We start from the raw sequence: 57671 nt of genomic DNA on the forward strand, positions 1-57671 counted from the left end.
CTCAGCCATATCGGAGCGAGTCTACCGATCCGACGCGGCCAGCGCTGCCCCGCTCGCGGTGTCGTCGCGGTCGGTGTCGTCGCGGTCGGTGGTGCCCGGGACGCCGTGGCGACGGTCGCGGCGTCATCCGGGCTCCTGCCCCGGGAACAGCTCGTCGGGAGACACGGGGCCGTCGCCGCGCGCCACGGTGTCGTGCACGCCGACCGCTCCGGCGTCGTACGACGCGTCCTCGAGGGGTCCGGCGAGCACGTCGTCACCGTGGTCGCCGTGTCCGCGCACGTGCTCGACGGACTCGGTCGCGTGCGCGACCGGGTCGGCGTCGTGCAGGTCCGCGTCGGGGTCGTCCGGGCCGACCTCGCCCGTCCGGGGGTCGACGTCCGGGCCCGGTGCGGTGGTGGTCTGCACATCGCCGACGTGGCGCGGGACGCGGATCCAGTTGCTGATGCCCCAGGCGAGGTCGTGGCCGAGCGCGTCGGCGTCGATCTCGACGGAGGTGCCGCCCCGCCCGTCGCGCTCCCAGTTCCGGATCCGGACGCGTCCGGTGACGACGATGCGGTCGCCCTTCTTCACGGACTTGTGCACGTTGGCCGCGAGCGACCGGAACGCCGTGACCGTGTACCAGTTCGTGGGGCCGTTGACCCAGCTGGACGTCCTGCGGTCCCAGCGGCGCGACGGCGAGGCGAGACGCATGCTCGTGATGGCGACACCCGTCTCGGTGACGAGGTGTCGGGGTTCGGTGGCGATGATGCCGCAGACCGTGATCGTGTCGTTCATGCACCGATCGTCGATCGGGGCGCCGCTCCGACCGTGGCGCGTCGTCGAACTGTGGACGCGAGGCCCGGATCACGGTCCCTGTGGAGGGAAGGTGATCCGGGCCTCCCGGTCGGGAGCCGCGTCAGCGGCCCCTCGGTCAGTGCGCGTGGAACTCGGGCCGGTCCGCGAGCGGACCCATCGCCTTGTGGACCGCGCCCTTGGCCGACTGGAGCGACGGGTACGTCCCGCCCGGACCGCGTCGTCCGTAGAGCTCGACCCGGAACCCGTCCGCCGCGCGGTGGATCGTGCCCACCGCACCGGCCGGACCGACGGCCACCCAGGTCTCCGTCGTCGTGTCCGGCATCGTGTCGTTCGTCATCGTCCGACCACCTCCTCGTGGCCCCGGCGCCCCTCCGTCAGGACGCCAGGATGTACTGACCGTACGCCTTGCGCACCTTGTTCACCTTGGGCAGCGCGACGGCGAGGCAGTAGCCCTGACCCGGGTTCTTCGCGAAGAAGTCCTGGTGGTACTCCTCGGCGCGGTGGAACGCCCCGAGCGGCTCGAGCGTCGTGACGACCCCGCCGTCCCAGATGTCGGACGCGCGTTCGATCGCCCGCTCGAACAGCGCACGCTGCTCGTCGTCCGCCGGGAACATCGCGGAGCGGTACTGCGTGCCGACGTCGGCTCCCTGACGGTTCAGCTGCCGCGGGTCGTGGAGGGTGAAGAAGACGTCGAGGACGACGTCCGCCGGGAGGACCGACTCGTCGAAGGTGACGGCGACCGCCTCGGCGTGGCCGGTGGTGCCGGTGCACACCTGCTCGTAGGTCGGGTGCGGGTCGCTGCCGCCGGTGTACCCGGACACGACGTCCTGCACGCCCTGGAGCGTGCGGTAGACGGCGTCGAGACACCAGAAGCAACCACCGGCGAGGACGAACGTGGTCATGGGGACCTACCTTCCTGGCTCCGGAGAGCGCGGTACTGGACTGTCCTCCACAACACGGCGGCGCTCGGCGGTGTTCCCCACCCTGTTCCGGCGCCTCCGGCGTGTCGGTGGTCGGTCGTACGGTCATCCCAGATCACACGACCAGGAGGCCCACATGCAGTCCACTACGGACGCCCGGCTCAGCATCCACTCGCCCCGCCCGACGGCGCGGTCGCGAGGCGCCCTCCGCATCCTCGACGTCCGTGACGACCTGAGCCGCGTCACGCGGGCGAACGGGGAGATCGTGGGCTACGTCGACCGCGTCGACGTGGCCGGCGGCACCGCCTACCGCGCACGTCGCTACGTGGCTGCAGAGCGACGGTTCGTCGAGCTCCCGAACGTGTGGAACGCCGAGGACGCGGTCGACACCCTCCGCTGGTGACGGTCGCGCACGGCGGCACCGGGTGGAGCGGATGTCCGCCCCGTCCGCCTGTCGTCCCCGGGACCTGACCGATCCGGAAGTACGGTACGCGCATGCAGTGGTGGAACGACCTGATCGACTGGACCTCGTCCGACACGGGCTGGCGCGTGCTGTCGGGGGCGGTCATCCCCTTCGTCGCGATCATCGTGGCGGGCGTCATCGCGGCGCTGATCGGCCGCGGAGCCGCCAAGCGCGTCGTGGCCCACCAGGAGCGCGAGGCCAGGAACGCGGCCGTCGCCGGCCTCGTCTCGGCGGCGCGGAAGGCAGCCAGCTGGGGGTCGCTCGGTCACGACGAGCGCGCCTACGCGGATCACCTGGCCGAGGACGCCGACATCCGCCTGCGCTTGCTCCCGATCGCCGGAGCACCGGTCGCCGCGGACTGGGCGAAGCACGAGATCGCCGACATCAAGAAGAACTCCTCGACCTTCACCTCGCACGCGGACAACGCCCTCGCCGAGTTCCGCGACCGGATGCTCGAGTGGCAGGCACGCCCCAACCGGACACGCAAGCTCTTCAAGAGCGACCTGGAGCGGTGGAAGTTCGACACACCCGACCCGGACGCCGACCTCATCAAGCGGCAGCAGGAGTGGAACGCGGACAAGGTCGATTCCTCCCGGGCTCCCGAGCCGGCACCCACGCCGACGACGACGTCCCTCCGCCCGGCACAGCCCAGCGTGACCCCGTCGGCCCCCGCCGCCTCCGCCCCGGCGACCGGCCAGGACGCGACCGTGCCGATCTCGGACAACGTCACCCGGCCCTACTCCGACGGCGAGACGACCCCGATCCGCCCGTCGCTCGGCTCCCCCGCGTTCCGGGCCGCCACCCCGGCACCGGCCGCCACGACGCCCGGGTGGTCGGCTTCCCGCGATGCGGACAACGACGACGTGGTCGACGACGTCCGTATCGACGCCGCGGGCCGCCCCGGGTCCGCCGACCGCTCCACCGTCCTGCGGGACGAGCAGCGGGACGAGCAGCCCGCACGGAACGACCTGCCCGCCGCTCGCGACGACCGCGCCCCGGCCGGCGATCGTGAGGACCAGGGTGCTGGTACCCAGGGCGACCGTGCCGACGCCGGGCCGGGGGCGTCGTACGCGAACCCGGTCAGTGCGAGCGAACTGCGTCGACGCGCGGACACCGACGAGGACTGACCCGTGACAGCATGACGGAGGCCGCCACCCGGACGGGGTGGCGGCCTTCGTCGTCGGTGCCCCCGGCAGGAATCGAACCCGCGGCACGGTGGGTAGAAACCACCTGCTCTATCCACTGAGCTACGGAGGCGGACGCCGACGATCATATTCGGTGCCGGCCAGCAGGCGGTGGACGAACCGCTCGACGTCCCGCTGTGAGCGCAGCCGCACGACGCGGAGGTGTGGAGTCGAGTCGGCGAGCGCCGCCACCCGCTTGCGGGTCTCGTTCCGGGTCGCGATCCCCCACCGGAGGATGTGCTCGCGCCGGGTGACGACCGTCCACAACGGCGGCTCGACGTTCCCGTTCCACAGCTCGATGCGCCGGAGCCGTCGTCGGACGGTCCTCCGGAGCAGTCGCCAGAACGCCACCGGCTTCGGGAGGTCCAGCCACACCAGGGTGTCCGCTCGGTCGACGAGGAGCGCCCGCACCGACCGGTACTGCCACTCGGTGATCCATGCCGGTGCGGCCGTGAACGCGTCGACGTCCTGCGCGAAGGTCGGCCGGACCGTCCACCCGGGCCCGTGGTACAGCGCGTCGATCTCGGTGTGTGGAGCACCGACGGCCTGCGCGATGCGTCGGGCGGTGGTGGTCTTGCCGACGCCTGCGGTCCCCGCCACGAGGACGCGTCGAGGCGGCGGGTCGAGGACGTCGTCGGCACCGAGCATCCCTCGACGATAGACGAGGTGTCGAGCCCGGCCCCGGCGATCCGCGGTGCCGGCCCCGACGTGGTGTCGCGCCGTGGCGATGTCGATCGGGACACCCGTCCGCGCGGTGAGAGGGCTCCGCCGGCGGGCACTCCGGGCGCTGCGGCGCCCGGTGGAGCCGGTCGTCACCGGGGTGCGGCCGGTGTCAGTCGAGCGCCTTCGCCACCGCGACGAGGAACTGGTCGCGGGACGGGACGCCCGCTGACCGGAAGACCTCGGTGCCGTCGTCCCGTCGGACGACGACGGTGGGCGTGGAGCGGATGCCGAGCTCCTCGACGACGTCGGGCTCGGCGGCGGCGTCCCGTTCGGTGACGGCGAGCCCCGGCACGAGTCGGGCGGCGTCGCCGACCACGCGTCGGGCGGCGGCGCACGGCGCGCAGAACGCGGACGTCCAGAGATCGACCTGCATGACGGCCTCCAACGTTCGACGGCTCTGGTGCACTCCCGATCCACCGGTCGGACCGGGACCGGGACCGGGACCGGCGGGCGGACCGCCGCCGGCCCCGGCAGCACGCAGCCCCGGCCGTCGCGGACGACCGGGGCTGCTGACGACCGCTACTCGCGGTCGAACTCGCCGCTGCGGTCGCCGCGGTCCTGCAGGTCGTCGACCGGGTCGGACTCGTCGGGCGCGAAGGTGTAGTCGACCGAGATCTGGTCGAGCACCTGGCGCGAGCCCGTGGACTTGTAGGTGAAGGCGGTCTGGAGGCCCTCGACGTCCGCGAACACCGTCACCTCGTCGTCCAGCGCGTCGCTCGTGGCCGTGCGGGTGTCCGTGGTCCCGTCGAACGGGCCCCCGTGGAAGATGGCGGTGAACTCGTCGCCCTCGTGGATCGTGATGTCGCTCATGCATCCCTTCTACCAGCGCCGGAGGTGGCACGGTCCAGCACGGACGCGGTTGCCAGATCCATAGCCCTGCTATACAGTTTCACGGTGAAACCAAATCGGGACGAGACGCTCGAGACGCTCCTCGTCTCGGTCAACCGGCTCATCCGGTCGGCACTCCAGGCCACGGGTCACACCACGTCCACCGCCGTCTGGCGGACGCTCGGCATCCTCGAGACCGAGGAAGCCCTCCGGCTCGGCGAACTCGCCACGGTGTCGCGGGTGTCCCAGCCGACCATGACCCGCCTGGTTGCCGGCATGACCGCCGACGGGCTGACCGCCCGGACCGTCGACCCCGACGACTCCCGCGGGCAGCTCATCCAGATCACCGACGCCGGCCGCGAGCGACTCGTCGCCTGGCGAGCCGCCCTCACCAGCACCGTCGGCCCCCTCTTCGAGGACCTGGGCGACGACGACTGGGACGTCCTGCACCACGCATCGGCCCTCATCGCAGCGAGGGCCAGAACGGAGACCACCGCGTGAACGCGCACGCACCCGCCGGGCAGTCCGGCTCGATCCTCAAGCAGTCCTCGGCGGTGTGGGCCATCGCCTTCGCGTGCGTCGTCGCCTTCATGGGCATCGGCCTCGTCGACCCGATCCTCCCCGCGATCGCCGAGTCCCTGCGCGCCACCCCAGCGCAGACCGAGTTGCTCTTCACGAGCTACCTCGCCGTGACCGGCGTCGCGATGTTCTTCACCAGCTGGGTGTCGAGCCGGATCGGGGCGAAGAAGACCCTGATGACCGGGCTCGCCCTCATCGTGCTCTTCTCGGTGCTCGCCGCCGTGTCGAACGACGTCTGGACGATCATCGGCTTCCGCGCCGGATGGGGCCTCGGGAACGCCCTGTTCATCTCCACCGCGCTCGCCACGATCGTCGGTGCCGCCGCCGGTGGCACCGCCTCCGCGATCATCCTGTACGAGGCCGCGCTCGGTCTCGGCATCGCGGTCGGCCCGCTCGTCGGCGGCCTGCTCGGTTCAGTCAGCTGGCGCGGGCCGTTCTTCGGCGTGACCACGCTGATGGCCGTCGCGTTCATCGCCATCCTCGTTCTGCTGAAGCCCGGGATGCTCGAGAAGCCGACCCCGACGAAGCTCTCCGCCCCGTTCCGCGCCCTCGGCCGCCCCGCACTCGCAGCCCTCGCCGCGACCGCGCTGTTCTACAACATCGGCTTCTTCGTGCTCCTCGCCTACACGCCGTTCCCCCTCGGGTTCGGGGCGCTCGGCATCGGGTTCACGTTCTTCGGCTGGGGTGTCGGGCTCGCGATCACCTCGGTGTGGGTCGCCCCGATGCTCACCGCGCGCATGCGCCGCACGAGCGTCCTCAAGCTCGCGCTGCCGCTGCTCGCGCTCGACCTGTTCGCCGCGGCCGTCCTCGTGCGGTCGCAGGCCGGGCTCATCGTCTGCGTCGTGATCGGCGGGCTCGTCCTCGGCGTCCTCAACACCGTCCTGACGGAGTGCGTCATGGAGGCGACCGACCTGCCCCGCTCCGTCGCGTCCAGCGCCTACTCCGCCGTCCGCTTCATCGGCGGCGCGATCGCACCGCCCGTCGCGACGCTGCTCGCCGACGCGTACTCGCCGAGTGCCGCCTACGTCTTCGCCGGTGTGTCCGTGGCGATCGCGTTCCTGGTCGTCGTGCTCACCACGAAGGTACTGCGCCGCGTGGACGACGCGGCCGAGCCCGAGCGCGTCGAAGCCGAGGCGATCTCGGCCGGCGAGATGGCCTAGTCCCGGGGCGTCGGAGCACGGAAGTAGGATCGGGGCATGTCTGCAGGGAATGACCGTCTCGTCTGGATCGACTGTGAGATGACGGGACTCGACGTCGCCGTCGACGAGCTCGTCGAGGTCGCGGTCGTCGTCACGGACTTCGACCTCAACCCGGTGCACCCCGGGTTCGACATCGTGATCAAGCCGGACCAGTCGGCCCTGGACAACATGAACGAATTCGTGACGAACATGCACACGACCTCCGGCCTGATCGAGGAGATCCCGAACGGGGTGTCCCTGGCCGACGCCGAGTACCAGGTGCTCGAGTACATCCTCGCCCACGTCCCGGCCGAGGGCACCGCGCCCCTGGCCGGCAACACGATCGGCACCGACCGCGCGTTCCTGGCGAAGTACATGCCCCGCATCGACAGCCACCTGCACTACCGGAGCGTGGACGTGTCGAGCATCAAGGAGCTCTGCCGTCGCTGGTTCCCACGCGTGTACTTCAACTCCCCGGCGAAGCACGGCGGGCACCGTGCCCTCGCGGACATCCTCGAGTCGATCCGCGAGCTCGAGTACTACCGCCGTGCCGGCTTCACACCGGAGCCCGGGCCGGCGAGCGACGACGTCAAGGCCATCGCCGCCGAGGTCGTGGCGAAGTGGGAGCCCCGCCTGACCGCGCAGCCGAGCCCGGCACCCGCCGAGTAGCGATCGTGGTCCGGGCAGGCGCTCCGATGTACTACAATCGAGTGGTTGCTCCGGCTCGCCGGACCGACACATGGTGGGTATAGCTCAGCTGGTAGAGCGCCTGGTTGTGGTCCAGGAGGTCGCGGGTTCAAGCCCCGTTACTCACCCCGAGATGAAGGCCCCCGTCCTCGACGGGGGCCTTCTCTGTTCCCGGTGCGCGGCGTCCGTCGACGGCACCGGGGACACGGCGCGGCCATCAGGTGCGACATGTGGAATGTTCTCTGGTCGCATGCCGGTCTGGTTACGGTGGCCAGATGCGTTCTCCCGACCTCCGCTCCGATGTCCAAGGGCTGCGGGCCGTCGCCGTGGCGGTGGTCCTGCTGGACCACGCGTTCGGGTGGCCCAGCGGTGGGTTCCTGGGCGTCGACGTGTTCTTCGTCATCTCGGGTTTCGTCGTCGGGCGCGGGCTGTGCGCCGAGTTGCGCCGGACGGGGACGATCGACCTCGTCGGTTTCGCTCGTCGTCGGGTCAGGAGACTCGCGCCGTCAGCAGTGCTCGTCATCGGGGTCACCCTCCTCGCGAGTGCGGTGGCCCTGCGGGGTGAGCGCCTCGGATCGGTCGCCGTCGACGGCCTGAGCGGGCTCCTCGGCGTCGCGAACTGGCGCTTCGTCCTGACCCGGTCCGGGTACTTCGACCTCACCGGCGAGCCCAGCCCCTTCCGGCACCTCTGGTCCCTGGGCGTGGAGGAACAGTTCTACGTCCTCGCTCCCCTGTTGTTGCTCCTCCTCCGGCGCCGCGGTCGAGCGAGTGTCGTGGTCGGACTGGTGGCGATCGTGTGCGCGTCGATCACCCTCGCGGTCGTCGTGCTCCCCGACGGACCCGACGTCGCGTTCTACTCGACGGCCACACGCGCCTGGCAACTCGCCGTCGGCGTCCTGCTCGCGGTGCTCGAACCGGTCCTGCGCCGTCCCCGCGCCGGCGTCGCCACGGTCTGCGCCGCCGTCGGATGCGGGATGATCGCGGTCGCGGTCGTCTCGGGTACACCGTCGATGGGTGTCCCGGTCCCGCTCGGTGTCCTCCCGACCTGCGGGGCCGCCCTGGTCGTCCTCGGTGGTCGTCACCGGCGCAACGCCGTCTCGCGCGCACTGTCCTCCGACGCGCTGACGGCGGTGGGTCGGCGGAGTTACTCCCTCTACCTCTGGCACTGGCCCGTCCTGGTGCTCCTCCCCACGTTCCTCCCCTGGCCCCCCGCCGTGGCGCTCGCAGTCGCCGTCGTCGCCGCGTGCCTGTCGTACGAGCTGGTGGAACGGCCGTTGCGCCGCCCGCCCGCCGACCGCAGAACCACCCAACCCGACCACGGAACGGTGCGCCCGGGTCACCCCGTCGCAACGGTCCTGTCCTTGGCACTCGTGACCGTCCTCCTCACAGCGGCTGCCGTGACGCGGTACCAGCCCCTCGACGTCCCGGCTGCCGCAGCGGCGGACGCCCCGGGAACCGGCGCATCCGACGGCGAGGAGCGCCCGGACCCGGTGGCTGCTGCCCGCACGGCAGCGGTCGAGGCAGGGCTCGCGCTGCGTCGCTGGCCGGAGGGCCTGACACCGTCGCTCGACACCGTCAGGGGCGGCGGGTACCTCGACGGTCTCGCGGCGGACCCGGCTTCCGCGGAGCTCCTCCGCTGCTCCGACCCACGTGATCTCCGCCCGGTGGACGAGTGCACGTTCGGTGACGGGGCCCGTACCGTGATGGTGGTCGGGGACTCGACGAGCGAGTTCCTCCTGCCGGCCTTCCGCCGACTCGCCGAGCAGTCGGGATCGGAGTGGAAGCTCGTCGCCGCCGCTCGGTACGGGTGCCCGTTCACGACGCTGGACATCGCACACGGCGACACCGACTGCTCGCCGGAGCGGAAGGAACTCCCCGGTCGCGTGGCCGAGGTCCGTCCGGACGTCCTCGTGGTCGTCAACGTCCTCGGACCGTTGCGCGACGACCGCCGCGCACTCGATGAACGCGAACGCGCGGAGGGCGTCGAACAGCAGATCGATGCCGTACGGTCCGTGATCGGCTCTGCCGTCGTGATGACCCCCAACATCCCGGCACCGACGTGGGATGCCTGTGCCACCGCTGTCCAGGGGCCGTCCGCATGCAACGCCGACCTGTCGCGCTGGCTCCCGTCGATCGCAGCCGACAGCGCAGCTGCTGGACGACACGGCGACCTCTACCTCGACACACGATCAGTCTGGTGTTCCGCCAACGCGTGTCCAGCGGTCATCAACGGGCATCCGGTGACCTTCGACGGGACCCACGCGACCCGGGAGGCAGCGGCGGACGCAGCTCCGGCGCTGGAACACCTGCTGTCCGAGCGGGGCGTCCTCCCGGGCAGCGAGGGCGCTGCTGCCCGCACCGACGAGGACGGCGCGGAGAGCGCCCCCTCCGCTGCGCCCGGAGCAGGTCCCGGCTGATCGGCTCCCACAGGTCCCCGTGCGACGATCGCTCCCGTGATGGAGATGTCGCCCGAGGACTTCGAGCAGCTCGTGACCGACGAGCTCGACCAGCTACCGGACGAGATGGTCGACGGCCTGGACAACGTCGTGTTCGTCGTCGAGGACGAACCCGAAGACGGCTCCGACCTGTTCGGCGTGTACGACGGCGTCGCGGCGACCGAGCGTGGGCAGTACGGCTTCGGCGAGCTGCCCGACCGGATCGTCGTCTTCCGGAAGCAGCACCTGGCGGAGTGCGACACCCTCGACGAGCTCAAGGACGAGGTGCACACCACGCTCGTGCACGAGATCGGCCACTTCCACGGCATCGACGACGAGCGGCTGCACGAGCTCGGTTGGGCGTAGGTCCCGGAGGCCCGGAGGAGCGCCCGCGTGGCCGCGGCCCCACGGCCCCGCGGACATGCGCACCCGCGGTCAGGTCCGCAGCACCACGTCCGCGAGCGCTGCCGGCTGCTCCGTTCGGATGAACCCGTCCTCCTGGTCTGCCCACCGCGCCCACTCGCGTTCGAACGTGGCGCCGTCGCGACCGATGGCCCGGTCCCACCGCACGACGTCGTCGGCCTCGAGCCACACCCGCACGGTGGCCAGCGGAGCGGATGCGCGCGAGAGCGCCCCGCACCCCTCGATGACGAGTGGTGCATCGGGGTCGACCGTGCGCCACGCGGCCGGTCGATCCGCCTGCCAGTCCCACGAGCGGTACCCGGACGGCGCGCCGAGCACGTCCGTCACGACGGCGTCCGCGGCCGCGCGCAGACCGTCCCACCCGGGGTAGACGTCGTCGAGGTGCACCACCTGCGCTCCGAGTGCGACCGCGAGGGCGTTCCCGAGCGTGGTCTTGCCCGTCCCCGACCGCCCGTCGACGAGCACCACCACCCGCCCACGGCCGTCGGCACCGTCACCGTCCGGACCGAGGCCGTCCCCACCGGAACCGGGAGCACGACCGTCGCCCCCGTCGCCGCCTCCGACCAGACCACCGCCGACCCCGCCCGCCACCGCGACGCGGATGCGTGCCACCACGTCGGCGACGACCGCCGCGGGGTCGGTCGTGTGACCGGTCAGCTCGTCAGACACGCCACGTCCCCGCCGCCACCGCCACGGCGACCGCGACGGCGCCGATGCCGACGAGCACCCCGACCATCGCCCACTCCGGTCCGGCGAACCGGACGCTCCGCGCCCACGTCCGCCGTCCGGGCGCACCGAACCCGCGCGACTCCATCGCCACCGCGAGCGTCGTCGCCCGCCGGAGCGCCAGCACGAGCAGCGCGAACGCCATGGACGCTCCGCGCCGCAGCCGCCCGGTGTCGGCCACGCCCCGGGCCCGCCGTGCGTTGCCGAGCTGCCGCCAGTCATCGCCGAGCAGGGTCGTCATCCGGATCGCCGCGAGCGCGCCGAGCACGAAGCGCGCGGGCAACCGGAGCAGCTGGGCGAGCCCGTCGGCCAGGTCGGTCGGGTCCACCCGCACGAACAGCGCGATCGCCGGCAGCCCCACCGCGAGCACGCGCAGCGCGGTCGCCAGTGCGAGGGTCAGCGATCCGTCGGTCACGTGCGCGAAGCCGACGTCGAACCATTCGCGCCCGGACGGCCGGCCGTACAGGGCGATGCTCACGGCCGTCAGCGGCACCGCCGCGAGCAGCGGCGCGGTCCGCAGCAGGAACGTCCGCGGCGGGATCCGCAGGAGCGGGAGCAGGAGCACCTCGAGTCCGAGCGCGACCGCGGCGGACACGACGTCCAGGCTGAGCACGAGGCACAGGCCGAGCGCCAGGACGCCGAGCAGCGACGCCACCGGCTGCACACCGCGGATCCCGCGGGGCCGGACGGGAGGCTCGGCCCGCACGGGCGGTCCGGCCGCGGCCCCGGCGGTCGTCGCGCGGGTGCGCTCGCGGCCCGTGCTGCTGCGCGCGTCCATCGAGCAGGTCGACGCGGCCGGCGTGACCGCGTCGGTCCGGGCGGCCGATCCGGTGCCGGCCGATCCGGTCGCGGCCGACGCGGCCGGCGCCACGTGCGGCGGTCCGTCGTGCTCGTCCGCCACCGCAGCGCGCACGCCGTCGGGCCCGAGGACGACCTCCACCGCGTCGAGCGCCCGCACGAGGTCACGGTCGTGCGTCACGGCGACGACCGCGGTCCCGCCGTCGGCGAGTTCGCCGAGCCGGTCGACCACGGCCTGCCACGTCGCCCGGTCCTGTCCCGACGTCGGTTCGTCGAGCACGAGCACGGGCGGCTCGGCGGCGATGACGGCCCCGATCGCGAGCCGGCGCTGCTCGCCACCGGACAGCGTGAACGGGTGCTGGTCGGCGAGGTGCGCCAGGTCGAAGTCGGCGAGCACCCGGTCGACCCGGGCATCGACGTCCGGCCGTCCCACGGCACGCGGGCCGGCGGCGAGCTCCTCGCGGACGGTGCGGGCGATGAACTGGTGCTCGGGGTCCTGGAAGACGGTGCCGATCCGGGCGGCGAGCTCGCGGCTCGACCATGCCGACGGGTCCTCGGCCGCGTCGCCCCGCAGTGCCGCGGTCGCGTGCACGGAGCCCGCGGCGGGTCGGAGGAGCCCGCCGAGGGTCAGGCCGAGCGTGGACTTGCCCACGCCGTTCGGTCCGGTGACCGCGATGACCTGCCCGGCACGCACGGAGAGGTCGATGCTGCTGCCGATGCGGGGTCCCCGGCCCCGCGCCGTGCCGAGGGCCGATGCGACGAGGCGATCCGTCCCTCCCGGCCGGTCCGCGGTGGCGCTCTGGGCCGCACGGTGTCGTGCGGAGCCGGGTGCGGGTTCGCTGCCCGGCACCCAGACGCCGGCCGCGGTGAGCGCCGGTCCGTGTGCGGCGAGCACCTCGGCGGGGGGCCCGTCGGCCACGACGCCGCCGGCCGGTTCGAGCAGCACCAGGCGGTCGACCAGGTCGAGCCAAGTGCCGATCCGGTGTTCGACGACCAGGAGCGTGGCGCCGGTCTCGTCGAGCACGGCACGGACGGCGTCGTGCACCTGCGCGACCCCGTCCGGGTCGAGGTTCGCGCACGGTTCGTCGAGCACGAGGGCGCCCGGGCGCATCGCGAGCACCCCGGCGAGCGCCAGCCGCTGCCGCTGCCCGCCGGACATCGCCGTGGTGGACCGGTCGAGCGGCAGGTCGAGTCCCACGACGTCGAGCGCAGCGCGGACCCGCGGCCAGATCTCCTCCGGCGGCACCCCGGTGTTCTCGCACCCGAAGGCCACGTCGTCGCCGATCCGGGACATCACGGTGTGCGCCTCGGGGTCCTGCATGACGAGCCCGACCCGCCCGCGGGCGCTGCCCGGTGCGACCCCGTCGACGAGCACTTCGCCCTGGACCGCGGCGGCGGTGTCGTCGTCCGGGTCGGGTTCGTCGGGCAGCACGGCCGCGACGGCCCGGAGCAGGGTGGACTTGCCGGCACCGGAGGGCCCGACGACCGCGACGCGTTCGCCGGGCTCGACGGTCAGGTCCACCCCGCGCACGGCCCACCGCTCACGGGACGCGTACCGCCACCCCCAGTCGCGGAAGGCGATCCGTGCCGCGGACGCCGTGGTGTCGGACAGGGGCCCGGCGGCGGCGGACGGTGCGGACGTCACGCCGAGGCGCGAGCCGCACGCTTGGTGTGCTCGCGGCCCGCGGCGAACGACGAGAGCACGCCGGTGGCGGCGAGGGCGCGGACGATGAGCCACGAGCCGAGTCCGGCGATGACGGCACCGGAGATGACGGCGCAGATCACGTAGACGACCTTGAAGCCGGCGTCGAGCCCCGCGTACCAGAGCAGTGAGTCGTTGACGCCGAGCGCGAGTCCCGCGGCGGCCCCGGCGAGGACGACGACCGGCAGCCGGTACACGCGGTACAGGAAGAACGCGAGGACGAGCTCGGCGCCGAGGCCCTGCACGAGCCCGGCCTCGAGCGTGAGCCACCCCCACTGCGTGCCGAGCAGGGCCTCGACCGACGCCGCGACCATCTCGGCGTACAGGGCCGCACCCGGCTTGCGCACGACGATCGCGACGATCGGACCGGCGAGCAGCCAGACCCCGCCGAAGAGCGACTGGGTGCCGGGGAGCACGAGCGCACTGGCGGCGCTGATCGGCTCGTAGCCGAACTCCCACAGCTTGAAGACGACGCCGATCGCGACGGCGAGGACGCTCGCGACGACGATGTCCACGACCCGCCACCGCAGCGAGCGGGTGGGCGTGGTGGACGGGACAGCAGACTGCATGACAGCAGGCATGACCTGGACTCCTCCCTGCGCCGGCATGATCCGGATCAGGTTCGACGGTCGGAGCGCCGTTCGCTCCCTCTCAGCCCGGTGGACCCGGACTCCCGTGTGTGTCCCGCCAGTGTAGTGGCGATGTGGATGCGGGACGCGACCCGCGACGGACGGGAGGCACGGTGCGGGTCCGCACCGTGCCTCCCGTCCGTGATCCGGTCAGTCCGTCACTTCTTCAGCGCGCGGATGAGCTTCGCGAGCACCTTGCCCGTGACCCAGATGACCGGGATGCTCACGGTGAGGAGCGAGATGAGGTTCGGCTCGAACGCGAGGTCCTGGCCGGGACGGCGGACGTACGCGCCGACGGGGAGCGAGACGGCCCCGCCGCCACCGCCACCGGCGCCGTCCTCGTCGGCGTCGGAGCCGCCGCCGAAGCCGTACCAGTTGACGGAGACGGGGATCAGCGTGCTGTCCCCGACGTCCACCGGGTCGCCGTAGTTCGAGGCGACGCCGACGGGCCGCACCTTGTCTGCGATCTGCGTGACGATGTTGGTCATGGCGGTGACGCTACTCGGCGGGGCCGCGGACATCACAGGGGTCCCTCGATACGTTGGCCGGGTTCACCCCTTCTGGAGGCACGTTTGCACACCTGGCCCGGCAACCCCTACCCCCTCGGCGCGACCTACGACGGCAGCGGCACGAACTTCGCCGTGTTCAGCGAGGTCGCCGAAGGGGTCGAGCTCTGCCTGTTCGATGCCGACGGCACCGAGGAGCGCGTCCGCCTCGTCGAGGTCGACGCCCACGTCTGGCACGCGTACCTGCCGACCGTCGGCCCGGGCCAGCAGTACGGCTTCCGTGTGCACGCCCCGTACGACCCGGCGAACGGGCTGCGCTCGAACCCGGCGAAGCTCCTCCTGGACCCGTACGCCAAGGCGACCAGCGGTGACATCGACTGGGACCAGTCCCTGTTCTCGTACACGTTCGGCGACCCGGACTCCACGAACGACGAGGACTCCGCGTCGCACATGGTGAAGGGCGTGGTCATCAACCCGTTCTTCGACTGGCAGGGCGACCGCCCGCCGCGCATCCCCTACGGCGAGACGGTCATCTACGAGGCGCACGTCAAGGGCCTCACCGAGACGCACCCCGACGTGCCCGAGGAGCAGCGCGGCACCTACGCGGGCGTCTCGCACCCGGCCGTCATCGAGCACCTCAAGCGACTCGGCGTCACGACGCTCGAGCTCATGCCCGTGCACCAGTTCGTGAACGACTCGACCCTGCAGGACAAGGGGCTGTCGAACTACTGGGGCTACAACACCATCGGGTTCTTCGCGCCACACGCGCACTACTCGTCCTCGGGCGACGGTGGCCAGCAGGTGCAGGAGTTCAAGACGATGGTCCGCGAGCTGCACCGCGCCGGCATCGAGGTCGTCCTCGACGTCGTGTACAACCACACCGCCGAGGGCAACCACCTCGGACCGACCCTGTCGTTCCGCGGCATCGACAACGCGGCGTACTACCGCCTCGACGACGACAAGCGGTACTACATGGACGTCACGGGCACCGGGAACTCGCTCAACGTCGGGCACCCGCACTCGCTGCAGCTGATCATGGACTCGCTCCGCTACTGGGTCACCGAGATGCACGTCGACGGCTTCCGCTTCGACCTCGCCGCCGCCCTGGCCCGTGAGTTCTACGAAGTCGACCGACTCGCGGCCTTCTTCGAGCTCGTCCAGCAGGACCCGATCGTGTCGCAGGTGAAGCTCATCGCCGAGCCCTGGGACGTCGGCCCCGGCGGCTACCAGGTCGGCAACTTCCCGCCGCAGTGGTCGGAGTGGAACGGCAAGTACCGCGACACCGTCCGTGACTTCTGGCGCGGCGAGCCGTCGACCCTCGGTGAGTTCGCGTCCCGCATCTCCGGCTCCGCCGACCTGTACGAGCACGACGGCCGCACGCCCAAGGCGAGCATCAACTTCATCACCGCGCACGACGGCTTCACGCTGTACGACCTGGTCTCCTACAACGAGAAGCACAACGAGGCGAACGGCGAGGACAACAACGACGGCGAGAGCCACAACCGGTCCTGGAACTCGGGCGTGGAGGGGCCGACGGACGACCCGGACGTGAACGCGCTCCGACTCCAGCGGCAGCGGAACTTCCTCGCGACGCTGCTGCTCAGCCAGGGCGTGCCGATGATCGCGCACGGCGACGAACTCGGTCGCACCCAGCAGGGCAACAACAACGTCTACGCGCAGGACTCCGAGCTGAGCTGGATCGACTGGTCCACGGCGGACGACGAACTCATCCAGTTCACCGCGGACGTCGTGAAGCTCCGGCACGACCACCCGACCTTCCGCCGCACCCGGTACTTCAACGGCCGTCCGGTGCGTCGGGGCGAGGGCGAGCCGCTGCCCGACGTGGTGTGGCTGACGCCCGCCGGTGACGCCATGCAGCCCGAGGAGTGGGACTCCGGCTTCGGCAAGAGCGTCGGCATGTACCTGAACGGCGAGGGCATCCGCGGGCGTGACGCCCGCGGTGAGCGGGTCACCGACGTCGCCTTCCTGACGTACTTCAACGCGCACGACGGTGTCGTCACGTTCACCCTCCCGCCGGAGGAGTACTCCCCCGGCTGGACCGTCCGCATCGACACCGCCGAGCCGGGGGCCCGCGACGAGGTGCTCGAGGCCGGCGACGCGCTCGACGTGCCCGCACGGTCGATGATCGTGCTGCGTGCCGAGCCGGAGCACGAGATCCAGCGCACGCCCGTCGACACCGCGGAGCAGAGCGAGCCGGAGCACCCGACCGCCACCCCCGCGAACCCCGCAGCGTCCGCGACACCGAGCGCGGCGGGGACGGCCGGCGCCGCCGGCGTCGCCCCGGCACCGGCAGCGGACACCGCCGGGACGCCGACGACCGGCACCGAGACCCCCGCCACACCCTCCTCCGACGACGCTGCGTCCGAGCGCGACGCTCCCGCCGCCGGATCCGACACCCCTGGAAGTGCCGCATGAGCCGCCGCAACCCGACCTCCACGTACCGCCTCCAGGTCACCGCCGACTTCGACCTCGACGCCGCGCGCGACGTCGTGGACTACGTCCGTGACCTCGGCGCCGACTGGCTGTACCTCTCCCCCGTCCTGCAGGCGGAGCCCGGCTCCGGCCACGGGTACGACGTCGTCGACCACAGCCACGTCGACACCGACCGCGGTGGCGACGACGCCCTCCGGGCACTGGCCGAGGCCGCGCACGCGGCCGGGCTCGGCGTCCTCGTCGACGTCGTGCCGAACCACGTCGGTGTGGCCACGCCGGCCGTGAACCCGTGGTGGTGGTCGCTCCTCGAGCACGGCCAGGAGTCCCCGATGGCCTGGGCGTTCGACGTCGACTGGGCGGCCGGCGGTGGACGCATCCGCATCCCGGTCCTCGACGACCGGCTGCTCGACGGCGTCACGCTCGACACCGGCAGCGCCGACGACGCGCCCCGTCTGCTCGTCGGGGAGACCGCGTACCCGACCGCTCCCGGCACCGTGCACGACGGTGACGACGTCGCGACCGTGCACGCGCGGCAGCACTACGAGTTCGTGCACTGGAAGCGCGCCGACTCGGAGCTGAACTACCGCCGGTTCTTCGCGGTGAACACCCTCGCGGCGATCCGTGTCGAGGAGCCCGAGGTGTTCGCCGCCTCGCACGGGGTCATCGGCTCGTGGTTCCGCGACGGGCTCGTCGACGGGCTGCGCATCGACCACCCGGACGGCCTGACCGACCCGGCCGGCTACCTCGACGACCTCGCCGACCTGACCGGCGGCGCCTACACGCTCGTCGAGAAGATCCTGGAGCCCGGCGAACTCCTGCCGTCGTCGTGGCCCGTCGACGGCACGACCGGCTACGACGCGCTCGGCTTCATCGACCGCGTGTTCGTCGACCCCGCGGGCGAGGCACCCCTCACCGCGCTCGAGGACCGCCTGCGCGGCGAGCACGTCGCCTGGCAGGACCTGACCCGTGGCACCCGTCGAGGCATCGCCGACGGCATCCTCAACAGCGAGGTGCGTCGTCTCGCCCGCCTGCTCGTCGTCGACCCGGTCGTGCAGGCCGACGGTGCACCCCTCGCCGAGGACCGCATCGTCGACGCCGTCGCCGAGGTCGTCGCGAGCTTCGAGGTCTACCGGACCTACCTGCCCGAGGGCATCCACCACCTCGTCGAGGCGCTCGAGGTCGCGGCGGAGTCCCGCCCGGACCTCGCCGACGTCATCGACCGCATCGCGCCGGCGCTGTGCGATGGAGACGACGCCGCGGCGATCCGCCTGCAGCAGACCAGCGGCATGGTGATGGCGAAGGGCGTCGAGGACACCGCGTTCTACCGGACCTCCCGTCTGTCGTCGCTGAGCGAGGTCGGCGGTGACCCGAGCATCTTCTCGGTCACCCTCGACGAGTTCCACGCCGCCCAGCGCGAGCGCCTCGCCAGCTGGCCGCTCGCCATGACCACGCTCACCACGCACGACACGAAGCGGAGCGAGGACACCCGCGCACGCATCGCGGTCCTCGCCGAACTCGGCGAGGAGTGGACGGCGACCTTCGACCGGCTGAACGCCCTCGCCCCGCTCGCGGACGGCGTGTTCGCGAACCTGCTCTGGCAGGCGATCGTCGGCGCCCGCCCGGCCTCCCGCGAGCGGCTGCACGCCTACGCCGAGAAGGCCTCGCGCGAAGCCGGCGACAGCACGACGTGGACCGAGCCGGACGAGGCGTTCGAGCAGCAGATGCACGCGCTCGTCGACGCGTCGTTCGACGACCCCGCCGTGGTCGCCGAGCTCGACGCCCTCGACGAGCGGATCACCGCGGCGGGCTGGTCGAACGGCCTCGGCGCGAAGATCCTGCACCTCACCGCGCCCGGCGTCCCCGACGTCTACCAGGGCACGGAGGCCTGGGACCGCTCGCTCGTCGACCCCGACAACCGTCGTCCGGTCGACTACGCCGAGCGCCGCCGGGTCCTCGCGACGCTCGACGGAGCGGACGACGACGGGCCCGACGTGCTCCCGGCGATCGACCTCGACGCCGCTGCCAAGACGCTCGTCACGAGCCGTGCCCTCCGCGCCCGCCGGGACCACCCGGAGCTCTTCAGCCGGTACGTCCCGCTCGACGCGACCGGTCCGGCCGCCGACCACGTGGTCGCGTTCGACCGTGGCGGCGCCGTGACGATCGCCACCCGGCTGCCGCTCGGCCTGGAGGCCGTGGGCGGTTGGGCGGACACGCTGCTGCACGTCGTCCCCGTCGAGCGCGTCGACCTCTTGACCGGTCGCCGGTTCCCGGCGGACCGCGACCTGCTGCTCGGCGAGCTGCTCGCGGACTTCCCGGTCGCGCTCCTCGTGCCGGCCGACGTCGTCGACGGCGCCGGACACGACGCCACGGACGCGGCGAGCACGGACGCGGCGAGCACGGACACCACGAACACCACCACCGACGACACCGAGACCGACGCGCAGGCCGAGGTCGAGATCCTGGAGGGTCACGCATGACCAGTCCTGACCGCTACGGCGTCTGGGCCCCCGAGCCCGAGAACGTCCGCCTCGTCGTCGACGGGACCGAGTACCCGCTGACACGCGGCGACGACGACTGGTGGACCACCGACGCGGTCCTGCCGGTCGTCGGCGCCCGCTACGGGTTCCGCATCGGCGACGACGACGCGGTCCGCCCCGACCCGCGCAGCCGGTTCCAGCCCGAGGGCGTGCACGGCCCGTCCGAGGTCGTCGACCCGTCCCGCTTCGCGTGGACCGACGACGCCTGGACCGGCCGCCCCGTCCGCGGTGGCGTCGTGTACGAGATGCACGTCGGCACCTTCACGCCCGAGGGCACCCTCGACGCCGCCGCCGCGAAGCTCGAGCACCTCGTCGAGCTCGGCGTGGAGTTCGTCGAGCTCCTGCCCGTGAACGGCGTGAACGGTGAGTGGAACTGGGGCTACGACGGCGTCGCGTGGTACGCGGTGCACGCCCCCTACGGTGGGCCCGACGCGTACGACCGCTTCGTCGACCGCGCGCACGCGCTCGGTCTCGGGGTCATCCAGGACGTCGTCTACAACCACCTCGGCCCGAGCGGCAACTACCTGCCGCTGTACGGCCCGTACCTCGTCCAGGGCCTGGCGAACACCTGGGGCGACTCGGTCAACGTCGAGCACCCCGAGGTCCGCCGCTACGTCCTGGACAACGTCCGCATGTGGTTCCGCGACCACCACGTCGACGGCCTGCGCCTGGATGCCGTGCACGCGATCCGCGACACGACCCGGCCGCACGTCCTGGCCGAGATGGCGAGCGAGACCGACGCCTACTCGTCGTTCACCGGCAAGCCGCTCTCGCTCATCGCCGAGTCGGACCTCAACGACCCGGTGATGTTCCGTCCGCGCGAGGCCGGCGGCTACGGGCTCGCCGGGCAGTGGTCGGACGACTTCCACCACGCCGTGCACGTCGCCGTCACCGGGGAGACGAACGGCTACTACGCCGACTTCGCCCCGCTGACGGCACTCGCGAAGGTGCTCGACCAGGGCTTCTTCCACGACGGCACGTGGTCCTCGTTCCGCGGCAAGCGCCACGGTCGCCCGATCGACCGTGGGACCTCGCCCACGACAGCGCTCGTCGTGGCGAACCAGAACCACGACCAGATCGGCAACCGGGCCGCCGGCGACCGCCTGGCTGCGACCGTGTCGGACGAGGGGCTCGTCATCGCGGCGGCCCTGACCCTGCTCGGCCCGTTCACGCCGATGCTGTTCATGGGTGAGGAGTTCGCCGCGACGACCCCGTGGCAGTTCTTCACGTCGCACCCGGAGCCGGAGCTCGGCAAGGTGACGGCCGAGGGCCGCATCAAGGAGTTCGCGGAGCACGGCTGGGACGAGTCGACGGTGCCGGACCCGCAGGACCCGACGACGTTCACCAACTCGAAGCTCGTCTGGGCCGACGCCGAGTCGGAGCGTGGTGCCCGCATCCTCAACGCCTACCGCGTGCTCGTCGCCCTCCGCCGGACCGACGAGGCGTTCGTCGACCACCGGTACGAGGCGAACGCGGTGCGGTTCAGCGAGGACGAGCGCTGGCTCGTGCTCACCCGCGGGCTGCTCGGCCCCTCCGCGGCGCCGGTGCACGTCGTCGTCAACCTGTCGGACGCCGCGACGGAGGTGCCGCTCGTCGGCGCCAGCGGTGAGGTGCTGTTCAGCTTCGGCGACGCCGACTTCGACACCGACGGCGTCCGCTTCGGCGGCCGTGGCCTCGTCGTGGTGCGCTGACCGCGCACCCCATATGACGGACGGGAGGCCCGGTACCAGCTGGTACCGGGCCTCCCGTCCGTTCGTCGGTACGCCCGTCAGGCGGTGGGGTTCGGCACCGTGTGCGCGTTCGCGCGCACCGACGGGAGCCGCCGGCGGTACCGGAGGAGCGACCGGGCCTCGCGGAGCCGCCGGTCGATCCCCCACCGCGTCACGAGCGTCAGGCTCTCGCGCACGATGTTCCCGCTCATCTTCGAGACCCCGAACTCCCGTTCGGTGAACGTGATCGGCGTCTCGACGACCCGCAGCCCGGCCTCGAGTGCACGCCAGCAGAGGTCGACCTGGAAGCAGTAGCCCTTCGACGCGATGCCGTCGAGGTCGATGCGTCGGAGGGCGTCCGCGGTGAAGACGCGGAACCCGCCGGTGGCGTCCCGCACGTCGACGCCGAGCGCGAGCCGCGTGTAGAGGTTGCCGCCGCGTGAGAGGAGCTCCCGGTGCCAGGGCCAGTTCTCCACGCGCCCGCCGCGCACCCACCGGGAGCCGAGGACGAGGTCGGACGTGTCGGCGAGCTCGGTCATCCACGGCAGGTACTCCGGGTGGTGGGAGCCGTCGGCGTCCATCTCGACGAGCTTCGCGTACCCGGCGTCGAGCCCCCACGCGAACCCCGCCAGGTAGGCACCGCCGAGGCCGTCCTTGACGGTGCGGTGCAGGACGTGCACCCGGTCGGTCTCGCCGGCGATGGTGTCGGCGATCTCCCCCGTGCCGTCGGGGGACGCGTCGTCGACGACGAGGACGTGCACGTGCTCGTCGGTGGCGTCGAGCGTCCGGAGGATGATCGGACGGATGTTCTCGGCCTCGTCGTACGTGGGGATGATCACGAGGGTGCGGTCGGGCATCGGGTGCTCCTGTTCGGTGTCCTGCCGGGGTCCGGGTCTGGTCGGGTGTCCGCGTCGGGTCGGGTGTCGGGGTCGGGTCGGGTGCCCGGGTCGGGTGTCCGGGTCGGGCGTCCGGGGCCGGGTCAGTCGTCGACGAGGTCGGCGAAGACGATGAGGTTGTCCGTGTAGTGCCCGGTGGCGGTGTCGAACGTGCCGTCGCACGTGATGAGCCGCAGCGTCGGGGTGGGTGTGGTGCCGTAGACGTCGCTCGTCGGGAAGGCGCTCTTCGCCGCGCGTTCGGTGCGGTCGACGGCGAAGGTGCGGGTGCTGCCGTCCGTCATCGCGACGGCGATGCGGTCACCGGCGGCGAGCTCGTCGAGGCGGAAGAAGACCGCGGCGCTCGTCGGGCTGTCGACGTGCCCGGCGATGACGGCCGGGCCGACCTCGCCCGGCACGATGCCGTCGCTGAACCAACCGGCGTCGTCCCAGGCCCCGGGCGGGTCGAGTTCGCCGGCGGCCCCGCGGTGGAGGTCCTCCAGGCCCGCGTCGACCCCGATGGCCGGGATCGACACCCGGGTCGGCGTCGCGTCGGAACGGGCCGCCGGTGCCGCAGGGTCCTGGAACCCGGCGATGTCCCGGTCGCCGCTCGGCGCGGACGAGGGACCGGACGCGGACGACGAGGCCGCGGAGGGCGTCGCGGTCGGTACGCCGGCTACTCCGTCGGTCCCGTCATCGGCAGCCACGGCGACACCCGTCGCCACGGCGCCGGCGGCGACCACGACGGCCACGGCCGCGCTCAGGGCGACCCGGTGCCGGCGGAGCCGCGTGCGCAGCGCCGTCCCCGCTGCGCCGCCGTCCGGGCGGACGGCGCGACGACCACGCTGCCCGGTCACGACGTGCCTCCGTCAGCGGTCGCGCACCCGCCGAGCACGTCGGACGTGAGCATCGTCGCGCCGAGTGCCGCCCACGCGTCGCCGTAGTACGTCGGCGTCGTGGCGGCGGTCCGGTCGGCACGCTCGAGGTCGGCCGCCGCCGCGCTCGTCGACCCGGCGGCCCGTTCGGCCGCGGCCCGGGCGACGTAGGCGAGCGCGCTCCGGTCCCCCGTGACGGCCGTGCCACCGAGGTCGAGCTGCGCCGCGAGCTCGGTGCTGCGGCGCAGGGTCGGCACGAGGCCGGCGGCGAGGGCCCGGTCGGACGGGGTGCACGCCTCGGCGTACCGGAGCGGCATCCGCATGGCGTCGTACCCGTACAGCACCCGTGGGTCGGACGCGCTGGTGGGCATCGCGTCGACGGCGCCGTCCGGGTGCACCTGCGACCAGTCGCTCGGCAGGTCGGTCTCCTCGAGGACCGCGGAGGTCACGGCCGTCGACCCACGCTCCAACGCTGCCCACCGGGCGTCACCGGTCGCGTCCCCGAGGACCCGGTAGGCGGCCGGGGACGCGTAGGAGGCGTTGTACCGGTACGGGTCGGAGTCCGCCCACGGTCCCGGCAGGAGCACCAGACCGGCGTCGGTCGAAACGGTCTCGTGGTCGAGCACGGCGTCGGCCAGCCGCGTGCCGGCCGCCGTGAGACGGTCGTCGCCCCACGTCTTCCCGGCCAGCACGAGCGCCCGGGCCGCGTCGAGGTCGGCGTCGCTCGCGGACTGCGCGTCCGCCACCCCGCCGTCGCTCGTCCAGCGCCACGCGAGCAGGTGGTCCTCAGTGAGGAGGTGCTCCGCCGTCCACGACCAGATCTCGCCGAAGCGCTCGCGGTCGCCGGCCGCGTACGCGATGAGCAGGCCGTACGCCTGGCCCTCGCTGACGGTGTCGTTCCCCTGGTCCTTCCGGACGACCCGGCCGTCCTCGACGTACCGGTCGAGGAAGTCCGTGCGGAGCTGCGCGGGGGTCCGCGGCCCGCCGGCCGCGGTCGTCGACGTCGGGGTGGAGACGCCGCCGGCCTCCGGCGCGCGGTCGGACCACGGCTGGACCGCGGCCACGGCGATGCCGCCGGTCACGAGGACCGCGGCGAGCGCGACGGCGGTCACGGGGATCCAGTTCCTGCGGGTCATGCTGGCTCGCTCTCTGCTGGGTGGTGGACGTTGGGTGTCGGACGGGAGGCCCGGCGGGCGTCGGCCGGTCGGCTCACGCTGGCCGGGCCTCCTGTCTGGATGGGTGTCGGCAGGATCAGCCGAACAACCCGCGGAACGCACGGACGACCGCGTGGAGCAGGTCGGTCGTCGGTCGCGCGGCGGCCGTGCCGCCCCCACCGGTCTGCACGCCGCCGGCCGGGGTCTCGGCGGTCGCCGCCGCGTCCGTGACGGGGACGACCGTGAGGTCGCCCTCGCTGTCGTCGAGGACGAACAGCGTCGAGACGGTGTTGCCGGCGAGGTCGACGTCGGCGCTGCCGGTCTGGCCGCCGCCCGAGATGTCGAGGTCCCACTTGCCGGCGTCGACGGTCGCGTACTTCGTCGCGGTGCCGAACGCGGCGTCGGAGGCGATCGCGGTGCCCTCGGAGGTGCTGACGTCGACCGTCTTCGCGGTGGTGGCGGCCTGGACGAGCCGGAGCTTCGCCTTGCCGTCCCCGGGCTGCTGCAGGTCGTCGGTGAACGCGGCCGTCTCCAGCGCGCTGCTCTTGCCGAACGCGACGACGGTGCTCGCGTCACCGCCCTGCACGGTGACGTCGGTCGAGATGACCGGGGTCGAGTCCGGGGCGTCGGACGCGCGCATCGACAGGACGTACGTCCCGGTCGGGAGCTTCTCGTAGGGGCTGACCTGGCCGTACGCCACGTCGTCGAGCTCGAAGACGGTCTTGCCACCGGACAGGCGGGACAGTTCGACGTCGACGCTCTTGGTGTCCGGGGACAGGTGCCCGACACGGAGCCAGCCCTGGTCGGGCGCGGCGCTCGCGGACTGCGGGGCGAGCCCGACGGTGGCGGCGACGAGGGACGCCGCGAGGGCGCCGACGACGACCGTGCGGCGGCGGGTGGAGGGGGAAGCGGTCATGGTGGTGCTCCTTCGGGTCGGAGGCATGTGGGGTCGGGTACGGGTCGTGCGGGCCGCGGAGGCCACGGGGGTCACGGGGCCCCCACCTGCGCGGTGGTCGGGTCGGCGACGGACCAGCGGACGGTCAGGGTGTCGCCGTCACGCTCGACGGACTCCGGGCGGTAGGTGGCCGCCATGGCGTCGAGGGTCTGCGCGGTGGCGGCCGCGGCCCGTGCGCTGCTCGCGTGCAGGACGACCTGCCGGAACGTCTGCCCGTCCTCACCCGGCAGCGGGGTGAAGCGGTCGACGCCCACCGGACGGTCGGCCAGGACCTGACCGAGCGAGACCACGGCGCGCGGGTCCACCTGGCCGGCCCGGAACTGCGACGCGGTGCCGGCGTCGGCCAGGAGGGCGGGGTTCTCCGCGAGCTCGGTCCCGAGCGTCTTCCGCAGGTCACTCGCCCTGGTGGCCTCGCGTTCGGCCGCTGCCCGTCCCTGCGCGTTGATGAGCCGGACGTCGACCTGCTGGTTGCCGGTCCCGAAGGACGCGACGGTCGTCGAGTTCGCGATCGCCTGCCGCACGTCGGACGAGGAGGTCCCGCCGGTGCGCATCGAGTCGGTCGTGACGACGTAGTCGGAGTCCTTCCAGCCGTTCGGGGACTGGCGCTCCACGGCTCCGTCGGTGTCGAGCTTGTAGTACCAGACCACGTTGTTCCGCGCGAAGCCGTCGTCGACCAGGTCGACCCACATGGCGTCGTCGACGAGCAGGCGGGAGCTCTTGTCGACGTTGTCGCCGATCCAGTCCTGCGCCTGCGCCATCGGTCGGTCGAGGTCGGCGACCAGGAACCCGCGCAGCTGCGTGCCCCAGAGCGGGACGGCGACGACGACGGCAGCGGCCGTGCCGAGCGCCCAGACCCCGCCGAGGGTGCGACGGCCGGCACCGCGGACCCGGTTCCGGGCGCGGAACGCGGTGGCCCCGGTCACGGCGAGCACGGCGCGCTCCGCGACGTACGCGACGAGCAGGGCGCCGAACGGCACGAGCATGATCACGTACGGCACCGGCAGGTACCCGTTCGGGCGGAACATGAACACGAGCAGGAAGACGAGCAGCGCGGCGATCGGCCGGACGCGGCGGAGGAACAGACCGACGGCCGCGGCTGCCGAGCCGAGCACGATGAACACCGGGTCGAGTGCCCACCACTGCGCTGCGGCCTCGTTCGCGAGGCTGCCGCCGGTGAAGACGGAACCGCTCGCCGCACGCGTGCCGAGCTGGTAGGTGATGCCCTCGAGCAGGCTGACCCGACCGGCACCCGGCAGGAGCTCGCCCTTGACGCCGGCGAGCAGGACGTACGCGCCACCGATCACGGCGAGGACCGCTCCGGCGACGCTGAGCGTGTACCGACGGGTGCTCGGGTCCGCTCGACGGGCGGCGGTCCAGACGAGGAACGGCAGCGCCAGCAGGAAGGTCTCCTTGCTGAGCACCGCGATCCCGAAGCACGCGGCGGCGCCGATGAACCCGGCCAGCTGCTGGCGGCGACTCAGCACGAGGACGAAGGCGGCCAGCAGCCACGGGGTGGCGACGTTGTCGATGTAGACGGTGCGGTGGTACTGCAGCGCCAGCGGCGAGAGGCCGAAGACGAGCACCGCGACGGCCGCGGTCGGTCGGGCGGCACCGAGCCGGCGGGCGAGCACGAAGAGGAGCACGGCGGAGACGGCGGCGAAGAACACCATCGCCTCACGGGCGGCCTCGACGGCGAACGGGTAGCGGGCGAACGCACCGGTCAGCTGCGTGTACCCGGCGATCTGGATCCAGCCGAGGGGCGGGTGGTCGTACCAGTACGTGTAGTGCGTGATCTCACCGAGGTGGGTGATCGCCCACGCCTGGGCGGTGTACGTCCCCTCGTCGTCGATGCGCTGCGGGGTGCCGCCCATGTTCCAGGCCTGCACGACCGCGGCGATCGCGAGGACGGGCAGGAGCCAGGCCGCACTCCGGGCGTGCACGCGGAGCCAGGTGCCGAGGCCGGACGAGTTCCGTGCCCCGCGGATCGGGATGCCGGTCGTGTCCGTGACGCTGGCGGTCATCGGTCACCTCCTGCGGTGGCGCCGACGAGGGCCGGCTCGGGTTCGGTCACGGCCGACGGGAAGCCCTGGACCTCGGGCTGGCCGGCACCGCGGTGCTGGCCGGTGTGCTCGGTCTTCTCCCAGCCGTTCTGCTTCCGGGCGTGCCGGATGACGGCACGGACGGCCGCGGCGGCGAGGAACACCTGGTACGGCACGAGGCCGAGCACGAGCTTCACGTAGTCGCGGACGCGGACCTTCTCCTTGTAGAGCCGGCCGAACTCGCCGAGCCCGGCGATCTCGACCGCGAGCAGCATGAGCGTCGGCGCGAGCGGGATGAACGAGATCAGGGCGATTCCGGTGGGCACCTTCACGAACGCGATCATGACCACGCTGAGCGGGATGAGCAGCCCGGTCGCGGCCTGGATGAACGGCATGGTGAGCAGGTAGCGGGCGAAGAAGCGCTGCTTGAACGTGGGGAGCTTCTTCCACTCGCCCTTCTCGAGGACCTGCAGGAAGCCCTGGTTCCACCGGGTGCGCTGCTTCAGGAGCGAGGCGAACGTCGGCGGGGTCTCCTCGCGGGTGACCGCCTCCGGGCTGTACGCGACGACGACCTTGGCGTTGTCGGCCGACAGCCGGACGCCGAGCTCGCAGTCCTCGGCGAGGCAGTGCGCGTCCCAGCCGTCCGACCAGTCGAGCCGCTCCTTCGTCACGAAGACGGTGTTGCCGCCGAGCGGGATGAACTTCGACTCGGCGTGGAAGTGCAGGCGCGACCGGAACCAGAAGTAGTACTCGAGCACGTTGCGGAGCGACCACCAGCTGGACTTGAAGTTCATCAGCTGCACGCCGCCCTGCACGACGTCGGCGCCGGTCTCCTGGAACCGCGAGTCGACGAGGCTGAGCAGGCGCGGGTAGACCTCGTCCTCGGCGTCGAACACGCCCACGATGTCGCCGGTCGCGTACTGCAGGGCCAGGTTCATCGCCTTCGGCTTGTTCTTCGGCAGGGTGTCGTCCACCACGACCCGGATGAGCCCGGGGTGCCGGGCGGCGGCCTCACGCACGACCCGGTCGGTGCCCGGGTCGTCCTCGCCGACGATCGCGATGATCTCGAAGTCGGGGTGGTCCTGGGTGGCGAGCATGTCGAGCGTCTGCCCCATGACCTCCTCCTCGTGCCGCCCGGGCACGAGGAGCGTGAAGCGATGCGCGGCCGGTCGCGGCGTCTGGCTGAAGCTCGTGGCGCGGAGGGCCGAGCGTGAGCGCCAGGCGTGCAGCATCCACCAGAGGGTGGACAGCGCGACCAGGGTCAGCAGCACGGAGATCGCGACGAGCGCCGAGTAGCCGATCCACTCCCCCAGGGACCAGGCGACGTGCGCGCTCTGCCCCGACCCGCCGGTCGGGACGTCCGTGGTGCCGCGGTTCGGGACGTCCCCCGGCGTCCCGGCGGGGTCGTTCGGCTGGAGCAGCGGCGCGGCGGCCGCTGTCAGCGTGGTGAGCATGGTCATTCGGTGGGCTCCTTCGTGCGACGAGCGTCGGGGGAACGGAAGACGAGGGTCTTGTACGCGGCGAAGCGGAACGCTGTGCCGAGGACGAGACCGACCCCGTTGCCGGCGACGTTGTCGGCGAGGGTGCTGGTGAGACCGAGGACGTGGTGTGAGACGAGCAGGCAGCCGGCTGCGATCGCGAGCCCGCCGGCGTTCGTGGCGGCGAAGAGCACACCTTCCCGGACCGTCTCCCGACGGCCGCGGGTGCGCTGCGTCCGGAAGGTGACGAACCGGTTGCCGAGCCAGGCGACCAGGGTGGCGACGACGACCGACACGGCCTTCGCGGTCACGGCGTGGTCGGCGAGGACGCCGGCACGGAGGACGTTGAAGACGACGAGGTCGACGACGAAGGCGATGAGGCCGACAGCGCCGAAGGTGGCGAGCTCCCGCACGGCCCGGGTCAGGCGGACGAGACGGGAGGCCGCCACAGCGGCCACGGGTGCTGCCGTCGCTCCGGGCGTGACGGGTCCACGGCTGGTGGACGGGTGCGGGGTCGACGCTGGTGCCACCCCCTGGACGGGTGGCACCAGGACTGGGGTCACTGGTGAGCGCATGCCCCCGGTTCGGGGGTCACGGGGAGGTGGTTTGGTCGGGGTACAGGGTTTGCCAGGCCCCTGCCAGTCGCGCGACACGCGCTGTTCATCTGCCATGGCCCGCCACTCCGTCATGTCGAGGGTTCATCGCATCTCAGGGCAGGCGGTCACGGGCCGGTCACCCGGCTCGGCCGGCACCCTCGCGCAGCACACCGGGCCCCGCGGGGTCGGTCGGCGACCAGGTCGCAGCGACCTCGGTGCCGCGCCGGTGCACGCGGTCCGGCGCCAACGCTCCCTCGAGTCCGCGCAGGCGCATCTCGGCCCGCTCGGCGGCGGCGGTGTCCGTGGCCCGCAGGACGACGCCGCGGCGGGCCGTCTCCTGCTCCCCCGGCACGACCGGGAGCGCGGTGAGCGTCACCGGACCGGCCGCGAGCGCCGCCCCGATCCCGACCGTCGCCCGCTCGTCGACACCCCCGTTGCGGAGGAGCGCCGTCTGGTCGTCCGACGCACGGAGCGCCGGGTTGCCGGCGAGCTCCGTCCCGACCCGCTCCCGGGTCGCCGCGGACCGCTCCGCACCGGTCCGGAGGTGCTCCGCCCCCTGCCGGTCGATGCGCCGGACGACGACCTGTTCGCCGCCCTCGCCGAAGACCGCGACCGGCGCCGAGGCGCGGAGTGCGGCCTGGATGCCCGGCAGCTGCGTGGCACCGATCGCCACGGACTGCGTCGTCACGATGTAGTCCGCGTCGCGCCAGCCGGACGGGTTCTGACGTGCGACGGCGCTGTCGGTGCTGAGCTTGTAGTACCAGATGACGTTCTGCCGTGGGAAGCCGGCCCGGACGAGGTCGACCCAGAGGGCGTCGTCGACCAGGAGCCGGTCCGACCGGGAGACGTTCGCGGTGATCCAGTCCTGCGCGCCGAGCATCGGCGCGTCCGCGGAGGTCGTCATGAACGACCCGAGCCGGGCGGCGGAGGCGGGAGCGGCGGCGCCGACGACCCCGACCGCCGCGACCGACCAGACCGTCAGTCCGACGACCGAGACGACCAGGCGACCCGGTCTGCCCGACGGCTCCCCGGACGCCCGGGCCAGCCGTGCCCGTCGGACCGCATCGACCACTGCCCGGACGAGGACGTCCGAGACCCCGGCGATCGCGAGGGCGGCGAACGGCAGGATCGCGATCGGGTACGGCACGGGCAGGTACCCGTTCGGACGCAGCACGACCGCGATGAGGAAGACGGCGACGGCTGCGACCGAGCGCAGACGCGGCACCGCCAGTGCGGCGACGCTCGCGACCACCCCGAGCGCCACGAAGGCGGGGTCGAGGCCGAGCCACAGGCTCACCACGTGGTTCGCGGGCGTCGCCGGGTCGAACACCGAGCCGCTGCCGCTCCGGTCCCCGAGCTGGAACGTGACGCCCTGCCACAGGCTGACGTGTCCGGGCCCGGGCACGAGCTCGCCCTTCGTCGCCGCGAAGACCAGGTACGACGACCCGCCCAGCGCCAGGACGACCGCGGCGACGCTGAGCGTGTACCGGCGGATCTCCGGGTGCGCCGACCGCCACATCGTCCACGCCAGGAACGGCAGGGCGAGCAGGAAGGTCTCCTTGCTGAGGACGGCGGCGACCATGCAGGCGGCCGACCCGGCGAACTCGACGAGCTGGTGGTGCCGGGACACGGCGAGCACGAAGGCCGCGAGGAGCCAGGGGGTCGCGACGTTGTCGATGTACACGTCGCGGTGGTACTGCACCGCCAGGGGCGAGAGGGCGAACACCAGCACCGCCGCGGCTGCGGCCGGGCGGCTGACCTGCAGCTTGCGCGCGAGTACGTACAGCAGGGCGGCGGAGGCGACCGCGAACACCACCATCGCCTCGCGCGCGGCGCCGACCGCGGTCGCGTGCCGCACCCAGGCTCCGGTCGCCTCCGTGTACAGGGCGATCTGGATCCACCCAAGCGGCGGGTGGTCGTACCAGTAGGTGTAGTGGGTGAGGCCGCCGAGGTGGAACACCGACCACGCCTGGGCCGCGTACGTGCCCTCGTCGTCGATCCGCTGCGGGTTGCCCTCCAGGCCGACCACGAGGACGGCGGCCGTCACGGCGAGGACCGGGAGCAGCCAGGCCAAGTCGGTCGCGGACCTACGGGCCACGGCGGCGACCGCGCTGTCGGCGAACGACCGGCGGGCTCCGATCGAGGAGGCGGTCACGGGCACCGCAGCAGGTCGCGGGCGTGCGGGAGCAGGGGCATCGTGGAGCCTTCGGTCGTTCGGGTCGCCGGGCAGCAGCGTGGTGAGCGGTGCTCCGTCATCACAACACCGGCCCGGGTTCCCGCACAGGGCACGAGGAGGCGTGTGCGGTTTCCCGCACCGATCACGCGGTGTCCCCACCGGGGTGCCCTGCGCCTCCCCCGCCGGTCACGAGCCGAGCAGCGGTCGCCTGCCGGTGGGCGCACGACGGACGGGAGGCCCGGTACCAGCTGGTACCGGGCCTCCCGTCGGTTGGTCGGTCGCGACCGCGACCCGCCGGATCAGGCGGGGCGCTGCGCCGGCGACACGTTCTTCGACGCGTCGCGCTCGGGGATGTCGCCGAGTGCGTCGTCGATCGCGGCGAGCGCGTCGGCGTCGAGGGTGACGCCCGCGGCCTTGACGTTGTCCGTGACCTGCTCCGGGCGCGATGCCCCGACGATCGCGGACGCGACGTTCTCGTTCTGCAGCGTCCACGCGATGGCGAGCTGGGCGAGCGTGAGTCCGGCCTGGTCGGCGACCGGCTGCAGGCGCTGCACGGCCTCGAGGACCTCGTCGCGCATGAACCGCTTGATCATGTCGGCGCCGCCCTTCTCGTCCGTGGCGCGCGAGCCCTCGGGGAGCGGCTGGCCCGGCTTGTACTTGCCGGTGAGCACGCCCTGCGCGATCGGGGACCAGACGATCTGGGACAGACCGAGCTGCTTCGAGGCCGGGACGACCTCGCCCTCGATGACGCGCCACAGCATCGAGTACTGCGGCTGGTTCGAGATGAGCTGGAAGCCGAGCTCCTTCGCCAGCGCGGCACCGGCGCGGATCTGCTCGGCGGTCCACTCGCTGACGCCGATGTAGAGCGCCTTGCCCTGGCGGACGACGTCCGCGAAGGCCTGCATGGTCTCCTCGAGCGGCGTCTCGTAGTCGTAGCGGTGCGCCTGGTAGAGGTCGACGTAGTCGGTCTGCAGCCGCTCGAGCGAGCCGTTGATCGACTCCATGATGTGCTTGCGGCTGAGGCCGACGTCGTTGTGCCCCTTCGGGCCGGTCGGCCAGTACACCTTCGTGAAGACCTCGAGGGACTGCCGACGCTCACCCTTGAGCGCCTCGCCGAGGACGGTCTCGGCGGCGGTGTTGGCGTACGTGTCCGCGGTGTCGAACGTGGTGATGCCGGCGTCGAGCGCTGCCCGCACGCACTGGGTGGCGACGTCGTTCTCGACCTGCGAGCCGTGCGTCAGCCAGTTGCCGTAGGTGATCTCGGAGATCTTGAGTCCGGAGTTGCCCAGGTACCTGAATTCCATGTGCCCGACGCTACTGGAGTGAGCGCTCTCGTGAGGGGTCTCCGCAGTACCCGGGTCGACTCCTCGGTGAACAATGGTTGACGCTTCAACCAAACGGGTGCAGGATGGGGTAGCATCAAGGTCGATGCAGGCGCATGCACCACCGCGCCGGCCCCCCGACTCACCGCTCGAAGACACATCGCTCGAAGAAGGACACACCATGGCTCTCACCGCCTCCGCCATCCCCGGCTACGTCACCGGCACCTGGAAGCTCGACCCGACCCACTCCGAGGTCAGCTTCTCCGTCCGTCACCTCGCGATCAGCAAGGTCAAGGGCAAGTTCGAGCAGTTCGACGCGACGCTCGTCACCGCCGAGAACCCCCTCGACACCACCCTCGAGGCCTCGATCGACGTCGCCAGCATCAACACCAACCAGGCGCAGCGCGACCAGCACCTCGCGACCGGTGACTTCTTCCTCACCGAGGAGCACCCGCACATGACGTTCCGCTCGACGGGCATCCGCGAGGACGGCGACGACATGCTCATCGACGGCGAGCTCTCGCTCCGCGGCGTCACCAAGAACGTCACGCTGAAGACCGAGTTCGGCGGCGTCACCACCGACGGCTACGGCCAGACCAAGCTCGGCGCCGAGGCGACGACCAAGATCGACCGCACCGAGTTCGGCGTGAACTGGAACGCCGCGCTCGAGGCCGGTGGCTTCACGCTCGGCAACGACGTCACGATCAACCTCGACGTGCAGTTCGTCCTCCAGGCGGCCTGACCCGCGGTCCCACTCGACGAGCCCCGGCGCCCTCGGCGTCGGGGCTCGTCCCGTGTCCCGACGCACGACGTGCCGAGCGGTAGCGTGAGCAGCACCGCTGACGAACAGGAGTCACCACGATGCCCACCGACTGGATCGCCCTGCAGACCATCGCGGCTGCGGAGTTCGGCCGCCGCGTCGCCGCGGTCACCGACTGGGACGCCGCCACCCCCGACTCGGAGTGGACGACCCGGGACCTCGTCGCCCACGTGGTCGACGAGCAGCGGTGGATCCCGAAGCTCCTGACGGGGTGCGACCACGAACAGGCCGCGGCCGACCTCGAGCCGATCGGTGACGACCTCGTGGCGGCGTGGGAGCGGCACTCGAGCGCGGCGATCGAGGCGTGGCAGCGCGCACCGCAGGACACCCCGGTGCACCTGGCCACCGACGTGGTGAGCGCCGGGGAGTACCTGGCGGAGCAGACGAGCGACATCGCGATCCACACGTGGGACCTCGCGCGGGCCACCGGCAGCGACGAGCACCTGCCGGACGAACTCGTCGAGGCGGTGTGGACGCACTTCGAGCCGCAGATCCAGTCCCTCGCCGCGACCGGCCTGTACGCGGCCCCAGTGCAGGTGGACGACGATGCTCCGCTGCAGGTGAAGCTCCTCGCGGTCACCGGGCGCGACGCCCGCACGACCGCCTGACCGTCCCGTCGGTACCTGCACCGTCACGTCCCGGGAGGACCCGCATGTCCGACACCACGACCGTCCCCACCACCCGCCTCGGCAGCTCCGGCCTCGAGATCTCGAGCATCGTCCTCGGGATGATGTCCTACGGGGACCCGGCCGCCGGCTCGCACGCCTGGAGCGTCGGCCTCGACGACGCCCGGCCCTTCGTCCGCCGCGCCTTCGAGGCGGGCATCACCACGTTCGACACCGCGAACGTCTACTCCGCCGGCAGCAGCGAGGAGATCACCGGGAAGCTCCTGGCGGAACTCGCGCCGCGCGAGGACGTCCAGGTCTTCACGAAGGTCTACAACCGGATGCGCCCCGGGCGGAACGGTGCCGGGCTGTCGCGTGCGGCGGTCATGCACGAGATCGACGCCTCGCTGACCCGCCTCGGCACCGACTACGTCGACCTGTACCAGATCCACCGCTTCGACCCGGACACGCCCGTCGAGGAGACGATGGAGGCGCTGCACGACGTCGTCAAGTCCGGGAAGGCCCGGTACATCGGCGCGTCGAGCATGTGGGCGTGGCAGTTCGCCGAGATGCAGCACGTCGCGGAGCTGCACGGCTGGACGCCCTTCGTGAGCATGCAGGACCAGTACAACCTGCTCGAGCGCGAGGAGGAGCGCGAGATGCACCCGTTCTGCGAGCACACCGGCGTCGGTGTCATCCCGTGGAGCCCGCTCGCGCGCGGCAAGGTCACCCGCCCGTGGGACGCGCAGGGCTCCGGCTCGCGTGCCGACACCGACGAGTTCGGCAAGACACTGTACCGCCAGGACGAGGACGCGAACCGCGCGATCGTCGACGCGGTCGGGCAGGTCGCCGAGGAGCGGGGCGCGAGCATGGCGCAGGTCGCGCTCGCGTGGGTCGCCGGCAAGCCCGCCGTCTCCGCGCCGATCATCGGCGCGACGAAGGAGCACCACATCGACGACGCCGTCGCGGCGACCGCGATCACGCTGACCGAGGACGAGGTCACGCGACTCGAGCAGGCCTACACCCCGCGGGTGCCGTCCGGCTTCTGAGCCACCGGCGGACGGGAGGCGCGGCTCCAGCTGGTGCCGCGCCTCCCGTCCGTGCCAGCGCTGTCCGCACCCGGGCCGGTCCCGCCCACGAGGTCGCACGACACGCCGCCCGCGCGGGGCCGAGATCGCACGACGCTCGGCCGGGACGTGTCCGAACGGCCGATCGTGCGACCTCGGCCAGGCCGTCAGGCGCCGTCGATGCCCCGCTCCGCCGCCGCCTCGCGCTCCAGCCGGGCGATGCGGGCGAGCGCCGCACGCTCGGTGCCGGACTGGGTGCCGAGCACGCTGCCGATGCCGTCGAGGACGACCCCGGTCGCCCGGTCGACGGGCAACTCGATCGGTCCGATCGCGGGCGTCCGGATGCCGAGCAGCGACCGGTGCCGCGGGTCGAGGGTCGAGACCGCGCCCTGGTACACCGCCCGGTAGCCCGGTCGCAGCAGCTGGGCGAGCGGGGGGTTCTTGATGAAGCGCAGGACCTCCCGGGTCCTGGGCGTCACCGCGAGCTCCCCGCGGTCGAGGTACCCGTCCATCTGGGCGCGCAGCTCGGCCTCGGACTCGGGGGCGTCCGCGACCCGCATGAGCCGACCGGCGACCGCCCACTCCTTGACGTAGGCGTCCGCCCCGCCGGGGATCGGCTGCCCCCAGCGCTGCGCCGTGCGCAGGAACGCGTCCGTGAACGCCAGGTGCACCCAGCGCGCCAGGTCAGGGTCGTTCGCGGTGTACGGCCGTCCGACGCCGTGCCCGTCGACGTACACGCCGCGGACCCGCTCGTGCAGCTTCAGCACCCACTCGCTCCCCGCCCGGGCGGTCGCGGTGTCGCCGTGCGTGACGGTGTAGATCCACCGGATCGTGCCGGCGAGCCGACCGAAGGGGTCCTCCTTGTACCGGGAGTGGTCCGCGACGCCGGCGAGCGCACCCGGGTGCAGCGCCTGGACGAGCAACGCGCGCACACCGGCGACGATGGTCTGGTTGCCGCCGTGAACCGACCACGTGGCCGAGCCCGGGCCGAAGAAGCCGGCGTCGGTCCCCTGCTCGAGGGCGTCCACCCACTCCGGACTGCCGGCGGTGCTGCCCGTGAACGTGGCCTGCAGACGGGTGCGGAAGGCATCGGAGACGAACGACATGGTGCAATGGTCCGTCGCGCCCCTGACAGTGCGCCCTCCGTCCGCCCGAGAGCATGCCTGACGAGGACTCGGGTCCGCCCGCTAGGTTGGTCCGCGTGAGCATCGACACGCCTCGTCCCTGGCTTGCCTCCTACGCGTCAGGGGTGCCGCACGACATCGAGCCGATGACCGGGTCCCTGCCGGACCTGGTCGAGCAGTCCGCGGCGCGCTGGCCGAAGGCGGTGGCGCTCGAGTTCTTCACGCGGACGACGACGTACGCCGAACTCGAGGAGCAGATCGCGCGCGCGGCCAACGGCCTGCGGAAGCTCGGGGTGACGAAGGGCGACCGCGTGGCCCTCGTGCTGCCGAACTGCCCGCAACACGTCGTCGCGTTCTACGCCGTGCTGCGGCTCGGCGCGATCGTGGTCGAGCACAACCCGCTCTACACCCCGCGCGAGCTCCGGCACCAGTTCGAGGACCACGGCGCGAAGGTCGCGATCGCCTGGGACAAGTCGGTCGCCACGCTGCAGGACTTCCCCTCGGACCTCACCCTCGACGCGATCGTCTCGGTCGACCTCACGCGCGCCATGCCGCGCCGCACCCGCCTGGCGCTCTCGCTGCCGGTCGCGAAGGCCCGCGAGTCGCGCGCGAAGCTCACCGCACCGGTCACCGGCACGACCCGCTGGGACGACCTGGTGTCGAGCCGGAAGCTGTCGAAGCGGCACCCGCGCCCGGAGACCGACGACGTCGCGCTCATCCAGTACACCTCGGGCACGACCGGCACCCCGAAGGGCGCCGTCCTGACCCACCGCAACCTGCTCGCCAACGCCGCACAGGCCCGCGCCTGGATCCCCCAGATCAGCGCCGGTGACGGCAGCGTCGTGCACGCCGTGCTGCCGATGTTCCACGCCTACGGCCTGACGCTCTGCCTGACCTTCGCGATGAGCATCGCCGGGCGCCTCGTGCTCTTCCCGGCGTTCGACCCGGCCCTCGTGCTGGCGGCGATCAAGAAGCGCCCGCCGACGTTCCTGCCGGCCGTGCCGCCGATCTACGCGCGGCTGCAGCACGCCGCCGATTCGGCCGGGGTGTCGCTGCAGGGCATCGACATCGGCATCTCCGGCGCGATGCCGCTCTCCCAGGACGTCATCGAACCGTGGGAGGCCCGCACCGGCGGCTTCCTGGTCGAGGGCTACGGCCTGTCCGAGTGCTCTCCGGTGCTCATGGCCAACCCGGTGTCCGACGCCCGTCGACTCGGCGCGATCGGCCTCCCGCTGCCCTCGACCGAGTGCCGCGTGGTGGACCCCGACGACGAGACGAAGGTCCTCGGCACCGGCGAGTCCGGCGAACTGCAGGTGCGCGGGCCGCAGGTGTTCAGCGGCTACTGGGGCAAGGCGGACGCCACCGACGAGGTGTTCACCCCCGACGGCTGGTTCCGGACCGGCGACATCGTGGCGATCGACGCGGACGGCTTCGTGCGGATCGTCGACCGGCTCAAGGAGCTCATCATCACGGGCGGCTTCAACGTCTCGCCGTCCGAGGTCGAGGACACCCTGATGAAGCACCCGAGCGTCAAGGAGGTCGCGGTCGTCGGCATCACGCAGGCCGGCAACGAACAGGTCGTCGCCGCGGTGGTGCCCGCCGACCCGTCCTCGTTCGACGCCGACGCCCTGCGCGCCTGGTGCCGCGACCAGCTCGCCGCGTACAAGGTGCCGCGGCGCGTGGTGGTCGTCGAGGACCTCCCCCGCTCGATGATCGGCAAGGTCCTGCGCCGCAAGGTGCGCGACGCGATCACCGACCGCGACTAGGAGCACTCCGGGCGGCCCACCGCGGCCGCCCGGAGCCCTGCGTCAGGTGCTGCTGATCCGGGTGTACTTGCGCACCGCCCACGGCACGAACACCGCGAGCATCACCACGATCCCGATGAGCACGGTGGCGACCGGGTGCTGCATCGTCCAGATGTCCGGCACCGGCGCGGACCCCGCGTTGCCGAACAGCTGCCGGGCGGCCTGCACGAGCGACGACACCGGGTTCCACTCGGCGAAGACCCGGAGCACGAGCGGCATGGTCTCGCTCGGGACGAACGCGTTCGAGATGAACGTCAGCGGGAACAGGATCATGAACGACGCGTTGTTGATGACCTCCGGCGTCCCCACACTCATGCCGAGCAGGGCCATCACCCAGCTGAACGCGTAGCTGAACAGCAGCAGGAGCCCGACGCCGGCCAGGAACTCGAACGGCGACGAGGTGACCCGCCACCCGACGGCGAGGCCGGTCACCATCATGATGACCATCGAGATGCCGTTGAGCACGAGGTCCGAGGCCGTCCGGCCCACGAGCACCGCTGACGCCGACATCGGCAGGGTGCGGAACCGGTCGACGAGCCCGTCCTTCAGGTCCTGCGCCATCGCCGACCCGGAGAACGTCGCCCCGAACACGACCGTCTGCGCGAAGATCCCGGCCATCAGGAACTGCGTGTAGTCGGTTCCCTGCACGCTGATCGCACCGCCGTACACCTGGCTGAACAGCAGGACGAACATGATCGGCTGGAGGACGGCGAAGACGAGCATGTCCGGCGACCGCTTGAGCTTCGTGAGGTTCCGCTTCGTGACGACCCAGCCGTCCTCCATCCACACCGCGAGCGGGGACGTCACCACGACGGGCAGCTGCCGCCCGAGGGCCGACCCGGTGGACGTCGCGGTCACCGGCTCCGCTCCCGTCCGGCACCCGCCGCCAGGTGTGAACCGGCGTCCGGGTCACCGGGCGACCCCGCCCCGGTGCCGGTGGCGCCGCCGTCTGTCGGTGGTGCTCCGCGGCCCCGCCGGGAGGCCCGGCCCGCGCCCGACCCGTCGCCCGCCTCCGCCTCGTCCGCCGTCGCCGCGTGCCCGGTCAACCGGAGGAACACGTCGTCGAGCGTGGGGCGGCGCATGCCCGCGTCGTGCAGCGCGACGTCGGCCGCCCCGAGGTCGGCCAGGACCCGTTGCAGGGCCGCCGGCCCGGCGTCGACGGCGACCGCCAGCGACCGACCGTCCGCACTGGTCTCGACCTCGCCGCTGCCGTGACGCCGGAGGACGGCCGTCGCGGTGTCCCCGTCGGCGGCGCCGACCAGCGTCACGGCGAGCCGGTGTCCGCCCACCTGCGCCTTGAGCTCGTCCGAGGTGCCCTCGGCGATGACCCGACCGTCGTCGATGACGGCGATGTCGTCGGCGAGCTGGTCGGCCTCCTCCAGGTACTGCGTGGTGAGGAGCACGGTCGCACCGTCGGCGACGAGGTCCTCGATGATCCCCCAGAGCGCGAGACGGCTGCGCGGGTCCAGGCCCGTCGTCGGTTCGTCGAGGAACAGCACCCGCGGGTTCATCACGAGTGCCCCGGCGAGGTCGATCCGCCGGCGCATGCCGCCGGAGAACCCCTTCACGGGCCGGTCCCCCGCCTCGGCGAGCCCGAACACGTCGATGAGCTCGCGGGCCCGGTCGCGCGCGGCCCGGCGTCCCAGGTGGTACAGCCGGCCGATCATCTCGAGGTTCTCGGCCCCGGTGAGGTTCTCGTCGACCGCGGCGTACTGCCCGGACACGCCGATCGCTCGCCGGGTGCCCTGCGGGTCGGCGACGACGTCCGTGCCGGCGACGGTCGCGGTGCCGGCGTCCGGGACGACCAGGGTGGTGAGCACCTTCACGGTCGTGGTCTTCCCGGCGCCGTTCGGGCCGAGCAGTGCGGTGACGGTGCCCTCCGGCACCGCGAGGTCGAGACCCGCCAACGCGTGGACGGGCCCGGACCGTGACGTGTACGTCTTGGTGAGGCCGGTGGCCTCGATGATCGCCATGTCGCTCCTTCGTGACCGGCTGGACAGGAGGGGCCGGTGGAGCGCGGAGCGTCACTCAGACGTCGAAGCCACCACCGAAGTCGCCGCCGAAGTCCTGGTCGAACCCGCCGCCGTCATTCGAGCCGCCGAAGTCGGATCCGCCATCGCCCCAGGAGGCGTTCTCGTACCCGCCGCCGTCGGACGCACCGCCGTCACCGGATCCGTCACCAGTGTCCCCCTGACCGCCGTCGTCCGCAGCCCCTGCATCGGTTCCACCGTCGAACGACCCGGGGTCCGGCAGGAAGGCGCTCATCAGGGCGGACCCGATCACGTAGCCGCCGACCGTGCCGAGCAGGGAGGCGCCGAGCATGCTGCCGAAGCCGGATCCCTGCCGTCCGCCGAAGCCGCCACCGCCGCCGATGCCGCCGAGCGAGCGCTCCATGTACCCGGGCTGGCGGAGCTCGGAGCGGGTCGCCGACTGGGCCAGGGAGCGGGGGTCGTCGCCGCGCGGGGCCTCACCGGCGGGTGCGGTGCGTGTGAACTCCTCGTAGACCATGCGGCGCTGCTCCGGGGTGAGCTGCGCGAAGGCCTCGGCGTGCACCTCCTCGATGCGCTCGGGCGGAGCGGTGCGGAGCAGGTAGCGGTAGCGCGCGACGGCGCGCTCGTCCTCGCCACCGCCCTGCTGCTGCGGTGCGCCGGTCGGCTGCTGCGGTGCGCCGTACGGCTGCTGGTACGACTGCTGGCCGTACTGGTACCCCTGCTGCTGTCCGCCGCCGGGTCGTGGCTGTGCCGGACGCTCCTCGCGGCCGAGCAGACGGTCGAGGAATCCCATGACGTGCTCCTTCGTGCGGACACCGTGCCCGCTGGCGCCCACGGTAGGCACCCCCGGCCCGGACTGACTGGGTGTGTGCTCAGAAGCAGCCGCAGAGCGTCACCGCTCCGACCCCGCACCGAGCAGCGCCGCGGACCAGATCGCGGCCAGCTCGTCGGCGGCGCCGGGGTGCGCCACGAGGAACGGTGCCCCGACCGGCGGGAAGTCGGACACCGGTCCGTCCAGGGTCAGCACCACCCCGCCGGCCTCGTGCACGAGCAGGACCGCGGCACCGTGGTCGACCGGGTCGAACGCGGGCGTGCACGCGCCGATCCCCCGCCCGGCCGCGACCTGCGCGATCGTCAGCGTGCCGGACCCGGTCACCCGCACGGAGCACGACCGCGCGGCGAGCGCCGTGACGAACGCGGTGAAGCCCGACCACGGACGGTGCCCGTCGAGCTCGGTGCCGACCACCGCACCGGCGAGGGCACGCGGGCTGTCGTCGAGACGCAGGACCCGGTCCCGCTCGGTGGCGCCCCGGCCGCGGCGGGCCTCCAGCACCTCGCCGCGCCACGGGTCGGCGACGACGCCGACGACGGGTCGTCCGGAACGGGTCAGGCACAGCGAGGTGCTCGTCCACGGCACGCCGTTCGCCAGGTTCGTGCTGCCGTCGACGGGGTCGAGGTACCACCGGTGCTTGTCCCCGGGCGCGACGCCGTACTCCTCGCCCGTGAAGCCGTGCTCCGGGAACACCGCGCGGACCCGGCCGCGGACGTGCTGCTCGATCGCGCGGTCGAGGTCGAGGACCCGGGCGGCGGCGTCACCGGCGTCCGTGCTGATCCGGTGCTCCCGGGTGAAGGCGATCACCTCGTGCGCGATGCGGTGTGCCAGGGCCTGGGCCCGTCCGGCGACCTCGGGCTCGGTCGGCTCGCGACGCGGGACCCAGCCGTCCCGCTCCGCCGCAGCGAGCACGGCGTGCACCGTGGCGACGTCCTCGGTGAGCAGCAGGTCGGCCCCGAGTCGGGTCGCCCAGCGCGTCGGCTCGGGGTCGTCCACGGTCCACACCGCCACGCAGAGGCCCAGGGCGTGTGCGGCCCGGACGGTCGCCGGGGTCAGGAACGCGACGTCGAGGTCGAGCGTCGAGGGCCGTACCGTCGTCAGGTGCGCAGCCGTCGGCGCTCCGAGCGAGTCCCACGGCAGCCACACGTCGGCCTCGGGCAGCAGCGCGCGCACGGCCGTCACGGCGTCGGTGGTCCCCCGCCAGGCGACCGGCACGGACCCCGCCGCGGCCTGCACGGTGCGGACCGCCACGGCGGCGTCGGCCGGGTCGGCGAGCCGGACCAGCAGTGACGCCGAGCACCCGTCGAGTCGCTCGAGCACCGCGTCGAGCCGTGGGATGCGGTCGAGTCCGTTGCCGAGCCGGGCGACGTCACACCAGGACACCTCCGACACCGGGCGGCCGTCGCCCCACATCCGCCCGAGGGTCTCGTCGTGCAGCAGCACCGCGACGTCGTCGGCGGTGCGCCGGACGTCGACCGCGATGACGTCCGCGCCGAGCGCCTCGGCGACCGCGACGGCGGGCAGCGTGTCCTCGCGGCGGACGCGCGGGGCACCGCGGGAGGCGACGACCCGCGGCGGACGCGGTCCGGGCCTCCCGGTCGGAGCGGGGGCCGGGCTCTCGAGCGTCGTCACCACTCCATCGTGGGAGGGCCGCCCCAACGGCACGTGACGGGACGGTGAACTCCTGGCTGCCCGCCGCACCCGGACGCCTGCGAGGATGGTGCCGTGGAGACTCGACCCTGGAACTGGCTCGCGGCGGTCGTCGACGTCGTGCTCATCGTGACGTTCGCCGTCATCGGCCGCGGGTCGCACGGCGAACCGTTCGCGCCGCTCGGCCTGTGGACGACCGCGTACCCCTTCCTCGCGGGGTGGGCGATCGCGTACGTGACGTCCGGGGCATGGTCCCGGCCGCTCGTCACCTGGCCGACCGCGGTCGTGGTGTGGGTCCTGACCGTCTTCGTCGGTCTGGCCATCCGGGTCGCGACCGGGCAGGGCGTGGTGGACGGGAACCCGCTGCCGATCTCGTTCGTGGTGGTCACGACGATCGTCCTCGGGGTGTTCCTGGTCGGGTGGCGACTGCTCGCCCGACTGGTCCTGCGCGCCCGGGCCCGCCGGACCGGAGCCCGGACCGGAGCGGCGACGCCGCAGGGCTAGAAGAGTCCGCCCCGCGGGCCCTCGTCGGGTCCGTCCAGCCCGCGGAACATGTCCGAGACGAGTGCGGCGATCTGCGGTTCGACCAGACGGTCGACCGCCTCGGCGATGCGCTCCCGGTGGTCCGTGAGCGCCAGGCAGACCGCCGTCCCGGTCGACCGGGCGCACTCGTCGGACAGCTCGATCTCGTGCCGGAGCGCGGCCTTCGCCTCGTCCGACAGCGGCTCGCGCGGCTCCTGCTCGCTCGCGCCGGTGCCGGCGAGCTCACCGAGCGTGAACAGGAACGGCTCCCCCGGCTGCGGCTGCGGGTCGACGTCCAGCCCCTGGAACTCGGGCTCGAGTCCCTCCGCCGGCTGGTACCCGGCCCGTCGCTTCCGGGCGGCGGCGCGCTCGAGTTCCCGCTGCAGGAGCGGCAGGTTCCGCGCGGTGTACTCGTCGACCGCGTCCTCGACGATGGCCGACATCCGACCGATCAGCGCGTGCTGGACGGGGTGCGGCACGTCCGGCCCGAAGCCCGCGGCCGCCGCGATCGGCGACCCGGTGCAGCGTCGGCAGATCCGGGTGCGTGGACGTGCCGAACCGATCTGCCACCGCGGCAGCCAGCGCAGCCAGACGTCGACGGCGTTCCGCACGCGTCCGTCGATGCCGTCCATCCCGCCAGCGTAGGCGGCGCGCCCGGGATCCGCGCGGAGGCGCCGGGCGGGTCCGGACGGGAGGCCCGGTGTGGGTCCGCCAGACCGGTGCGCTCGGGTCACACCGGTTCGGTCACGGAGTCGCGCGCGCCCCGCTCATGCGACCCGCCAGCGGCGCGCGGCGCCAGCGCCGATCGAGCTCGCGAGGGCGGTTGATCAGGGCGCTTCGGTGACGAAGTCGATGAGCTCCTCGACCCGTCCGAGCAACTGCGGCTCGAGGTCGGCGAAGGTCCGCACCTGCCCGAGGATGCGCTGCCACGCCCGGGCGATGTCGGCCTGCTCAGCGTGCGGCCAGCCGAGCGCCTGGCAGATGCCGGCCTTCCACTCGATCGACCGCGGGATGGTCGGCCACTCGCGCAGTCCGACGCGCGCGGGCTTCACCGACTGCCAGACGTCCACGAACGGGTGCCCGACGACGAGCACGTGCGCGCCCCACTTCCCGCGCATCACGGCCTCGGCGAACCGCGACTCCTTCGAGCCCGGCACGAGGTGGTCCACCAGCACGCCGACCCGGCGCTCCCGGGTCGGGCGGAAGTCGTCGAGGACATCTGCCAGGTTGTCCACGCCGGAGAGCTCCTCGACCACGACGCCCTCGACGCGGAGGTCCGCGCCCCACACCTTCTCGACGAGTTCGGCGTCGTGCTTGCCCTCGACCATGATCCGGGATGGCAGGGCCACGCGGGCGCGCTGCTGCTCGACCGCGAACGAGCCGGACGCGGTGCGCAAGCGGCCGCCCTCGGGCGCACGCCGGACCGCCGGGGCCTGGACGGGCCTCCCGGCCGGTCCGCTCGTCCTCGCCGGCGGTGCCGCGGCGGCGGCGCGGCCGACGGGAGCCTGTGGGCGGGTCAGTGTGACGAGTTCGCCCTCGAGCAGGAACTGCCCCGTGAAGGGGAAGGCGCGGGTGCGGCCCTTCCAGTCCTCGAGCGACACGTTGCCCGCCTCGAGCCCGACCACGGCGCCGGCCCAGCCGGAGGCCGGGTCCTCGAGCACCATGTCCCGTTCGAGCGGCACCTGCCGCACCTTCCGCACGCCTCGCGAGCGCCAGTCGCCCGAGAGCACGTCACTGCCGTACCGGTCCTCGTCCACCCGCACGAGCGTACTGTCGACGGGCGGCAGGACGACGTCGACCGGCCGGTCCCCCACCATCACGACGGAAGGCACTCCCCGTGCGCGCAACAGTCATCCACGCTCCCCGCGACATCCGTGTCGAGGAGCGTGACGCCCCGACGATCATCGAGCCGACCGACGCCGTGGTCCGCATCACCGCCGCCTGCGTGTGCGGCTCCGACCTCTGGCCGTACCGGGGCGTCCGCGACACCACCGAGCCGCGCGCCATCGGCCACGAGTTCGTCGGCGTCGTCGACCAGGTGGGCGACGGGGTCACGGACCTGCACGTCGGCGACTTCGTCATCGCCCCGTTCACCACGAACGACGGCACCTGCCAGGCCTGCGCGCACGGCATGACGAGCGGCTGCGACCACCGCTCCACGTTCGGCGTGACGCCGGACGCGTACGGTCACCCGCTCGGCGGCGCACAGGCGGAGTACGTCCGCGTGCCGGATGCGGCGGCCACCCTGGTGGTCGTGCCGGGCCCGGTGGACGACGACCTCGTCCCGTCGCTGCTGACGCTGTCCGACGTCTTCTCGACCGGGCACCACGCTGCGGTCTCCGCCGAGGTCGGCCCGGGCAGGACCGTCGTCGTGGTCGGTGACGGCGCGGTCGGCCTGTCCGGTGTCCTCGCGGCAGCACGACTCGGTGCCGAGCGGATCATCGCCATGAGCCGCCACGCGGACCGCCAGGCCCTCGCGCGCGAGTTCGGCGCGACCGACATCGTGGCGGCCCGCGGTGACGAGGGCGTGCAGGCGGTCCGCGACCTGCTCGGCGGCGACCTGGCCGACTGCGCGCTCGAGGCCGTCGGCACCGCGGAGAGCATGGACCAGGCGCTGCGGGTCGTCCGTCCGGGCGGCAACGTCGGGTACGTCGGTGTCCCCGCGGGCGACCCGGAGCTGCCGATGCCGTTCCTGTTCGCCCGGAACATCACGGTCGGCGGCGGCATGGCCCCGGCCCGCGCCTACATCGAGGAGCTGCTCCCCGACGTGCTCGCCCGCACGATCGACCCGGGCCGCGTGTTCGACCTCGAACTGCCGCTCGACGACGCCGCCGAGGCGTACGCCGCGATGGACGAGCGCCGGGCGATCAAGGTGCTGCTGCGCCCGTAGGGGTCGGTGTCCCTCGCGCCGTCGTGCGGAGGGGGTCAGCCCCGGACCGCGAGGACCCGGTGCGGGGACGCCGACTCGGCCCGCCACCCCGGCGGCAGGGCGGCGGCCAGCTCCGGCACCGTGAAGCTGCGGCGGATCGAGCGGAGCCCGTCCTCACGGATGAACGTCCCCGCGCTGACGAGCACCGACCCGATCGCGTACAGCCGGTAGGCGGCTGCGGACCGCCGGATGTCGGAGTGCACGCTGCGCGACCCGGCGAGCACCGCGGAGTCACGCAGGAACGCGTCGCGCTCGGCGTCGTCGAGGTGGTGCAGCACGTGGTTCGAGACGACCACGTCGAACCGCTCACCAGCGGCGACGAGTTCGGCGCTCGACTGCTGCCGGAAGGTGACTCCGGGCGCCGACAGCCGCTCGGCCGCCCGGATCGCGCGCGGGTCCGGGTCGACACCGACGACCTCGAGGTCGAAGCCGTCGCCCCGCGCCCACCGGCTCAGCGACCGGGCGAGGTCCCCGCCGCCGCAGCCGAGGTCGAGCACGCGGGCCCGTCCGGTCGCGGGCAGCGCCGGCACCACGTGCGTCTGCCACACCGACCGCCAGCCGCTCACGGCCGCGTTCACGACGGCGAACCGCCGGTAGGTCCGGTCGAGCGTCGCCGGGTCGCAGTCCGGGTCGTCCATGAGTTCGCGCAGGTCGACGGCGCGCGTGGACAGGTCGATCCGGTCCGTCACGCACCCACCACCGTCAGTGCCGCGGCCTCGACCGTCAGGCCCGGCCCGAAGGCGAGTGCGACGACCGGGGTGCCGTCGGTCGGTCCCGCGGCCAGGGCTTCCTGCAGGACGAACAGCACGGTCGCGCTCGACATGTTGCCGTGCTCGCGCAGCACCGTCCGGCTGGCCGTCAGGGCGCTGTCGGGCAGGTGCAGGGCATCCTGGGTGCGGTCGAGGATGGCCCGACCGCCCGGGTGCACGGCCCACACCGGCACGTCGTCGGGGGTCCAGCCGCGCGGGTCGAGGAGCGGGGCGACCGCTTCCTGCGCGTGCACGCCGATGAGCTTCGGCACCGCGGTGCTGAGGACCATCTCGAAGCCCTCGTCGCCGATGTTCCACGCCATCTCGCTCGCGCCCTCGGGCAGCACCATGGTGGTGAACGCGTCGAGCCGCAGCCCGGGGCCGTCCGCTGTGACGACGGCGGCGGCGGCCCCGTCCCCGAAGACGCTGTTCGCGACGATCTGGTCCGGGTCCTCGGAGTGACGCACGTGCAGCGTGCAGAGTTCGGCGCACACGACGAGCACCACCGCCGACGGGTCGGCTCCGACGAAGGCGTCCGCGATGCGGAGGGCCGGGAACGCCGCGAAGCACCCCATGAAGCCGACGTGCTGGCGGAAGACGTTGCGCGGCAGCCCGAGTTCCTCGACGATCGCCAGGTCCGGACCGGGCTGCGTGAAGCCGGTGCAGGACACGGTCACGACGTGCGTGACGGTCGCCGGGTCGACGGCGGCGCGTTCGAGGGCGTCGCGGGCGGCACCGACGAACAGGGGCGGCGCGAGTTCGCGGAAGCGGTCGTTGCGCATCCCGGTGCTCGGCGAGGCGAGCACGCCGTCGACGTCGCGGAAGGGCCCGGGCTCGGCCGCTGCGTCGAGCTCGGGCAGGACGCTGTGACGGTGCTCCACCTCGGAGGCGTCGAACGCCGCCGGGACGAGTCGGGTCGCCAGCCGCCCCAGGCCGGGCTGGGCGGCGAAGAGGTCACGGACCTCCGCCTGCCCGAGGGTGGTCCGCGGAACGGCGGTACCGATGGCTCGGATCATTGCTGACACGCTCCATCCTGTCACCAGGTCGCTGACGTGTCCCCAGGATGGTCCGGCCGCCGTGGCTGGCGTCTGAGCCGCCAGCGGACGGACGGGAGGCCCGTGGCGATCCCGCCACGGGCCTCCCGTCTCGCAGTGCCCCGCCCTACTGCTGCTGGGCGCGCTCCAGGACCAGCTCGCGGACGCGTGCGGCGTCCGCCTGGCCCTTCATGGCCTTCATGACCGAACCGATGATCGCGCCGGCGGCCTGGACCTTGCCGTCGCGGATCTTCTGCAGCACGTCGGGCTGGCCGGCGAGGGCTTCGTCGACCGCGGCGGTGAGGGCGCTGTCGTCCGAGACGACCTTCAGCCCGCGGGCCTCGACGACCTGCGCCGGTGAACCCTCACCGGCGATGACGCCCTCGAGGACCTGGCGTGCGAGCCGGTCGGTCAGGTCGCCGGACTCGACGAGCGCGATGACCTCGGCGACGTGCTGCGGCGACACCAGGTCGCCGGGAGCGGCGTCCTGCGCGTTGGCGACGCGGCTGATCTCGCCGGTCCACCACTTGCGGGCAGCCTGCGGAGCGGCACCGGCGTCGACCGTGGCCTGGACCTCGTCGAGCAGGCCGCCGTTGACGACGTCCTGGAACTCGAGGTCGGCGAAGCCCCATTCGCCCTTGAGCCGACGACGGCGGGCCACCGGTGCCTCGGGCAGGCCGGCGCGGAGCTCCTCGACGAGGGCCGGGTCCGGCACGACGGGCAGCAGGTCGGGCTCCGGGAAGTACCGGTAGTCGTCCGCGTCCGACTTGGGGCGCCCGGCCGAGGTGCGGCCGGTGTCCTCGTGCCAGTGCCGGGTCTCCTGCGTGATCGTCCCACCGGCGGCGAGGATGGCGGCCTGGCGCTGGATCTCGTAGCGGATGGCGCGCTCGACCGCGCGGAACGAGTTGACGTTCTTCGTCTCGGTCCGGGTGCCGAGCTCCTCCTGTCCCCAGGGGCGCAGCGAGATGTTCGCGTCGCAGCGCAGGTTCCCGCGCTCCATCCGGGCCTCGGAGACGCCGAGCGCACGCACGAGGTCGCGGATGACCTGCACGTAGGCGGCACCGAGCTCGGGCGCGCGCTCCTTCGCACCGATGATCGGCTTCGTGACGATCTCGACGAGCGGCACGCCGGCGCGGTTGTAGTCCACCAGCGAGTACTCGGCGCCCTGGATGCGACCGGTGGCACCGCCGACGTGCGTCAGCTTGCCGGCGTCCTCCTCCATGTGCGCGCGCTCGATCGGCACCTGGAAGATGGTGCCGTCGGCAAGCTCGACCTCGACCTCGCCCTCGAACGCGATCGGCTCGTCGTACTGGGAGATCTGGTAGTTCTTCGGGTTGTCCGGGTAGAAGTAGTTCTTCCGCGCGAACCGCGAGCTCTCGGCGATCGAGCAGCCGAGCGCGAGCCCGAGCTGGATCGAGTAGCGCACGGCCTGCTCGTTGACGACCGGCAGGGACCCGGGCAGGCCGAGGTCGACCGGTGTCACGTTCGTGTTCGGCTCGCCACCGAAGAAGTTCGGCGCGTCCGAGAACATCTTGGTCTTCGTCGCGAGTTCGACGTGCACCTCGAAGCCGAGGACCGGCTCGAACCGCTCGATCGCCTCGTCGAAGTCCATGAGTGCGTCCTTGGCCATCAGATGACACCTTCCTCTGCGGCGGACTGCCGTACGGCGTCCAGGTCCGGGATCCGGGAGATGAGCGGGGCGCCCCACTGCTGCTCGAGGAGCCGCTCGAGGGCCGCGCCGACGCGGTAGAGCCGGGCGTCCTCGCGCTGCGGCGCCATGAGCTGCACGCCGGTCGGCAGGGAGTCCTCCGGCGCGAGGCCGTTCGGGATGCTCATGCCCGGCACACCCGCCAGGTTCGCCGGGATCGTGGTGAGGTCGTTGAGGTACATCGCGAGCGGGTCGTCGATGCGCTCACCGATCTTGAACGCGGTGGTCGGCGCCGACGGGCTGATGAGCAGGTCGACCTGGTCGAACGCGGCGGCGAAGTCCCGCTGCACCAGCGTGCGGACCTTCTGCGCGCTGCCGTAGTAGGCGTCGTAGTAGCCGGCGCTCAGCGCGTAGGTGCCGAGGATGATGCGGCGCTTGACCTCCGGACCGAAGCCGGCCTCACGCGTGGCGGCCATGACGTCCTCGACCGTGGCCCCGCCCTCGGGCGTGACGCGCAGACCGAAGCGCACGGAGTCGAACTTGGCGAGGTTCGAGGACGCCTCGGCCGGGAGGATCAGGTAGTAGGCGCTGATCGCGTAGGCGAACGACGGCGCATCGATCTCGACGACGACCGCACCGGCCGACTCGAGCAGCGCGACGGTCTCCTGGAAGCGCTGCGTCACGCCCGCCTGGAAGCCCTCGCCACCGGCGAGCTCCTTGACGACGCCGATGCGGACGCCCTGGAGCGAGTCGGCCTGCAGGCCCTCCCGCGCGGCGGCGGCGAACGACGGCCACTCCTGGCGGAGCGAGGTCGAGTCCTTCGGGTCGTGCCCGCCGATGACGTCGTGCAGGAGCGCGGCGTCGAGGACGGTGCGGGACACCGGGCCGATCTGGTCGAGGCTCGACGCGAGCGCGATCGCGCCGTAGCGGCTGACGCCACCGTAGGTCGGCTTGACGCCGACGGTGCCGGTGACGGCGCCCGGCTGGCGGATCGACCCACCGGTGTCGGACCCGAGGGCGATCGGCGCCTCGTACGCGGCGACCGCAGCGGCCGAGCCGCCGCCGGACCCGCCGGGGATCCGGTCGAGGTCCCACGGGTTCCGCGTCGGGCCGTAGGCCGAGAACTCGGTCGACGAGCCCATGGCGAACTCGTCCATGTTCGTCTTGCCGAGCGGCACCAGGCCGGCACGGCGGAGCTTCGCGACGGGGGTGGCGTCGTACGGCGGGACCCAGCCCTCGAGGATCTTCGACCCGGAGGTGGTGGGCATGTCCTGCGTGCACAGGACGTCCTTCACGGCGATCGGCACGCCGGCGAGCGGGCCGAGGTCGTCCCCGGCGGCGCGGCGCGAGTCGATCGACTTGGCCGCGGCGAGCGCGTTCTGGTTGACGTGCAGGAACGCGTGCACGTCCCCGTCGACGGCGGCGATGCGGTCGAGGTGCGCCTGGGTCGCCTCGACGCTCGAAACGTCGCGGGCCACGAGGGCGTCGGCGAGCGCAGCGGCGCTCAGTGTGGTGATGTCGTCGGTCACTGTTCCGCCTACTGTTCTTCGCCGAGGATCGCGGTCACGCGGAAGCGCTCGCCGTCCGAGTCGGGGGCACCTGAGAGGGCCTGCTCCTGGGTGAGCGTCTGGCCGACCTCGTCGGGGCGGGAGACGTTCTCGAGCGGGACCGGGTGGCTCGTCGCGGGGACGTCCGGGGTCGCGACCTCGGTGACCTTCGCGACGCTGTCGACGATGAGTGACAGCTCCTCGGTCATCTTCTCGATCTCGTCGGGCGTGAGTGCGATACGTGCGAGGTTCGCCAGGTGGGCGACCTGCTCGCTCGTGATGTCAGGCATGGTGCTCCGTCGATCGGTTCGTGGAATGCCGCCCAGTCTATTGGGCGGGCCGGACGGAGGTCGGACGCCCCTCCTCGGCTCCTGGACCCGGAGCCGGAGCCGGAGCCGGAGCCGGAGCAGCCGATGCCGGAGCGGGCTGCTGCGCCTGACCCTGCGCCTGGGCACCCTGCGTCCCCGCGCCCACGGACGTCCCCGTGCCCGCGCCCGGTGCTGTGCCCGCGGTCGACGCCGGCGCCGCGGACCCGATGAGCGCCGGGTCGGGCGCAGGCAACGGCCCCCCGCCGACGACGCCGTCCAGGTAGGCCATCATCTGCTTGCCGACCCCGAACTTCGCGCTGTACCCGGTCGTCCCCTGCAGGAACGGCCAGTCCGCCAACCGGACGTGGCCCTGCACGTTGCCGATCCACGTGGCGTTCGTGTACTTCGTCGACGAGGCGATGAGCCAGTTCTGCTCGTCACCGTCCGTCGTGCCGGTCTTCGCGAACTTCGGCACCGCGTCGCCGGGGTCCGCACTCGCGGCCGTCCCCTTCCCCGACAGCACGCCCTGGAGCGCGTAGTCGACGGTGCCGGCGACCTCGGCGCTGACGCCGCGCGAGCACGTCGGCGGGGTCGGTCGGATCGTGCCGCCGCTGGCGGTCGTGACGGAGTCGATCGTGGTCGGCGTGCAGACGATGCCGCCGTTCGCGAAGCCGGCGTACGCCTCGGCGAGGTCGATCGGCGACAGCGGGTTCGTTCCCAGGACCGACGCCGGGTTCGAGTCGGGTGCACTGCCGTCGGCCTGGTGGATGCCCATCGCCTCGGCGGTCTTCTGGATGCCGCACAGGTCGAGCTGCTTCGCCATCGCGCCGAACGCGGTGTTGATCGACTCCACGGTGGCCGCGAGCACACTCATCGTCGGTTCCACCTGCTCGGCGTTGGCGACCTGCCACGGCGCACCGCCGACACCGACGCACGAGTTCGTGAACTCCGACTGCGGGAACGTGTGCTCGGTCGTCGACACCGACTGCGACAGCGTGTGTCCGTTCGCCAACCAGTCCGCCAGGGTGAAGACCTTGTAGGTGGAACCGGTCGGGAAGCCGCCCGAGCTGCCGACGGCCTGGTCCGCGTTGTAGTTCACCGCCGTGGCACCGGCGGTCGGGGCGTCCGACTGCGTGTAGTCCGTGTTCTGCACCATCGACAGCACGCGTCCCGTCCCGGGTTCGACGGTGACGTTCGCCCCACCGGCGTCGACGCCCGCCATGGTGGTCGGCACGTACGACGACAGCGCCGCCTGCGCGGTGTGCTGCAGGTCGAGGTCGAGCGAGGTGTGGATCGACAGCCCCTTCGTGTCGAGCGTCGCGATCCGGTCCGAGGCCGTCTTCCCGAACGCCGGGTCCGCGAGCAGCTGTGACCGCACGGCGTCGCAGAAGTACCCCGCGTCGTACTTCGTCGCGGCGCTCGAGCACCCGTTCGCGGTGTCGGTGATCCGCGGTGTGATCGGCGTCGCGACCGCCTTCCGCAGGGCAGCCGGCGAGATCGTGCCGTGGGCGTGCATGCGGCGCAGGACGTAGTCGCGCCGGACCTTCGTCAGCCGGTACCCGTTCGCCGCACCGTTCGCGGTGCTGTCCGGCTCGTCGATGCGCAGGTACGACGGGTTGTTGAGGATCGCCACCAGGGTCGCGGACTGCACGAGGGAGAGGTCCGCCGCGTGCACGCCGAAGTAGTACTCCGCACCGGCCTCCGCACCGTAGACACGCCCGCCGAGGCCGACGATGTTGAGGTACCCGGTCAGGACCTGGTCCTTCGTGTACTTCTGGTCGACCGCGATCGCGTACCGGATCTCCTGGAGCTTCCGGGCCTCGGTCTGGCCGGCGACCTTGTCGTAACAGGCGTCCACCTTCGTCTTGGTGGACGCGGGGTCCTTACCGGTGAGCTGCTCGCACTGCTGCACGAGCACGTTCTTCACGTACTGCTGGGTGATGCTCGACCCGCCTTGGACACCCGCGTGCAGGGCGTCGGCGATGGCGGCGCGGATGGTGCCGACGACGTCGATGCCGCCCTCGTCGCGGAACCGGGGGTCCTCGGTGTCGATCGCGGCCTGCTTGAGGCTGTCGGCGATCTGCGACGACGTCACGTCCGTGCGGTTCTCCGCGTAGAACGAGGCGATCGGCACGTCCTTGCCACCCTGCTTCGCGTAGACGGTCGAGAGCTGTTGCGGTGTCTGGATGTCGAGGTAGCTCGGCAGGTCCTCGAAGAACTCCGCGGCCCCCGAGGCCCCCTCGCCCGCCACCGCCACCGTCGGCGTCACCGCGACGGCGACGAGCAGCCCGGCGAGCACGGACATGACGACGAACATCAGGAAGGCCCCCGGCCAGCGCGCGATCCGCATGTCGAGGACGGTAGGGAGCCGCGCTGGGTCGGGTCTGCTGCGCGCCGGCTCGGGGCTGCGCGGCCGCACAGGAAGGCGCACGACCGGCTCGCACCCGCCCCGACGGTGCGGCCGGGAGGCACGGATCGCCTCCCAGCGCACCCCCGGGTCACGATCCGGTCACGTCCGCCGACCCCGTGGTCGTCAGTCGCGCGGCTGGAGGTCCTGCGGCCGGACGAGGTACATGTCCGGCGTCGCCTGGACGATGTCGCCGTGCCGGCCGTCGCCCTCGTGGTGCTCACCACGGACCAGGTCACCCCGTCCGACCGCGATGAGCGCCACGTCGTGCAGCGACGCGGTGCCCGGCTTGAGGTAGTCGTTGTGCCCGAACGGCTGTCGGAACACGTCGCCGCCTCCGTCCGGGTCGTCCGCGACGAGGAGGTCGAGCCGTGCCGCCCCGAACGCGGCGAGGCCCGGGTCGGTCCCGAAGAAGCCGGTCCCGGCGACCGGGTCCCAGTGCGCTCCGCCGACGTACACCTGCCCCGGGGTCACCGCGAGTTGGTCGGCCGTGGTGACCGCGCTGCCGGGCGACCCCAGCATGGTGAGGCTGTCGACCGTGACCCGCCCCGACGAGAGTGCGATCATCGCCGTGGTGGACCCGTACGAGTGCGCCACGACGCCGAGCCGTGGCTCGTGGCCGGTGCGGACGGATCGGATGCCGTCGAGCGTCCGGACGAGTCGGTCCGCCCCGAGGTGCGCGAGGTCGAGCGACATGAAGTCGGAGATGCCCGGCGTGCGGTAGCCCATCCAGGCCAGGACCGCCACCCCGGGTCCGTCCGCGGGTGCCGCGACGGGGGCGACGGTCGCCTGCTCCCGGTACACGTCACCGGCGGTCGCGGTGAAGTCCGCCATCTGCCCGTTCACGGTGAAGAAGATGCCCGGGACGACGACCGACACGTGCCCGGCCGTCCCGATGTCACCGACCGAGATCGCGCACCGACCGCTCCCCCGCGTGTCCAGCGTGACGAGGTACTTGCGCGGGTCGCCGGGCTCCTGCTCGAGCGATTCCTGCACCTGTCCGAGCATCGCGGCCAGCGCCGTCGGGGCCTGCGGGTCGGCGAGTTCCGACGTCAGCACCGCTCGGTTCGCCGCGTCCCGCACGTCGAAGGGGACCCCGTCGAGGTTGCCGAGGACCGCCGGGGCGTCGTCGGTGAGGACGGTCCGCGTCGCGGGTGAGAGCGCCGACCACCACGCCGTCACCGTGCTGCTGGTGGGCGGGTCGTCCATCGCGGTGGTGAGGACCCGGCCGTCGGCGTCGGCCGCGCGCAGGACGGTCGGCGGTGCCGCCGCGAGCACCTCGAGCCAGCGCTGCCCGGTGGCGTCGGCGAGAGCGTCGACGGCTCCGTCCCGTCCCTGCTCGGGAGGCGCGTGTCGCATGGGCGCGGACGAGGTCGCCTGGACGACGGCGACGGCGGGCACGGCCGGGGCCTCGACCACTCCCTGCGAGTGCATCGAGGCGGTCAGCAGCGCCGCGGCGAAGAGCAGCAAACGGGTCTCCCCCTGGAAGGCCAGCCTGTCGTTCCCCTGCAGACGACAGGTGATGCGCTGTCGAGTGTATGGAGAACGGCCCTTCGGGGGTCATGCGGGATGCAACTTGCCCCCCGTACTGGGGACAGGCCCTGGCGCGTCGCAGCAGCCGGATCCCGCTCCGGTGTGCATGCGTCCGCATCAGGTCGCGGGCTTCTCCGCGTCGTCCGGCACCGCCTCGTCCGGCACCGCGTCGTCCGGGGCCGGATCGGCGAGCGCTGCCGGCCCCTCGGTGACGAGGACCGCGAACTGCGCCGCGTCGATGACCCGCACGCCGAGCTGCTCGGCCTTGGTCAGCTTCGACCCCGCACCCGGCCCGGCGGCGACGAAGTCGGTCTTCTTGCTGACGCTCGACGCGGCCTTCCCGCCCGCGGCCATGATCGCCTCGAGCGCGCCCTCCCGCGTGAAGCCCTCTAGCGATCCCGTGGCGACGACGGTCACGCCGCTGAGCACACCGCCCTCGGCGACGGCTGCGCCCGGGCCCGGGTGGCCGGGGGTGGTGAGCTGCACGCCGGCCGCGGTCCACCGGTCGATGATCTCGCGGTGCCAGTCGACCTCGAACCAGTCGAGGAGGGCGTCCGCGATGATGCCGCCGACGCCGTCGACCGCCGCCAGGTCCTCCCGCGAGGAGGACCGGATCGCGTCGAGCGACCCGAAGTGGTTCGCCAGCGCGCGGGCCGCCACGGGTCCCACGTGCCGGATGTTCAGGCCGACCAGGATCCGCCACAGCGGCCTCGTCTTCGCGGCGTCGATGTTCGCGAGCATCTCGAACGCGTTCTTCGAGGGGTAGCGGCCCGGCGCCCCCGTGTAGTCGGCGCCGCGGGCCTCGGGGTCGAACGGCGGGTCGGTCTTCTTGCGTGCCCGGCTGAACGGGGTGACGCGCTTCGGGGCGCCGCCGTCCTCGGTCTTCTCCATGCCGGTCTCGGCGTCCCGCACGATGACCTCGATGGGGACGATGTCCTCCATCGTCAGGTCGAAGAGCCCGGCCTCCGTCACCAGGGGCGGCGTCTCCGGGTACACCGGTTGGGTCAGGGCGGCGGCGGCGACCTCACCGAGGCCCTCGATGTCGAGCGACCCGCGCGATGCGATGTGCTCCACCCGCCCGCGCACCTGCGCCGGGCAGCTCTCCGCGTTCGGGCAGCGGAGGTCGATGTCCCCCTCCTTCGCCGGACGGAGCGGGGTACCGCACTCGGGGCAGTCCGTCGGCATCACGAACTCGCGCTCGGTGCCGTCGCGGAGCTCCACCACGGGGCCGAGGACCTCGGGGATGACGTCGCCGGCCTTGCGGAGCACGACGGTGTCGCCGATCAGCACGCCCTTCGCCTTGACGACCTGCTGGTTGTGCAGCGTCGCCTGTCGCACGACCGAGCCGGCGACCTCGGCCGGGGCCATCGACGCGAACGGTGTCGCGCGCCCGGTCCGTCCGACGCTCACGACGATGTCGAGCAGCTTCGTGTGGACCTCCTCCGGCGGGTACTTGTACGCGATCGCCCAGCGCGGCGCGCGGGAGGTCGAGCCGAGCTCCTCGTGCAGGGCCAGGTCGTCGACCTTGATGACGATGCCGTCGATCTGGTGCTCGACCGCCGACCGGCGCTCCCCGTAGTCCGTGACGAACCCCAGGACGTCCTCGATCGAGTCGAACACGCGGTGGTGCGTGCCGGTCGGCAGTCCCCACTCGTGCAGGAGCTCGTACACCTCGGACTGGGCGCGGACGTCGGTGTCCCGCTCGAGGTCCCGCACCGGCCAGGCACCGATACCGTGCACGAGCATCCGGAGTCGGCGGAGGCGGTCGACCATGAGCTCGCGCTTCGCCGGGGACTTGCCCTCCTCCTTCTGGCGCAGGGAGCCCGCTGCTGCGTTGCGGGGGTTGGCGAACACGCGTTCGCCGGCGTCGCGCTGCCGGGCGTTCAGCTCGTCGAACTGCGCGACCGGGAAGAAGATCTCGCCCCGGACCTCCACGAGAGGCGGGTGTCCGGTGCCGGCGAGCCGGTCCGGGATGGTGCCCATCGTCCGGACGTTGCCGGTGACGTCCTCACCGACGACGCCGTCCCCACGGGTCGCCGCCGAGACGAGCCGGCCGTGCTCGTACCGCAGGTTGATCGCGAGGCCGTCGATCTTCAGCTCCGTGAGGAACCGCACGCGCTCGGTCCCGGCGTCCCGCTGGACCTTGAGCGCCCAGTCGGTCAGTTCCTCCGGGCTGAACACGTTGTCGAGACTGAGCATGCGTTCCGCGTGCTCCACCGGCGCGAACTGCGTCGTCTGGGCCTGCCCGCCGACGGTCTGCGTCGGGCTGTCCTCGGTGAGCAGCTCGGGGAAGCGCTGCTCGATCGCGTCGAGCCGGCGCATCATCGCGTCGTACTCGGCGTCGGCGACGGGGGAAC

51 protein-coding genes, 2 tRNA genes and 1 riboswitch (2 of these 54 cut by a window edge) are annotated in these 57671 nt (G+C 72.6%); of the genes, 17 read left to right on the top strand and 36 right to left on the bottom strand.

Annotated elements, in window-relative coordinates:
* The 4 genes from ettA to msrA all read right to left on the bottom strand — a co-directional run.
* On the bottom strand, positions 1-9 hold the 5' portion of the coding sequence (ettA, locus tag DEI84_RS07235) for an energy-dependent translational throttle protein EttA (protein ID WP_110823765.1). Its footprint begins 1677 nt before the window's first position; 9 of the gene's 1686 nt are visible here — the first part of the coding sequence; its start codon is at positions 7-9; its stop codon lies off the left edge, out of view.
* Between the two features lie 114 nt (positions 10-123).
* Positions 124-774 carry a single-stranded DNA-binding protein gene (locus tag DEI84_RS07240; RefSeq protein ID WP_110890250.1) on the bottom strand — a complete coding sequence of 217 codons (651 nt, stop codon included), beginning with the start codon at positions 772-774 and terminating at the stop codon, positions 124-126.
* A gap of 136 nt (positions 775-910) precedes the next feature.
* Positions 911-1132 (bottom strand): methyltransferase, encoded by a 222-nt coding sequence (locus DEI84_RS07245; RefSeq protein WP_258365732.1) that lies wholly within the window; start codon positions 1130-1132, stop codon positions 911-913.
* 37 nt (positions 1133-1169) lie between these two features.
* Positions 1170-1697, bottom strand: coding sequence for a peptide-methionine (S)-S-oxide reductase MsrA (msrA, locus tag DEI84_RS07250; RefSeq protein WP_110823763.1), 528 nt, complete (start codon positions 1695-1697; stop codon positions 1170-1172).
* A 154-nt stretch (positions 1698-1851) separates the two neighbouring features.
* Between msrA and DEI84_RS07255 the strand changes: the two genes are divergently transcribed.
* A complete protein-coding gene (locus tag DEI84_RS07255) occupies positions 1852-2118 on the top strand; it encodes a hypothetical protein (protein WP_110890251.1) in 267 nt (88 codons plus the stop codon).
* A gap of 92 nt (positions 2119-2210) precedes the next feature.
* Positions 2211-3305, top strand: a complete 1095-nt coding sequence (locus DEI84_RS07260) for a hypothetical protein (protein WP_110890252.1) — start codon at positions 2211-2213, stop codon at positions 3303-3305.
* A gap of 57 nt (positions 3306-3362) precedes the next feature.
* On the opposite strand, the gene DEI84_RS07265 is transcribed toward DEI84_RS07260, so the two are convergent.
* From DEI84_RS07265 to DEI84_RS15635, 4 genes are all read right to left on the bottom strand, one after another.
* A tRNA-Arg gene (locus tag DEI84_RS07265) sits at positions 3363-3435 on the bottom strand.
* Positions 3426-4010 carry an AAA family ATPase gene (locus DEI84_RS07270; RefSeq protein ID WP_110890253.1) on the bottom strand — a complete coding sequence of 195 codons (585 nt, stop codon included), beginning with the start codon at positions 4008-4010 and terminating at the stop codon, positions 3426-3428. Before DEI84_RS07270 ends, DEI84_RS07265 begins: the two co-directional genes overlap by 10 nt.
* A gap of 184 nt (positions 4011-4194) precedes the next feature.
* A complete protein-coding gene (locus DEI84_RS07275; protein WP_110890254.1) occupies positions 4195-4458 on the bottom strand; it encodes a thioredoxin family protein in 264 nt (87 codons plus the stop codon).
* Between the two features lie 146 nt (positions 4459-4604).
* A complete protein-coding gene (locus DEI84_RS15635) occupies positions 4605-4895 on the bottom strand; it encodes a hypothetical protein (protein WP_110823756.1) in 291 nt (96 codons plus the stop codon).
* Positions 4896-4979: 84 nt separating this feature from the next.
* Between DEI84_RS15635 and DEI84_RS15640 the strand changes: the two genes are divergently transcribed.
* From DEI84_RS15640 to DEI84_RS07305, 6 genes are all read left to right on the top strand, one after another.
* On the top strand, positions 4980-5414 hold the full coding sequence (locus tag DEI84_RS15640) for a MarR family winged helix-turn-helix transcriptional regulator (RefSeq protein WP_181420376.1): 435 nt from the start codon (positions 4980-4982) through the stop codon (positions 5412-5414).
* Entirely contained in the window at positions 5411-6652 is a 1242-nt protein-coding gene (locus tag DEI84_RS07285; protein WP_110890256.1) for an MFS transporter, read from the top strand. The genes DEI84_RS15640 and DEI84_RS07285 overlap by 4 nt, the downstream gene beginning before the upstream one ends.
* A 36-nt stretch (positions 6653-6688) precedes the next feature.
* Positions 6689-7339, top strand: a complete 651-nt coding sequence (gene orn / locus DEI84_RS07290) for an oligoribonuclease (protein WP_110890257.1) — start codon at positions 6689-6691, stop codon at positions 7337-7339.
* Between the two features lie 73 nt (positions 7340-7412).
* Positions 7413-7485, top strand: a tRNA-His gene (locus DEI84_RS07295).
* A gap of 147 nt (positions 7486-7632) precedes the next feature.
* Complete coding sequence (locus DEI84_RS07300; RefSeq protein ID WP_110890258.1) at positions 7633-9774, top strand: acyltransferase family protein; 2142 nt, start codon at positions 7633-7635, stop codon at positions 9772-9774.
* 39 nt (positions 9775-9813) lie between these two features.
* On the top strand, positions 9814-10158 hold the full coding sequence (locus DEI84_RS07305; RefSeq protein WP_110823752.1) for a metallopeptidase family protein: 345 nt from the start codon (positions 9814-9816) through the stop codon (positions 10156-10158).
* 69 nt (positions 10159-10227) lie between these two features.
* Here DEI84_RS07305 and DEI84_RS07310 read toward each other — a convergent pair whose 3' ends face one another.
* From DEI84_RS07310 to DEI84_RS07325, 4 genes are all read right to left on the bottom strand, one after another.
* Positions 10228-10884, bottom strand: a complete 657-nt coding sequence (locus DEI84_RS07310) for an ATP-binding protein (RefSeq protein WP_258371723.1) — start codon at positions 10882-10884, stop codon at positions 10228-10230.
* Positions 10877-13384, bottom strand: coding sequence for an ATP-binding cassette domain-containing protein (locus DEI84_RS07315; protein WP_181420377.1), 2508 nt, complete (start codon positions 13382-13384; stop codon positions 10877-10879). Before DEI84_RS07315 ends, DEI84_RS07310 begins: the two co-directional genes overlap by 8 nt.
* On the bottom strand, positions 13381-14022 hold the full coding sequence (locus DEI84_RS07320) for an ECF transporter S component (RefSeq protein WP_258371725.1): 642 nt from the start codon (positions 14020-14022) through the stop codon (positions 13381-13383). Before DEI84_RS07320 ends, DEI84_RS07315 begins: the two co-directional genes overlap by 4 nt.
* Positions 14017-14128, bottom strand: a riboswitch (TPP riboswitch). (Overlaps the previous gene by 6 nt.)
* Before the next feature lie 100 nt (positions 14129-14228).
* Complete coding sequence (locus DEI84_RS07325; protein WP_110824005.1) at positions 14229-14558, bottom strand: hypothetical protein; 330 nt, start codon at positions 14556-14558, stop codon at positions 14229-14231.
* A gap of 84 nt (positions 14559-14642) precedes the next feature.
* Between DEI84_RS07325 and glgX the strand changes: the two genes are divergently transcribed.
* The 3 genes from glgX to treZ are packed head-to-tail and all read left to right on the top strand — an operon-like array spanning position 14643 to position 21258.
* Positions 14643-17012 carry a glycogen debranching protein GlgX gene (gene glgX, locus DEI84_RS07330; RefSeq protein WP_258371726.1) on the top strand — a complete coding sequence of 790 codons (2370 nt, stop codon included), beginning with the start codon at positions 14643-14645 and terminating at the stop codon, positions 17010-17012.
* On the top strand, positions 17009-19507 hold the full coding sequence (gene treY, locus DEI84_RS07335; RefSeq protein ID WP_110890260.1) for a malto-oligosyltrehalose synthase: 2499 nt from the start codon (positions 17009-17011) through the stop codon (positions 19505-19507). The genes glgX and treY overlap by 4 nt, the downstream gene beginning before the upstream one ends.
* A complete protein-coding gene (treZ, locus tag DEI84_RS07340) occupies positions 19504-21258 on the top strand; it encodes a malto-oligosyltrehalose trehalohydrolase (RefSeq protein WP_110890261.1) in 1755 nt (584 codons plus the stop codon). Before treY ends, treZ begins: the two co-directional genes overlap by 4 nt.
* A gap of 77 nt (positions 21259-21335) precedes the next feature.
* Here the strand turns inward: treZ and DEI84_RS07345 are convergent, their stop codons facing one another.
* From DEI84_RS07345 to DEI84_RS07385, 9 genes are all read right to left on the bottom strand, one after another.
* Positions 21336-22133, bottom strand: coding sequence for a polyprenol monophosphomannose synthase (locus DEI84_RS07345; protein WP_110890262.1), 798 nt, complete (start codon positions 22131-22133; stop codon positions 21336-21338).
* A gap of 122 nt (positions 22134-22255) precedes the next feature.
* On the bottom strand, positions 22256-23005 hold the full coding sequence (locus tag DEI84_RS07350; RefSeq protein WP_110890263.1) for a class F sortase: 750 nt from the start codon (positions 23003-23005) through the stop codon (positions 22256-22258).
* Complete coding sequence (locus DEI84_RS07355) at positions 23002-24159, bottom strand: glycosyl hydrolase family 8 (protein WP_110890264.1); 1158 nt, start codon at positions 24157-24159, stop codon at positions 23002-23004. Before DEI84_RS07355 ends, DEI84_RS07350 begins: the two co-directional genes overlap by 4 nt.
* Before the next feature lie 115 nt (positions 24160-24274).
* Positions 24275-25093, bottom strand: coding sequence for a DUF4397 domain-containing protein (locus DEI84_RS07360; protein ID WP_181420378.1), 819 nt, complete (start codon positions 25091-25093; stop codon positions 24275-24277).
* Between the two features lie 71 nt (positions 25094-25164).
* Complete coding sequence (locus DEI84_RS07365) at positions 25165-27153, bottom strand: glycosyltransferase family 39 protein (protein WP_110890266.1); 1989 nt, start codon at positions 27151-27153, stop codon at positions 25165-25167.
* Positions 27150-28631 carry a glycosyltransferase family 2 protein gene (locus DEI84_RS07370; RefSeq protein ID WP_258367436.1) on the bottom strand — a complete coding sequence of 494 codons (1482 nt, stop codon included), beginning with the start codon at positions 28629-28631 and terminating at the stop codon, positions 27150-27152. The genes DEI84_RS07365 and DEI84_RS07370 overlap by 4 nt, the downstream gene beginning before the upstream one ends.
* Positions 28628-29107, bottom strand: a complete 480-nt coding sequence (locus DEI84_RS07375) for a GtrA family protein (RefSeq protein WP_258371727.1) — start codon at positions 29105-29107, stop codon at positions 28628-28630. The genes DEI84_RS07370 and DEI84_RS07375 overlap by 4 nt, the downstream gene beginning before the upstream one ends.
* A 274-nt stretch (positions 29108-29381) precedes the next feature.
* Positions 29382-31400, bottom strand: a complete 2019-nt coding sequence (locus DEI84_RS07380) for a glycosyltransferase family 39 protein (protein WP_146236326.1) — start codon at positions 31398-31400, stop codon at positions 29382-29384.
* Between the two features lie 320 nt (positions 31401-31720).
* The gene (locus DEI84_RS07385; RefSeq protein WP_110890270.1) at positions 31721-32725 is read right to left on the bottom strand and encodes an aldo/keto reductase family protein; all 1005 of its coding nucleotides are present in this window, start codon (positions 32723-32725) and stop codon (positions 31721-31723) included.
* A 199-nt stretch (positions 32726-32924) separates the two neighbouring features.
* Here DEI84_RS07385 and DEI84_RS07390 point away from each other — a divergent pair, with 199 nt between their 5' ends.
* From DEI84_RS07390 to DEI84_RS07400, 3 genes are all read left to right on the top strand, one after another.
* Positions 32925-33485 carry a YceI family protein gene (locus DEI84_RS07390; RefSeq protein WP_110823738.1) on the top strand — a complete coding sequence of 187 codons (561 nt, stop codon included), beginning with the start codon at positions 32925-32927 and terminating at the stop codon, positions 33483-33485.
* Positions 33486-33604: 119 nt separating this feature from the next.
* A complete protein-coding gene (locus DEI84_RS07395) occupies positions 33605-34171 on the top strand; it encodes a TIGR03086 family metal-binding protein (RefSeq protein ID WP_110890271.1) in 567 nt (188 codons plus the stop codon).
* A 44-nt stretch (positions 34172-34215) separates the two neighbouring features.
* The gene (locus DEI84_RS07400; RefSeq protein ID WP_110890272.1) at positions 34216-35217 is read left to right on the top strand and encodes an aldo/keto reductase; all 1002 of its coding nucleotides are present in this window, start codon (positions 34216-34218) and stop codon (positions 35215-35217) included.
* Positions 35218-35402: 185 nt separating this feature from the next.
* Here DEI84_RS07400 and DEI84_RS07405 read toward each other — a convergent pair whose 3' ends face one another.
* Entirely contained in the window at positions 35403-36341 is a 939-nt protein-coding gene (locus DEI84_RS07405) for an oxygenase MpaB family protein (RefSeq protein WP_110823735.1), read from the bottom strand.
* A 53-nt stretch (positions 36342-36394) separates the two neighbouring features.
* Between DEI84_RS07405 and DEI84_RS07410 the strand changes: the two genes are divergently transcribed.
* On the top strand, positions 36395-38125 hold the full coding sequence (locus tag DEI84_RS07410) for a long-chain-fatty-acid--CoA ligase (RefSeq protein ID WP_110890273.1): 1731 nt from the start codon (positions 36395-36397) through the stop codon (positions 38123-38125).
* A gap of 42 nt (positions 38126-38167) precedes the next feature.
* On the opposite strand, the gene DEI84_RS07415 is transcribed toward DEI84_RS07410, so the two are convergent.
* From DEI84_RS07415 to DEI84_RS07430, 4 genes are all read right to left on the bottom strand, one after another.
* Positions 38168-38947, bottom strand: a complete 780-nt coding sequence (locus DEI84_RS07415) for an ABC transporter permease (RefSeq protein WP_110824004.1) — start codon at positions 38945-38947, stop codon at positions 38168-38170.
* Positions 38948-39018: 71 nt separating this feature from the next.
* Positions 39019-40137, bottom strand: coding sequence for an ATP-binding cassette domain-containing protein (locus DEI84_RS07420; RefSeq protein WP_110890274.1), 1119 nt, complete (start codon positions 40135-40137; stop codon positions 39019-39021).
* Positions 40138-40192: 55 nt separating this feature from the next.
* Positions 40193-40948 carry a hypothetical protein gene (locus tag DEI84_RS07425; protein WP_110823732.1) on the bottom strand — a complete coding sequence of 252 codons (756 nt, stop codon included), beginning with the start codon at positions 40946-40948 and terminating at the stop codon, positions 40193-40195.
* Positions 40949-41047: 99 nt separating this feature from the next.
* The gene (locus DEI84_RS07430) at positions 41048-42619 is read right to left on the bottom strand and encodes an inositol monophosphatase family protein (RefSeq protein ID WP_181420379.1); all 1572 of its coding nucleotides are present in this window, start codon (positions 42617-42619) and stop codon (positions 41048-41050) included.
* A 93-nt stretch (positions 42620-42712) separates the two neighbouring features.
* Here DEI84_RS07430 and DEI84_RS07435 point away from each other — a divergent pair, with 93 nt between their 5' ends.
* Positions 42713-43141: a DUF3054 domain-containing protein gene (locus DEI84_RS07435; protein ID WP_110890459.1), complete on the top strand. Its 429-nt coding sequence runs from the start codon at positions 42713-42715 to the stop codon at positions 43139-43141.
* Here the strand turns inward: DEI84_RS07435 and DEI84_RS07440 are convergent.
* The gene (locus DEI84_RS07440; RefSeq protein WP_110823729.1) at positions 43138-43791 is read right to left on the bottom strand and encodes a spermidine/putrescine ABC transporter substrate-binding protein; all 654 of its coding nucleotides are present in this window, start codon (positions 43789-43791) and stop codon (positions 43138-43140) included. The two genes, DEI84_RS07435 and DEI84_RS07440, sit on opposite strands and share 4 nt — an antisense overlap.
* Positions 43792-43986: 195 nt before the next feature.
* On the bottom strand, positions 43987-44916 hold the full coding sequence (locus tag DEI84_RS07445; RefSeq protein WP_110890461.1) for a DUF3097 domain-containing protein: 930 nt from the start codon (positions 44914-44916) through the stop codon (positions 43987-43989).
* An 80-nt stretch (positions 44917-44996) separates the two neighbouring features.
* On the opposite strand from DEI84_RS07445, the gene DEI84_RS07450 reads away from it, so the two are divergent.
* Positions 44997-46049, top strand: coding sequence for a zinc-dependent alcohol dehydrogenase family protein (locus tag DEI84_RS07450; RefSeq protein ID WP_110890276.1), 1053 nt, complete (start codon positions 44997-44999; stop codon positions 46047-46049).
* Between the two features lie 35 nt (positions 46050-46084).
* Here DEI84_RS07450 and DEI84_RS07455 read toward each other — a convergent pair whose 3' ends face one another.
* The 8 genes from DEI84_RS07455 to ligA form a co-directional block, all read right to left on the bottom strand.
* Positions 46085-46777, bottom strand: a complete 693-nt coding sequence (locus DEI84_RS07455) for a methyltransferase domain-containing protein (protein WP_258371729.1) — start codon at positions 46775-46777, stop codon at positions 46085-46087.
* On the bottom strand, positions 46774-47853 hold the full coding sequence (locus DEI84_RS07460) for a type III polyketide synthase (protein WP_258371730.1): 1080 nt from the start codon (positions 47851-47853) through the stop codon (positions 46774-46776). The genes DEI84_RS07455 and DEI84_RS07460 overlap by 4 nt, the downstream gene beginning before the upstream one ends.
* Before the next feature lie 145 nt (positions 47854-47998).
* Entirely contained in the window at positions 47999-49501 is a 1503-nt protein-coding gene (gatB, locus tag DEI84_RS07465; protein ID WP_110890278.1) for an Asp-tRNA(Asn)/Glu-tRNA(Gln) amidotransferase subunit GatB, read from the bottom strand.
* On the bottom strand, positions 49501-51048 hold the full coding sequence (gatA, locus tag DEI84_RS07470) for an Asp-tRNA(Asn)/Glu-tRNA(Gln) amidotransferase subunit GatA (RefSeq protein WP_110890279.1): 1548 nt from the start codon (positions 51046-51048) through the stop codon (positions 49501-49503). The genes gatB and gatA overlap by 1 nt, the downstream gene beginning before the upstream one ends.
* An 8-nt stretch (positions 51049-51056) precedes the next feature.
* Positions 51057-51356 (bottom strand): Asp-tRNA(Asn)/Glu-tRNA(Gln) amidotransferase subunit GatC, encoded by a 300-nt coding sequence (gene gatC, locus DEI84_RS07475; protein WP_110823724.1) that lies wholly within the window; start codon positions 51354-51356, stop codon positions 51057-51059.
* A gap of 37 nt (positions 51357-51393) precedes the next feature.
* Positions 51394-53724 (bottom strand): transglycosylase domain-containing protein, encoded by a 2331-nt coding sequence (locus DEI84_RS07480; RefSeq protein ID WP_258371731.1) that lies wholly within the window; start codon positions 53722-53724, stop codon positions 51394-51396.
* A gap of 183 nt (positions 53725-53907) precedes the next feature.
* Positions 53908-55251 (bottom strand): alpha/beta hydrolase, encoded by a 1344-nt coding sequence (locus tag DEI84_RS07485; protein WP_110890280.1) that lies wholly within the window; start codon positions 55249-55251, stop codon positions 53908-53910.
* 180 nt (positions 55252-55431) lie between these two features.
* Positions 55432-57671: the 3' portion of an NAD-dependent DNA ligase LigA gene (gene ligA / locus DEI84_RS07490; RefSeq protein ID WP_110890281.1), read on the bottom strand. The gene runs 130 nt beyond the window's last position; only the last 2240 of its 2370 coding nucleotides appear in the window; its start codon lies beyond the right edge, outside the window; it ends in the stop codon at positions 55432-55434.

This window comes from Curtobacterium sp. MCBD17_023, assembly GCF_003224415.1.
Taxonomy (GTDB): Bacteria; Actinomycetota; Actinomycetes; order Actinomycetales; family Microbacteriaceae; genus Curtobacterium.

What these genes read in the sequence shown, in the direction of transcription:
- DEI84_RS07240 (WP_110890250.1), bottom strand. Translation starts at nt 774, where the DNA reads ATGAACGACACGATCACGGTCTGCGGCATCATCGCCACCGAACCCCGA.
- DEI84_RS07245 (WP_258365732.1), bottom strand. Translation starts at nt 1,132, where the DNA reads ATGACGAACGACACGATGCCGGACACGACGACGGAGACCTGGGTGGCC.
- msrA (WP_110823763.1), bottom strand. Translation starts at nt 1,697, where the DNA reads ATGACCACGTTCGTCCTCGCCGGTGGTTGCTTCTGGTGTCTCGACGCC.
- DEI84_RS07255 (WP_110890251.1), top strand. Translation starts at nt 1,852, where the DNA reads ATGCAGTCCACTACGGACGCCCGGCTCAGCATCCACTCGCCCCGCCCG.
- DEI84_RS07260 (WP_110890252.1), top strand. Translation starts at nt 2,211, where the DNA reads ATGCAGTGGTGGAACGACCTGATCGACTGGACCTCGTCCGACACGGGC.
- DEI84_RS07270 (WP_110890253.1), bottom strand. Translation starts at nt 4,010, where the DNA reads ATGCTCGGTGCCGACGACGTCCTCGACCCGCCGCCTCGACGCGTCCTC.
- DEI84_RS07275 (WP_110890254.1), bottom strand. Translation starts at nt 4,458, where the DNA reads ATGCAGGTCGATCTCTGGACGTCCGCGTTCTGCGCGCCGTGCGCCGCC.
- DEI84_RS15635 (WP_110823756.1), bottom strand. Translation starts at nt 4,895, where the DNA reads ATGAGCGACATCACGATCCACGAGGGCGACGAGTTCACCGCCATCTTC.
- orn (WP_110890257.1), top strand. Translation starts at nt 6,689, where the DNA reads ATGTCTGCAGGGAATGACCGTCTCGTCTGGATCGACTGTGAGATGACG.
- DEI84_RS07300 (WP_110890258.1), top strand. Translation starts at nt 7,633, where the DNA reads ATGCGTTCTCCCGACCTCCGCTCCGATGTCCAAGGGCTGCGGGCCGTC.
- DEI84_RS07305 (WP_110823752.1), top strand. Translation starts at nt 9,814, where the DNA reads ATGGAGATGTCGCCCGAGGACTTCGAGCAGCTCGTGACCGACGAGCTC.
- DEI84_RS07320 (WP_258371725.1), bottom strand. Translation starts at nt 14,022, where the DNA reads ATGCCTGCTGTCATGCAGTCTGCTGTCCCGTCCACCACGCCCACCCGC.
- DEI84_RS07325 (WP_110824005.1), bottom strand. Translation starts at nt 14,558, where the DNA reads ATGACCAACATCGTCACGCAGATCGCAGACAAGGTGCGGCCCGTCGGC.
- treY (WP_110890260.1), top strand. Translation starts at nt 17,009, where the DNA reads ATGAGCCGCCGCAACCCGACCTCCACGTACCGCCTCCAGGTCACCGCC.
- treZ (WP_110890261.1), top strand. Translation starts at nt 19,504, where the DNA reads ATGACCAGTCCTGACCGCTACGGCGTCTGGGCCCCCGAGCCCGAGAAC.
- DEI84_RS07345 (WP_110890262.1), bottom strand. Translation starts at nt 22,133, where the DNA reads ATGCCCGACCGCACCCTCGTGATCATCCCCACGTACGACGAGGCCGAG.
- DEI84_RS07355 (WP_110890264.1), bottom strand. Translation starts at nt 24,159, where the DNA reads ATGACCCGCAGGAACTGGATCCCCGTGACCGCCGTCGCGCTCGCCGCG.
- DEI84_RS07360 (WP_181420378.1), bottom strand. Translation starts at nt 25,093, where the DNA reads ATGACCGCTTCCCCCTCCACCCGCCGCCGCACGGTCGTCGTCGGCGCC.
- DEI84_RS07365 (WP_110890266.1), bottom strand. Translation starts at nt 27,153, where the DNA reads ATGACCGCCAGCGTCACGGACACGACCGGCATCCCGATCCGCGGGGCA.
- DEI84_RS07370 (WP_258367436.1), bottom strand. Translation starts at nt 28,631, where the DNA reads ATGACCATGCTCACCACGCTGACAGCGGCCGCCGCGCCGCTGCTCCAG.
- DEI84_RS07385 (WP_110890270.1), bottom strand. Translation starts at nt 32,725, where the DNA reads ATGGAATTCAGGTACCTGGGCAACTCCGGACTCAAGATCTCCGAGATC.
- DEI84_RS07390 (WP_110823738.1), top strand. Translation starts at nt 32,925, where the DNA reads ATGGCTCTCACCGCCTCCGCCATCCCCGGCTACGTCACCGGCACCTGG.
- DEI84_RS07395 (WP_110890271.1), top strand. Translation starts at nt 33,605, where the DNA reads ATGCCCACCGACTGGATCGCCCTGCAGACCATCGCGGCTGCGGAGTTC.
- DEI84_RS07400 (WP_110890272.1), top strand. Translation starts at nt 34,216, where the DNA reads ATGTCCGACACCACGACCGTCCCCACCACCCGCCTCGGCAGCTCCGGC.
- DEI84_RS07405 (WP_110823735.1), bottom strand. Translation starts at nt 36,341, where the DNA reads ATGTCGTTCGTCTCCGATGCCTTCCGCACCCGTCTGCAGGCCACGTTC.
- DEI84_RS07410 (WP_110890273.1), top strand. Translation starts at nt 36,395, where the DNA reads ATGCCTGACGAGGACTCGGGTCCGCCCGCTAGGTTGGTCCGCGTGAGC.
- DEI84_RS07415 (WP_110824004.1), bottom strand. Translation starts at nt 38,947, where the DNA reads ATGGAGGACGGCTGGGTCGTCACGAAGCGGAACCTCACGAAGCTCAAG.
- DEI84_RS07420 (WP_110890274.1), bottom strand. Translation starts at nt 40,137, where the DNA reads ATGGCGATCATCGAGGCCACCGGCCTCACCAAGACGTACACGTCACGG.
- DEI84_RS07425 (WP_110823732.1), bottom strand. Translation starts at nt 40,948, where the DNA reads ATGGGATTCCTCGACCGTCTGCTCGGCCGCGAGGAGCGTCCGGCACAG.
- DEI84_RS07440 (WP_110823729.1), bottom strand. Translation starts at nt 43,791, where the DNA reads ATGGACGGCATCGACGGACGCGTGCGGAACGCCGTCGACGTCTGGCTG.
- DEI84_RS07460 (WP_258371730.1), bottom strand. Translation starts at nt 47,853, where the DNA reads ATGATCCGAGCCATCGGTACCGCCGTTCCGCGGACCACCCTCGGGCAG.
- gatB (WP_110890278.1), bottom strand. Translation starts at nt 49,501, where the DNA reads ATGGCCAAGGACGCACTCATGGACTTCGACGAGGCGATCGAGCGGTTC.
- gatC (WP_110823724.1), bottom strand. Translation starts at nt 51,356, where the DNA reads ATGCCTGACATCACGAGCGAGCAGGTCGCCCACCTGGCGAACCTCGCA.
- DEI84_RS07480 (WP_258371731.1), bottom strand. Translation starts at nt 53,724, where the DNA reads ATGCGGATCGCGCGCTGGCCGGGGGCCTTCCTGATGTTCGTCGTCATG.